This window comes from Kitasatospora sp. NPDC092286 (assembly GCF_044755565.1).
Classification (GTDB): Bacteria; Actinomycetota; Actinomycetes; order Streptomycetales; family Streptomycetaceae; genus Kitasatospora.
Map to the genome: position 1 here is coordinate 1 of NZ_JBIVRD010000008.1, position 57,671 is coordinate 57,671.

Annotated in this window: 42 protein-coding genes, 1 tRNA gene and 2 pseudogenes (1 of these 45 running past the window's edge); 31 read left to right on the forward strand and 14 right to left on the reverse strand. The window is 71.1% G+C overall.

Annotated features, from left to right (window positions below):
• Positions 1-328 precede the first annotated feature (328 nt).
• Positions 329-2,815: a collagenase gene (locus ACIQIB_RS09885; RefSeq protein WP_400757565.1), complete on the forward strand. Its 2,487-nt coding sequence runs from the start codon at positions 329-331 to the stop codon at positions 2,813-2,815.
• A 124-nt stretch (positions 2,816-2,939) separates the two neighbouring features.
• On the opposite strand, the gene ACIQIB_RS09890 is transcribed toward ACIQIB_RS09885, so the two are convergent.
• Entirely contained in the window at positions 2,940-3,701 is a 762-nt protein-coding gene (locus tag ACIQIB_RS09890; protein ID WP_363614170.1) for a PP2C family serine/threonine-protein phosphatase, read from the reverse strand.
• Between the two features lie 272 nt (positions 3,702-3,973).
• On the opposite strand from ACIQIB_RS09890, the gene ACIQIB_RS09895 reads away from it, so the two are divergent.
• From ACIQIB_RS09895 to ACIQIB_RS09910, 4 genes are all read left to right on the forward strand, one after another.
• Positions 3,974-5,086 (forward strand): LLM class flavin-dependent oxidoreductase, encoded by a 1,113-nt coding sequence (locus ACIQIB_RS09895; RefSeq protein ID WP_400757470.1) that lies wholly within the window; start codon positions 3,974-3,976, stop codon positions 5,084-5,086.
• Positions 5,083-5,745 carry an FMN reductase gene (locus tag ACIQIB_RS09900; protein WP_400653651.1) on the forward strand — a complete coding sequence of 221 codons (663 nt, stop codon included), beginning with the start codon at positions 5,083-5,085 and terminating at the stop codon, positions 5,743-5,745. The genes ACIQIB_RS09895 and ACIQIB_RS09900 overlap by 4 nt, the downstream gene beginning before the upstream one ends.
• A 372-nt stretch (positions 5,746-6,117) precedes the next feature.
• Positions 6,118-7,245 (forward strand): Dyp-type peroxidase, encoded by a 1,128-nt coding sequence (locus tag ACIQIB_RS09905; protein WP_400757471.1) that lies wholly within the window; start codon positions 6,118-6,120, stop codon positions 7,243-7,245.
• A complete protein-coding gene (locus ACIQIB_RS09910; RefSeq protein ID WP_363614178.1) occupies positions 7,242-8,051 on the forward strand; it encodes a family 1 encapsulin nanocompartment shell protein in 810 nt (269 codons plus the stop codon). The genes ACIQIB_RS09905 and ACIQIB_RS09910 overlap by 4 nt, the downstream gene beginning before the upstream one ends.
• Before the next feature lie 722 nt (positions 8,052-8,773).
• On the opposite strand, the gene ACIQIB_RS09915 is transcribed toward ACIQIB_RS09910, so the two are convergent.
• Positions 8,774-11,887 carry an AfsR/SARP family transcriptional regulator gene (locus tag ACIQIB_RS09915; protein WP_400757473.1) on the reverse strand — a complete coding sequence of 1,038 codons (3,114 nt, stop codon included), beginning with the start codon at positions 11,885-11,887 and terminating at the stop codon, positions 8,774-8,776.
• 274 nt (positions 11,888-12,161) lie between these two features.
• On the opposite strand from ACIQIB_RS09915, the gene ACIQIB_RS09920 reads away from it, so the two are divergent.
• Positions 12,162-14,381, forward strand: coding sequence for an ATP-binding protein (locus tag ACIQIB_RS09920; protein ID WP_400757475.1), 2,220 nt, complete (start codon positions 12,162-12,164; stop codon positions 14,379-14,381).
• On the opposite strand, the gene ACIQIB_RS09925 is transcribed toward ACIQIB_RS09920, so the two are convergent.
• Together ACIQIB_RS09925 and ACIQIB_RS09930 are read right to left on the reverse strand one after the other, a co-directional pair.
• Entirely contained in the window at positions 14,296-14,934 is a 639-nt protein-coding gene (locus ACIQIB_RS09925) for a hypothetical protein (protein ID WP_400757477.1), read from the reverse strand. The genes ACIQIB_RS09920 and ACIQIB_RS09925 overlap by 86 nt on opposite strands.
• The gene (locus ACIQIB_RS09930) at positions 14,931-16,175 is read right to left on the reverse strand and encodes a hypothetical protein (protein WP_400757478.1); all 1,245 of its coding nucleotides are present in this window, start codon (positions 16,173-16,175) and stop codon (positions 14,931-14,933) included. Before ACIQIB_RS09930 ends, ACIQIB_RS09925 begins: the two co-directional genes overlap by 4 nt.
• Before the next feature lie 355 nt (positions 16,176-16,530).
• On the opposite strand from ACIQIB_RS09930, the gene ACIQIB_RS09935 reads away from it, so the two are divergent.
• Positions 16,531-17,316: an electron transfer flavoprotein subunit beta/FixA family protein gene (locus ACIQIB_RS09935; RefSeq protein ID WP_400653645.1), complete on the forward strand. Its 786-nt coding sequence runs from the start codon at positions 16,531-16,533 to the stop codon at positions 17,314-17,316.
• A gap of 48 nt (positions 17,317-17,364) precedes the next feature.
• Entirely contained in the window at positions 17,365-18,327 is a 963-nt protein-coding gene (locus ACIQIB_RS09940; RefSeq protein ID WP_400757479.1) for an electron transfer flavoprotein subunit alpha/FixB family protein, read from the forward strand.
• A 78-nt stretch (positions 18,328-18,405) separates the two neighbouring features.
• On the opposite strand, the gene ACIQIB_RS09945 is transcribed toward ACIQIB_RS09940, so the two are convergent.
• On the reverse strand, positions 18,406-18,840 hold the full coding sequence (locus ACIQIB_RS09945; RefSeq protein WP_400757481.1) for a Zn-ribbon domain-containing OB-fold protein: 435 nt from the start codon (positions 18,838-18,840) through the stop codon (positions 18,406-18,408).
• 234 nt (positions 18,841-19,074) lie between these two features.
• Between ACIQIB_RS09945 and ACIQIB_RS09950 the strand changes: the two genes are divergently transcribed.
• From ACIQIB_RS09950 to ACIQIB_RS09960, 3 genes are all read left to right on the forward strand, one after another.
• Positions 19,075-20,226: an acyl-CoA dehydrogenase family protein gene (locus ACIQIB_RS09950; protein ID WP_363608845.1), complete on the forward strand. Its 1,152-nt coding sequence runs from the start codon at positions 19,075-19,077 to the stop codon at positions 20,224-20,226.
• Positions 20,227-20,358: 132 nt separating this feature from the next.
• The gene (locus tag ACIQIB_RS09955; protein WP_363608853.1) at positions 20,359-21,051 is read left to right on the forward strand and encodes a TetR family transcriptional regulator; all 693 of its coding nucleotides are present in this window, start codon (positions 20,359-20,361) and stop codon (positions 21,049-21,051) included.
• 213 nt (positions 21,052-21,264) lie between these two features.
• Positions 21,265-21,972 (forward strand): YukJ family protein, encoded by a 708-nt coding sequence (locus ACIQIB_RS09960; RefSeq protein WP_363608843.1) that lies wholly within the window; start codon positions 21,265-21,267, stop codon positions 21,970-21,972.
• A gap of 342 nt (positions 21,973-22,314) precedes the next feature.
• On the opposite strand, the gene ACIQIB_RS09965 is transcribed toward ACIQIB_RS09960, so the two are convergent.
• From ACIQIB_RS09965 to ACIQIB_RS09980, 4 genes are all read right to left on the reverse strand, one after another.
• Positions 22,315-22,677 (reverse strand): zinc ribbon domain-containing protein YjdM, encoded by a 363-nt coding sequence (locus ACIQIB_RS09965; protein WP_363608841.1) that lies wholly within the window; start codon positions 22,675-22,677, stop codon positions 22,315-22,317.
• A 144-nt stretch (positions 22,678-22,821) separates the two neighbouring features.
• Positions 22,822-23,523 carry a response regulator transcription factor gene (locus ACIQIB_RS09970; RefSeq protein WP_363608839.1) on the reverse strand — a complete coding sequence of 234 codons (702 nt, stop codon included), beginning with the start codon at positions 23,521-23,523 and terminating at the stop codon, positions 22,822-22,824.
• Positions 23,495-24,589, reverse strand: a complete 1,095-nt coding sequence (locus ACIQIB_RS09975; RefSeq protein WP_363608837.1) for a sensor histidine kinase — start codon at positions 24,587-24,589, stop codon at positions 23,495-23,497. The genes ACIQIB_RS09970 and ACIQIB_RS09975 overlap by 29 nt, the downstream gene beginning before the upstream one ends.
• 147 nt (positions 24,590-24,736) lie before the next feature.
• Positions 24,737-25,627, reverse strand: a complete 891-nt coding sequence (locus tag ACIQIB_RS09980) for a UbiA family prenyltransferase (RefSeq protein WP_363608835.1) — start codon at positions 25,625-25,627, stop codon at positions 24,737-24,739.
• A 312-nt stretch (positions 25,628-25,939) separates the two neighbouring features.
• On the opposite strand from ACIQIB_RS09980, the pseudogene ACIQIB_RS09985 reads away from it, so the two are divergent.
• From ACIQIB_RS09985 to ACIQIB_RS10020, 8 genes and pseudogenes are all read left to right on the forward strand, one after another.
• A pseudogene (locus ACIQIB_RS09985) lies at positions 25,940-27,010 on the forward strand (2-isopropylmalate synthase); the annotation flags it as partial.
• A 106-nt stretch (positions 27,011-27,116) separates the two neighbouring features.
• On the forward strand, positions 27,117-29,861 hold the full coding sequence (locus tag ACIQIB_RS09990; protein WP_400757483.1) for an AAA family ATPase: 2,745 nt from the start codon (positions 27,117-27,119) through the stop codon (positions 29,859-29,861).
• A 133-nt stretch (positions 29,862-29,994) separates the two neighbouring features.
• Positions 29,995-31,707 carry a TIGR02677 family protein gene (locus tag ACIQIB_RS09995; RefSeq protein ID WP_363608831.1) on the forward strand — a complete coding sequence of 571 codons (1,713 nt, stop codon included), beginning with the start codon at positions 29,995-29,997 and terminating at the stop codon, positions 31,705-31,707.
• Positions 31,707-33,050 (forward strand): TIGR02678 family protein, encoded by a 1,344-nt coding sequence (locus ACIQIB_RS10000; RefSeq protein ID WP_363608829.1) that lies wholly within the window; start codon positions 31,707-31,709, stop codon positions 33,048-33,050. The genes ACIQIB_RS09995 and ACIQIB_RS10000 overlap by 1 nt, the downstream gene beginning before the upstream one ends.
• Positions 33,047-37,279 carry a TIGR02680 family protein gene (locus ACIQIB_RS10005; protein WP_400757485.1) on the forward strand — a complete coding sequence of 1,411 codons (4,233 nt, stop codon included), beginning with the start codon at positions 33,047-33,049 and terminating at the stop codon, positions 37,277-37,279. Before ACIQIB_RS10000 ends, ACIQIB_RS10005 begins: the two co-directional genes overlap by 4 nt.
• Positions 37,276-38,553, forward strand: a complete 1,278-nt coding sequence (locus ACIQIB_RS10010; protein WP_363608825.1) for a TIGR02679 family protein — start codon at positions 37,276-37,278, stop codon at positions 38,551-38,553. The genes ACIQIB_RS10005 and ACIQIB_RS10010 overlap by 4 nt, the downstream gene beginning before the upstream one ends.
• A gap of 697 nt (positions 38,554-39,250) precedes the next feature.
• Positions 39,251-39,469 (forward strand): annotated as a pseudogene (locus ACIQIB_RS10015) (multiprotein-bridging factor 1 family protein); the annotation flags it as partial.
• Positions 39,470-39,586: 117 nt separating this feature from the next.
• Positions 39,587-40,597, forward strand: a complete 1,011-nt coding sequence (locus ACIQIB_RS10020) for a hypothetical protein (RefSeq protein WP_400757568.1) — start codon at positions 39,587-39,589, stop codon at positions 40,595-40,597.
• Here the strand turns inward: ACIQIB_RS10020 and ACIQIB_RS10025 are convergent.
• Positions 40,578-42,350 carry a prolyl oligopeptidase family serine peptidase gene (locus tag ACIQIB_RS10025; protein ID WP_400757486.1) on the reverse strand — a complete coding sequence of 591 codons (1,773 nt, stop codon included), beginning with the start codon at positions 42,348-42,350 and terminating at the stop codon, positions 40,578-40,580. The genes ACIQIB_RS10020 and ACIQIB_RS10025 overlap by 20 nt on opposite strands.
• 452 nt (positions 42,351-42,802) lie before the next feature.
• Here ACIQIB_RS10025 and ACIQIB_RS10030 point away from each other — a divergent pair, with 452 nt between their 5' ends.
• Genes ACIQIB_RS10030 through ACIQIB_RS10065 form a run of 8 tightly spaced genes read left to right on the forward strand, consistent with a single transcriptional unit; the run spans position 42,803 to position 49,790 of the window.
• Positions 42,803-44,023, forward strand: coding sequence for a cytochrome P450 (locus ACIQIB_RS10030; RefSeq protein WP_400757487.1), 1,221 nt, complete (start codon positions 42,803-42,805; stop codon positions 44,021-44,023).
• On the forward strand, positions 44,020-44,517 hold the full coding sequence (locus ACIQIB_RS10035; RefSeq protein ID WP_400757488.1) for a dCTP deaminase domain-containing protein: 498 nt from the start codon (positions 44,020-44,022) through the stop codon (positions 44,515-44,517). The genes ACIQIB_RS10030 and ACIQIB_RS10035 overlap by 4 nt, the downstream gene beginning before the upstream one ends.
• Entirely contained in the window at positions 44,514-45,047 is a 534-nt protein-coding gene (gene dcd, locus ACIQIB_RS10040; RefSeq protein ID WP_400757490.1) for a dCTP deaminase, read from the forward strand. The genes ACIQIB_RS10035 and dcd overlap by 4 nt, the downstream gene beginning before the upstream one ends.
• A complete protein-coding gene (locus ACIQIB_RS10045; protein ID WP_400757491.1) occupies positions 45,040-45,705 on the forward strand; it encodes a hypothetical protein in 666 nt (221 codons plus the stop codon). Before dcd ends, ACIQIB_RS10045 begins: the two co-directional genes overlap by 8 nt.
• Positions 45,702-47,510: an amino acid--tRNA ligase-related protein gene (locus ACIQIB_RS10050; protein ID WP_400757493.1), complete on the forward strand. Its 1,809-nt coding sequence runs from the start codon at positions 45,702-45,704 to the stop codon at positions 47,508-47,510. The genes ACIQIB_RS10045 and ACIQIB_RS10050 overlap by 4 nt, the downstream gene beginning before the upstream one ends.
• Positions 47,507-48,346, forward strand: a complete 840-nt coding sequence (locus ACIQIB_RS10055) for a class I SAM-dependent methyltransferase (protein WP_400757494.1) — start codon at positions 47,507-47,509, stop codon at positions 48,344-48,346. Before ACIQIB_RS10050 ends, ACIQIB_RS10055 begins: the two co-directional genes overlap by 4 nt.
• A complete protein-coding gene (locus tag ACIQIB_RS10060; RefSeq protein WP_400757495.1) occupies positions 48,343-49,200 on the forward strand; it encodes a class I SAM-dependent methyltransferase in 858 nt (285 codons plus the stop codon). The genes ACIQIB_RS10055 and ACIQIB_RS10060 overlap by 4 nt, the downstream gene beginning before the upstream one ends.
• Positions 49,201-49,238: 38 nt before the next feature.
• Complete coding sequence (locus ACIQIB_RS10065) at positions 49,239-49,790, forward strand: AAA family ATPase (protein WP_400757496.1); 552 nt, start codon at positions 49,239-49,241, stop codon at positions 49,788-49,790.
• Positions 49,791-49,838: 48 nt separating this feature from the next.
• On the opposite strand, the gene lysS is transcribed toward ACIQIB_RS10065, so the two are convergent.
• A complete protein-coding gene (gene lysS / locus ACIQIB_RS10070; protein ID WP_400653638.1) occupies positions 49,839-51,512 on the reverse strand; it encodes a lysine--tRNA ligase in 1,674 nt (557 codons plus the stop codon).
• A 734-nt stretch (positions 51,513-52,246) separates the two neighbouring features.
• A tRNA-Leu gene (locus ACIQIB_RS10075) sits at positions 52,247-52,334 on the reverse strand.
• Between the two features lie 292 nt (positions 52,335-52,626).
• On the opposite strand from ACIQIB_RS10075, the gene ACIQIB_RS10080 reads away from it, so the two are divergent.
• The 3 genes from ACIQIB_RS10080 to ACIQIB_RS10090 all read left to right on the forward strand — a co-directional run bounded on the left by ACIQIB_RS10080 (position 52,627) and on the right by ACIQIB_RS10090 (position 55,710).
• Positions 52,627-53,970, forward strand: coding sequence for a M20/M25/M40 family metallo-hydrolase (locus ACIQIB_RS10080; RefSeq protein WP_363608823.1), 1,344 nt, complete (start codon positions 52,627-52,629; stop codon positions 53,968-53,970).
• 278 nt (positions 53,971-54,248) lie between these two features.
• Positions 54,249-54,491: a chaplin gene (locus tag ACIQIB_RS10085; protein ID WP_400653624.1), complete on the forward strand. Its 243-nt coding sequence runs from the start codon at positions 54,249-54,251 to the stop codon at positions 54,489-54,491.
• Between the two features lie 295 nt (positions 54,492-54,786).
• Positions 54,787-55,710: a chaplin gene (locus tag ACIQIB_RS10090; RefSeq protein ID WP_400757497.1), complete on the forward strand. Its 924-nt coding sequence runs from the start codon at positions 54,787-54,789 to the stop codon at positions 55,708-55,710.
• A 243-nt stretch (positions 55,711-55,953) separates the two neighbouring features.
• On the opposite strand, the gene ACIQIB_RS10095 is transcribed toward ACIQIB_RS10090, so the two are convergent.
• Positions 55,954-56,163, reverse strand: a complete 210-nt coding sequence (locus tag ACIQIB_RS10095; protein ID WP_363608817.1) for a DUF5703 family protein — start codon at positions 56,161-56,163, stop codon at positions 55,954-55,956.
• A gap of 418 nt (positions 56,164-56,581) precedes the next feature.
• Between ACIQIB_RS10095 and ACIQIB_RS10100 the strand changes: the two genes are divergently transcribed.
• Positions 56,582-57,187, forward strand: coding sequence for a hypothetical protein (locus ACIQIB_RS10100; protein WP_363608815.1), 606 nt, complete (start codon positions 56,582-56,584; stop codon positions 57,185-57,187).
• Between the two features lie 481 nt (positions 57,188-57,668).
• Here the strand turns inward: ACIQIB_RS10100 and ACIQIB_RS10105 are convergent, their stop codons facing one another.
• Positions 57,669-57,671 carry the 3' end of an ATP-binding domain-containing protein gene (locus ACIQIB_RS10105; protein ID WP_400757499.1) on the reverse strand. The gene runs 2,280 nt beyond the window's last position, so 3 of the gene's 2,283 nt are visible here — the last part of the coding sequence; its start codon lies off the right edge, out of view; it ends in the stop codon at positions 57,669-57,671.

The following is a 57,671-nucleotide window of genomic DNA, read 5'->3' on the forward strand; positions in this document are numbered from 1 at the left end:
CCTCAAACGCGCCCAACACCGCAACTGGCCACCACCCCAACCAGCCACCGTCACGATCACCAAGCGAGACACGAATTAAGTCACCGGCATTGGGGTTAGGCCCGGTCTCTTGCCGTCAGGGGCCTTCCACGGTCATGTGATGTATGCCATGGTACATGTCACACTCCCCACCGTGTGCGCGACAGAGCCACCCCCTGGGCTCCGCCGCAACGGTCCTCACCCCTGTACGGCCGCGCCCCCACGCGGTCGAAGATGGCCCGGAGGCCCCCACGTGAGTACCGCACGACGCCTACAACTACCTCAGATAGCAAGGCTGTTGACGATCGCCATGGCGTTCGTCCTGGCGCTCGGCCTGTTCGCCCCGCGCAGCCAGGCCACCCCCGTCCCGGCCTCGCCGCAGTCCGGCAGCGCCGCTGCCGCTCCCACCGACCCGGCCCCGCAGCCCGGCCTCGGTGCCGTCCGTGACGGCCACAGTGACAACAAGCCCGTCCCGGCGCGCGAGCGGGCCCCGCTCGCGCTCACCCCGGACCGGCGCGGCGGTGAGCAGCAGGCCGCCAAGGCCACCGGCCGGAGCGCGCCCGCCGCCGAACAGCCCTGCAATGTCGGGGACTTCACCAGCCGTACCGGCAGCGCCCTCGTCCAGCAGATCAAGTCCGTCGATCTGGACTGCGTCAACGAGCTGTTCGGTCTCACCGGCACCGACGCGTACGGCGCGTTCCGCGAGGCCCAGATGGCCACCGTGGCCTACGCCCTGCGTGACGCGGCGGGTTCGTACCCCGGCGACAACACCACCTCCGTCGAGCAGTTGGTGCTCTACCTGCGGGCGGGCTACTACGTGCAGTGGTACAACCCCGCTGCCGTCGGCACCTACGGGTCTGCCCTGCAGACCGCGATCCGCAGCGCGCTCGACGCGTTCTTCGCCGCCTCGCACTCCCGGGACGTCAGCCCGGCCAACGCCGCGATCCTGGGCGAGGCCGTCACGCTGATCGACAGCGCGCAGGAGAACGCCCGCTACATCTACGTGGTCAAGCGGCTCCTGACCGACTACAACAGCGCCACCTACAACCCGAGCGGCATGGCCAACGCCGTCAACAGCGTCTACACCGTCCTGTGGCGCGGCCACCAGAACGCCGCGTTCGTGAGCGCCGTTCAGTCCGACCCCAGCGTGCTCGACACGATGTACAGCTTCGCCGTCACCAACAACGACCAACTCGGCGGCGACTACGGCTCGCTGGTCTACAACGCGGCCCGTGAGCTCGGCCGCTTCCTCCAGTACGCGCCGCTCCAGGCCAAGGTCCGCCCGCTGGACCGGGCCCTGGCCGCCCAGGCCTCGGTCTCCGGCCGCACCGCCTACCAGTGGGCCGCCGTCGCGGAGATGGCCGACGCGTACGACGCCGGCAACTGCGCCTACTACGGCACCTGCGACGCCGCGAACCGCCTCAAGGCCGCCAACCTCACGGTCTCCTACACCTGCAGCCCGAGCATCCGCATCCTCGCCCAGGCGCTGAACAGCACCCAGCTCACCAGTGCCTGCACCAGCCTGACCGGCCAGGACGCCTACTTCCACACGGTGGCCCGCGACAACGGTCCGGTGGCGAACGACAAGAACACCGCCATCGAGGTCGTGGTCTTCCACTCCTCCTTCGACTACGGGGTGTTCGCCGCCATCATCTACGGCATCGACACCAACAACGGCGGCATGTACCTGGAGGGCGACCCGGCCACGGCCGGCAACCTGCCGCGCTTCCTCGCCTACGAGGACGACCGGGTGCGCCCGAACTTCCAGATCTGGAACCTCAACCACGAGTACACCCACTACCTCGACGGCCGGTTCGACATGTACGGCGACTTCGACGCCGGCATGACGACCCCGACCGTCTGGTGGGTCGAGGGCTTCGCCGAGTACGTCTCCTACTCGTACCGAAAGGTCGACTACGACGCGGCGATCGCCGCCGCGGCCCGGCACACCTACAGCCTCAGCACCCTGTTCGACACCACCTACAACAACGCCGACACCGAGCGGGTCTACCGCTGGGGCTACCTCGCCGTCCGCTACATGCTGGAGAAGCACCGCTCCGACCTGGACGCCGTGCTCGCCAAGTACCGTACGGGCGACTGGAACGGCGCCCGCGCCTACCTGACCGGCACCATCGGCACCCGCTACGACGCCGACTTCGACGCCTGGCTGACCGCCTGCGCCAACGGCGCCTGCGGCGGCACCACCAACCCGCCCGGCAACCAGCCGCCCACGGCCGCCTTCACCGCCGCCGTCAGCGGGCTGACCGCCACCTTCACCGACGGCTCCACCGACGCGGACGGCACCATCGCCGCCCGCGCCTGGAACTTCGGTGACGGCACCACCTCCACCGCCGCCAACCCGTCGAAGACGTACGCCGCGCCCGGCAGTTACACCGTCACCCTCACCGTGACGGACGACAAGGGTGCCACGGCTACCACCAGCCGCACCGTGACCGTCGCGGGCCTGTCCGAGTGCACCGGCTCGGACACCCGCCAGCTCGACCGCAACTGCCGTCGTAGCAACGCGGCGGCCACCACCGGCAACTACGCGCACTTCTACCTGTACGTCCCGGCCGGCACCCGGCAGCTGAAGATCACCAGCAGTGGGGGCACCGGCAATGCCGACCTCTACTACAACAGCGGCGGCTGGGCGTACACCAACGCCTACACCGCGCGCTCCGTCAGCGCGGGCAACGGCGAGACCCTCACCGTGACCGACCCGCCGGCCGGTGCGGTGTTCATCAGCCTCTACGCGCAGCAGGGCTTCGGCGGGGTGAGCATCACGACCGAGTTCTGACCGGCGGCCCCGGGCAGGCCCGGCCGGCTACGAGCGACCCCGACCGGTCAAGGCCGACGGCGGCCCCGGCGGAGCGCGTCCAGCGCTCCGCCGGGGCCGCCCGGCTGCCGGGCCGGCCGCCCGTTCACTCGCCGATCCGCACCAGCGCCAGCGTGATGTTGTCCGGTCCGCCCGCCTCGATCGCCGCCCGCCAGAGCTCGAACGCGGCCCGCCCGTCGGCCCGTTCGGAGCCCTCGTAGGGCCGCGTCAGCACCTCGGACAGCTCCTCCTCCGGCAGCGGGTCGGTCAGCCCGTCGCTGCACACCAGATAGCGGTCGCCGACCGCCAGCGGCGCGCTGCGCACATGCGGTTCGACGAAGGTCAGGCCGAGCGATCCGCCCAGCGTCTGGGTGACCACCGAGGTGGTGCGCCGCCCGGGCGGCAGCGGCGGGCTGTCGTCCACGCTGAGCCGGCGCAGCCCGTCCCCGGCGATCCGGTAGACCCGGCTGTCGCCCACGTTGAAGACCACCGCCTGGTCCGGCAGCAGCACCACACCGGCGACGGTCGTCCCCATCGCGGCGAGCTCCGGTTCACCGGCCGCGGCGGCGTACACCGCCCGGTTGCAGGACTGCAGCCCCTCCCGGACGGCCTCCTCGCCGTCCAGTCCGGGCCCGGCGGTCGCCAGCCGGCGGGCCACCAGCGCACTCGCCACCTCGCCGCCGGGGTGTCCGCCCAGGCCGTCCGCCACCGCCACCACGCAGGGCGGGCCGAGCGGGAACAACAGTGTCTGCGGGTTGGTGGTCACGGTGGCGCAGAGTGTCCACGGCCCGACCGTCAGGCTGTCCTCGTTGTGCTCCCGCACCAGGCCCTCATGGCTCAGCGCGCTCACCGCGATATAGGCCGTCATCGGCTCGCCGCCCTTCCGGATACCCGGGCCGGCCGTCCCGGCACCCCCCATTGTCGCGCGCCACGGGCTCGGCGGCCCGGGCACCGGGGTCCACGGTCTGTGTGCCCCGCGCCGGATCGGCGCCGCCCTGGCCGCCTCCGCGCCCGCCGTGTCGGAGCGGACGGCGGTTCGGGGGAGGCCGGGAACAACGACGGGCGGGCCGGTGCTAAGATGGTTGAAACTTTGACGATCGGGTCCTGAAACCCGGGCCCACCTGGAGTGTGGTGAGCAGCATGCAGTTCGGAATCTTCACCGTCGGCGACGTCACCCCTGACCCCACCACCGGCCGTACCCCGACCGAGCACGAGCGGATCAAGGCGATGGTGGCCATCGCCCGCAAGGCCGAGGAGGTCGGCCTGGACGTGTTCGCCACCGGCGAGCACCACAACCCGCCGTTCGTCCCGTCCTCGCCGACGACCATGCTCGGCTACATAGCCGCGCAGACCGACCGCATCATCCTCTCCACCTCGACCACCCTGATCACCACCAACGACCCGGTGAAGATCGCCGAGGACTACGCGATGCTCCAGCACCTCGCGGAGGGCCGGGTGGACCTGATGATGGGCCGCGGCAACACCGGGCCGGTGTACCCGTGGTTCGGCAAGGACATCCGGCAGGGCATCCCGCTCGCGATCGAGAACTACGCGCTGCTGCACCAGCTCTGGCGCGAAGAGGTGGTGGACTGGCAGGGCCGCTTCCGCACCCCGCTGCAGTCCTTCACCGCCACCCCGCGCCCGCTGGACGGCGTCCCGCCGTTCGTCTGGCACGGCTCCATCCGCAGCCCCGAGATCGCCGAACAGGCCGCCTACTACGGCGACGGCTTCTTCGCGAACAACATCTTCTGGCCCAAGGAGCACTTCCAGAAGCTGGTCGACCTCTACCGCGAGCGTTACGCCCACTACGGCCACGGCACGGCCGAGCAGGCGTACGTGGGCCTCGGCGGGCAGGTGTTCATGCGGAAGAACTCGCAGGACGCGATGCGGGAGTTCCGGCCGTACTTCGACAACGCCCCGGTGTACGGGCACGGGCCCTCGCTGGAGGAGTTCACCGAGCAGACCCCGCTCACCGTCGGCAGCCCGCAGGAGGTCATCGAGAAGACGCTCACCTTCCGCGAGTCGTTCGGCGACTACCAGCGCCAGCTGTTCCTGATGGACCACGCCGGACTGCCGCTGAAGACCGTGCTGGAGCAACTGGACCTGCTCGGCGAGGAGGTCGTCCCGGTGCTGCGGGCGGAGTTCGCCAAGGGGCGGCCGGCCGGCGTCCCGGACGGTCCCACCCACGCGGCCCGGGTGGCGGCCGAACTCGCCGCGCGGCAGCAGGAGGAGACGGCGGAGGTGGCAAAGTGAGCACGCTCAGGCTGGTGGTGGTCAGCGCCGGGCTCAGCAAGCCGTCCTCGACGCGGCTGCTGGCCGACCGGCTGGCCGAGTCGACGGTCCGGCAACTCGACGGCGCCGCAACCGGTGTCGACGTCACGGTGATCGAACTGCGCGACCTCGCCACCGACATCGCCCACAACTTCGTGACCGGCTTCCCCGGGGCCGCGCTGCGCGGGGCGATCGAGGCGGTGACGGCGGCGGACGGGCTGATCGCCGTCACGCCGATCTTCACCGCCTCCTACAGCGGCCTGTTCAAGTCCTTCTTCGACGTGATCGACCACGACGCCCTCGCGGGCAAGCCCGTGCTGATCGCCGCCACCGGCGGCACCCCCCGGCACTCGCTGGCCCTGGAGCACGCCGTGCGGCCGCTGTTCGGCTATCTGCGGTCGGTCGTCGTGCCGACTGCGGTGTACGCGGCCACCGACGACTGGGGCGCTGCGGGGGACCGTCACACCGGCGGCCTCCCGGCCCGGATCGACCGCGCGGCGGGCGAGCTGGCGGCCCTGCTGGCCCGCCCCGCTCCGGCCGGCGCGGACCGGCCGGGGGCCGGTCGGGCGGCTGCCGCGCGGTCGGCCGGCGCGGAGGCCGTGGTGCCGTTCGCCGAGCAGCTCGCGGCCCTGCGGGTCTGAGGGCGCGCGGGCTGGACGAGGGGCGGGCTTCGGCCCGCCCCTTCCGCGTACCCGGGCACGGGCCCCGTGTGCACCCCGTGGCTCCGTGACCCCGCTGCTCCGAATGGCCCGCACCGGACGGAGCGTTCGCCGAGGGCCATTCGGGTGCGTGTTGGCTGCGCCTAAATGTCCACTATGCGATGTAATCGTATACATGATCAGCTTTCCGCTGGCCCGGCACGTCTTCATCGGGCCGCCGGCCCGCCCCCTGGATCAAGGGGGCCGATCTTCGCCGACCACCGCGCCGAGGGGGAGGCCGCACGGACGGCCTGAGGGCTGTCCGATCGCCGTCTCCCCGTCCTGTCGCCTTGTCCTGCCGTCCTGGAGCCCGTGATGCCGCCCGAACCGTCCGCCGCACCGCCCCAGCCGTCTCCACCGTCCGCGCCGTCTGCGTCGTCCGCGTCGTCGGTGCAACCCCAAGCCGTGCTCACCCCGCTCACCAGTGCGGCGGTCTTCCTGGTGCTCACCGTGGACCCGGGTGGTGAACAGGCGGTCCGAGACCTGCTGCCCGACCTGGCCGGCCTGCGCCGGTCGGTCGGGTTCCGGGCCCCGGAGGGCGGGCTGACCTGCGTCACCGGCATCGGCTCCGACGTCTGGGACCGCCTGTTCAGCGGCCCCAGACCCGCCGGACTGCATCCCTTCCAGGAGGTGACCGGCGCCCGCCACCGGGCCCCGGCCACCCCCGGCGATCTGCTGCTGCACCTGCGCGCCTCCCGGATGGACCTCTGCTTCGAGCTGGCGAGCCAACTCACCGAGCGGCTCGCCGGCGCGGCCACCGTGGTCGACTCCGTACAGGGCTTCCGCTACTTCGACGACCGGGACCTCATGGGGTTCGTCGACGGGACGGAGAACCCCGAAGGCCGGGCCGCCGAGACCGCCGTCGTCATCGGGGCCGAGGACGAGGCGTTCACCGGCGGCAGCTACGTCATCGTCCAGAAGTACCTGCACGACCTCGCCGCCTGGAACGCCCTCCCGGTGGAACAGCAGGAACGGGCGATCGGCCGCACCAAGCTGGCCGACATCGAGATGGACGACGAGGTGAAGCCCCCCGACTCGCATGTCGCCCTGACGACGGTCACCGGACCGGACGGGGAGGAGCGCCAGATCATGCGCTTCAACATGCCGTTCGGATCCTTCGGCGGGGGAGGGGAGTTCGGCACCTACTTCATCGGCTACTCGCGTACCCCCGAGGTGACCGAGGAGATGCTGCGGAACATGTTCGCCGGCCGGGAGCCCGGCCGGCACGACCGCATCCTGGACTTCTCCACCGCCGTCACCGGGTCGCTCTTCTTCGTCCCGACCGCGGGCTTCCTCGACTCCCCGCCGCCCGCGCCCGCCGCTCTTCCCGCCGCTGCTTCCGCCGCTGTTCCCGCGACCCCGCGCACCGCGCTCAGCACCGTTCTCCGTACCGCCGACGGCTCGTTGGGCATCGGCAGCCTGAAAGGGATCTCCGCACCATGAACAACCTGCACCGGGACCTCGCCCCCATCTCCGCCGCGGCCTGGGAGGAGATCGAGGAGGAGGCGCGACAGACCTTCAAGCTCCACATCGCCGGCCGCCGTGTGGTCGATCTGCGGGGCCCGGACGGCACCACCCTCGCCGCCGTGGGCACCGGCCACCTGACCGGCATCAGCCCACCGGCGAACGGCGTCCTCGCGCACTCCCGCGACGCCCAGCCCCTGGTCGAGCTGCGCGTCCCCTTCACCGTCGCCCGCTCCGCCGTCGACTCCGTCGAGCGCGGAGCCCGGGACGCCGACTGGCAGCCCGTCAAGGACGCGGCGCGTGCGATCGCCCTCGCCGAGGACCGCGCCGTCTTCGAGGGCTACCGCGCCGCCGGAATCGAGGGAATCCGCGTCGGCGCCACCAACCCCCCCATCCAACTCCCCGAGGACGTCCGCGAGTTCCCGAACGCCGTAAGCCGGGCCCTGACCGCCCTGCGCCTCGCCGGGGTGGGCGGCCCCTACTCACTCCTCCTGGGCGCCGACACCTTCACCGCCGTCAACGAAACCAGCGACCACGGCTACCCGGTCCACAACCACATCGCCCGCCTCCTCGACGGCGACATCATCTGGGCCCCCGCCATCGAGGGCGCCTTCCTGCTCTCCACCCGCGGCGGCGACTTCGAACTCGTCCTCGGCCAGGACGTATCGGTCGGCTACCTCTCCCACGACGCCGAGACGATCCAGCTCTACCTCCAGGCATCGCTGACCTTCCTCATGCACACGGGAGAGGCCGCCGTCGCCCTGGGAAGCGCCACGAACACGTGAGCGCCGACCGGCAAACCAAGGGCTGTGGTCGGCAGGGTTCACCCGGTTTCGGTTGGTGCTGCCAGGACTTCGGCCGGTTGGGCGTCGGTCGAAGCCCGAGCCGATCCAGCAGGCGTGACGAGGGGACCAGCGTGCCGTTCGGCATTCGGCCAGCTGCTCGGGCTGCCAAAGGCGGTTCGGACCGATGCCAATCCGTAGCGGGTTCGTCGGGCGGCCTTCGCTCCGGTCGCATGCGCCCACTGGGTGGGGAAGCGTAGGGGTGTGGCGGTTGCTGCGCATGCATAAGGCGGCTCGGCTGAATTTGCTGCCTCGCGGAAGCGAGAGTGGTGGAACGGAGGCGCGGCCACAGCCCTCGGGCTGTGGCCGCGTCACGGCAGGCTGGGTGGTGACATCAGCACCAAATCGGCAGCCACCAGAGGAGCCCAGGCTCCATGGGCTGAGTGATACCGCGGCTCATTCGGCCGGTGCGGGCAATGGAGCAGTGGGACGGCTGAGCTATCCGAATGAGGGTTGTGCTCACGGAGAATTGTTCCTTGAGGTAGAAGTGGAGAGGTGGGCGAGCGCCCAGGGTCATTCCTACCATTAGAACGGGCTGTGATCAAAGCGTCACATACGCCATGCACGCGCATGAAATTGTACCCATGCGTTAAGTTGTGATCGATTCCCGGCTGATGGGAATAGAGGTTTATCGTATTAATCGGAAGGCGGCATTCCGACTACGCCTACCGGTTGTCGGCGGCCCTCCGGAGGGCCTGCTGGTGGTGCAGGTCGGCCAGGGCCTCGCGGGCTAGCGTTGCCTCCTCTGCCGCCTGAATGCGGTCGGCCAGCGCGATCGCGGCGGCCAGGTGTCGCGCGGCCTCGGTCTCCAGGCCCAGTGCGTGTTCGCAGCAGCCCAGGCCGCGCAGGGCGGCGGCCTCCTCGCGGGCTGTGCCGATGGAGCGGGCCAGTTCCAGGGCGATGGCATGCTGATCATGGGCGTCGGCGCAGCGGCCGGCAGTGCGGAGGGTGTCACCCAGTCCGTTGAGCGCGTTGACCTCGGTTCGAATGCTGCCAAGCGACCGGAATGTGGTTAATGCCGACCGGTAGAGAATCAGGGCGCGGTCGAGCTCTTCCGGAATTCTGAGGGCGGCGGCCAGATTGATCTGTACCACCGAAAGATCGAGACTCGACATGAAGTCGCCCCCGATGTCAAGAATCCGTTCGAACGTGTCTCGTGCTGCCTGATGATTTCGCGCACCCAGGTGGAGGTCGCCGAGATTATTGAGGATGCGCAACTCGAATATCTTGTCATTGAAGTAACGTGCAAGCGGAAGGGCGCTACTGTAGGCGGTTAGTGCCATCTTTGCATCCCCCAGCGAACTCTGCACAATTCCGATGTTCGCGAGGCAGCGCGCGGTATTCCATCGGTCGCCGGTCTCCTGTCGGATCTGTAGTGCCTCCTCCTGCCGGGCCAATGCCTCGTGCAGGAAGCCCTGGTGCCACAGTAGGCTTCCGAGGAGACTGAGCGCCTCTGCAGTGCCGTCCAGGTCGTTCTCGGAGCGGGCGAGTGCCAACCCGCACTCCAGGGCCTCCATGGCTGACGGGTAGCGCGAGGCATTGGCGAGCGTTGCGCCCAGGTTGATCAGGGCCCGCGCCTCGTAGCGGTCGTTCGAGACCGAGTGCCAGTGAGTGGCGGCCGCTTGGTGCATGTCATGGGCCTCGCTCCAGTAGGCCTCGGCGTCCAGGTGGCCGGCGAGGACGTGTGAGAGCCAGGCGCCTGCCTCGGGGAGGTCGATGGAACGCGTATATGTCACCAGTGCGGCGAGGCTGGCGTGTTCGGCCTCCAGCCATTCGCGTGCGAACTCGGGTGAGTTCAGCTCGAGGTCATCCAGCAGCGCCTCTGCGCAGGTAAGTTGGTCAAGAGCTGGAAGTGGCAGTCGTGATCTGTGGGGGTAGAGCAGGCGATCGGCTCGGTCGGCGGCCCGCAGGGCGAAACCGAGTACGCGTCGGATTGCCGCGTCACGCCGCTCTCCCCCCTCCTTCAGTGCGAGTGCCACTGCGAACTCGCGTAGTAAATCGTGGAGTTGGTAGCGTTCCGGGGTGTTCTCCTGAAGCAGGTGGCAATGCAGCAGGGCTTCGAGAATGCGATCGGTTTCGTCGACCGTCCGCCCGATCAGCGCGGCCGCGGCGTGCAGGCCGATGTCCGGTCCCGGGTACAGGCCGAGCAGCCGGAATGCCGAGCGATGCCCGGCTGGCAGGGACTGGTAGGAGACCTCGAAGGCCCGGGCGATGCTGGCCGAGCCGTTGCGGATCTCGGTCAGTCGGCCCGTCTTGCGGGAGAGCCGCTGGGCGAGGTGGTCCAGGGTCCAGGAGGGGTGGCCCTTGAAACGGCTGGCGATGATCTCGATCGCTAGGGGAAGCAGGCCGCAGCGGTCGACGATCTCGATGATTCGGCCGCGGTCGTTGGCCCGTTCCTGGCCCACCGTCTCCGTGAACAGGGCCACCGCGTCGTCGACCGGGAGCACATTGAGGAAGATCGGCCTGGAGCCCGGCAGTTCGGCCAGTTGCTGCCGACTGGTGACGATGATCAGGGAGGAGGGGGCCGCCGGAAGGAGTGGGCGGACCTGGGCGGCGCTGGACGCGTCGTCGAGTACGACGACGGCCCTGCGCGAGGCCAGCGCTTCACAGCAGAGACTGAAGATCTCCTCCGCGTCCAGGGGGATGGTGGCAGCGGGCACGCCCAAGCGCCTCAGCAGCATCGTCCCTGCCGCCTCTGAGGGGAGCGGATGCTGAGTCCCGGCATGGGCGCGCAGGTTCAGATAGACGTGCCCGTCGGGGAACTGCTCGCGCATCTGATGCGCGGCGTGCAGGGCAAGGGTGGTCTTGCCGACGCCGGGCATCCCCAGAATCGAGGAGACGGTCACCACACCGCCGTACTCCAACTCCACGCCGGCGCCGGCCAGCAGGAGCTGCAGTTCCTCCTCGCGTCCGATCATGTGCTGCCGTCCCGGAAGGTTCGACGGCGACGGCGCCGGTGGCGGGGCGGTGGGCCGGGCCCGACCGGCGGCCGGACGGGCGAGCGGATCCGGTAGCGGTGCCCCGTGCAGCATTCGGTCGTGCAGACGGGTGAGCCACTCGCCGGGGGCGGTGCCGAGTTCGGCGCGTAGGAGGCGGACGACCGCGGGGTAGACGCCGAGTGCCTCGGCCTGGCGGCCGGAGCCGTAGAGGGCGGTCATCAGGTGGCCGGCGAGGCGTTCGTCGGTGGGGCGCTGTTCGCGGAGGGCGGTGAGCTCGGGGACCAGGTCGCTGAAGCGGCCGAGGCGCAGTTCGACCTCGACGCGCAGGAGGGTGGTGGCCAGGCGCTGATCGGTCATGGTGGTGCGGGTGGCCTGGGCCCACGAGCCGGGGAGGCCGGCCAGTGGCTCGCCGCGCCACAGCTCCTCGGCGCGGCTCAGCACGGTGCGGGCCTGGGTGTCCTCGCCGTTGTCGGCGAGGGTGCGGGCCCGGCGGGAGAGGTCGGTATAGCGGTGCCAGTCGATCAGCTGGGGGTCCACCCTGAGTACGTACGTGTGCGATTGGGTGTCTATTTCGGCGGCCTCACCCGGGTGGTCCAGTCCTTTGCCCTCGGTGGCCCTGAGGAGATTGCCCCGAAGGCGTGACACATGGCTGTAGAGGCTGCCAACCGCGCTTGGAGGTGGGTCTTCACCCCAAAGGCGGTACGCAAGTGATTCATGGGACAGCGGCTTGCCGACATCCAGCGCCAAGGCCGCCAGCAGGAGGCGCTGCTTGCCCGGACCAGGCGGCAACACCCTCCCGTTCACCGACAGTTCAACTGAACCAAGGAGATGGAACTCCAATTCGACGCCCCCCGCCGGTTGGCTACCAGCTTGCCGTGTCGCAGGTGAGCATCGCATGTCTCCGGGGGCTCGGGCTATAGCACTGGGCCTGTTCCGGGAGTAGCGCTTCCAACGAATTCTCGATATGACTGTGATTCATGTGGTAGTGGCTGTACGGTAATTGATCAACTCAACGGCGCCACCACTCGGATGCTTTGGTCTGCGGGCGGGGGAAACCGATGGCACCAACGGCACCAATGGCACCAACGGCGAACGCGGGCGGCGGGGGCCGCCGGTGAGTGAGGCGGATCTTCCGGCGTCGGTCCAGCGGAACTCGATCGAGGACGCCCGCGTCACCGGGACCGTGGTGCAGGCCGGGGCCATCCACGGCGGGGTTCACCTGCACGCGCCCGCGCTTCCCGTGCCGCGGCAACTCCCGCCGGTGCCCAGACGGCTGGTCGGCCGGGAGGGTGATCTCGCGGCGCTGGACGAGTCGTTGGGGGTGTCGGTCGCGGAGCCCGCGGCGGCGGATGTGACGGTGGTGGTGACCGGGCCTGCCGGGGTGGGGAAGACGGCGCTGGCCGCGCAGTGGCTGCGCGGGCTGTCCGGGCGGTTTCCGGACGGACAGCTGTACGCGGATCTGCGCGGGCATGCCCCGGGCGGGCCGGTGGATCCGGTGGAGGCGCTGGGCGGGTTCCTGCGGGCGTTCGGGGTCGGTCCGGTGCCGGGGAACCTGGCGGAGGGCGTGGCGCTGTGGCGGTCCGTGGCGGCGGATCGCCGGATCGCGGTGCTGCTCGACAACGCGTCCACGGCCGCGCAGGTCCGCCCGCTGCTGCCGGGTTCGGAGCACGCGGTGGTCGTGGTGACGAGCCGCCGCCGGCTGACCGGGCTGGGGATAGACGGCGCGGTGTTCCACCCGCTGGGGCTGCTGGCGCGCGCCGCGTCCGCGCAGATCCTCGCCCAACGGGTGGGCGAAGGCCGGGTGGCCGCCGAACAGGCGGCCGCGGCCGAGGTGGTGGAACGCTGCGCGGACCTGCCCCTCGCGATCTGCCTGGCGGCCGCCCGGATCGCGGCGCGCCCGGTCCAGCGGCTCGCGGTCACCGCGCGGGCGCTGGGGCAGGATGCGGATCGGCTGGCGACACTCGACGTGGAGGGGGAGACCGTGCGCAACGTCCTGGACGCGTCCTTCGAGGTGCTGGAGGCGGACGCGGCCCGGCTCTACGGCCTGCTGGGGCTGCTGCCGTTCGCCGAGTTCACCCTGGAGGTGGCCTGTGTGGCCGGCGACCTGCGGGCGCCCGAGGCGGATCGGCTGCTCGACGGGCTGATGGATGTCCATCTCCTGGAGGAGCTGAGCGACGGCTGCTTCCGCTTCCACGACCTGGTGAAGCTGCACGCCCGGGCCTGCGGCGAGCCCCTGCGCGACGGTCCGCCCGGCCGGACGGCCGCAGACCGCGTCCTCGACTGGTACCTGGCGTCCGCCACCGCCGCCGAGGAGCTCATCAGCCCCAGCCACCGCACGCTGCCCCGCGACTACGCGGGTCAACCGGCCCGCCCGGCAAGGGTGTTCGAGGACGAGGACGAGGCGCTCGGCTGGCTGGACGTCGAACGCGACCGGCTGATGGCCGCGCTGCGCTGGGCCGCCGAGACCGGTCGGCACGCCACGGCCTGGCAACTGGCCGACGCCATGTGGCCGTTGTTCCTGCGCTTACGCCCGGCGCGGCTCTGGGTGGAGGCGCACCGGACCGGTCTGGCCGCCGCCCGCGCGGCCGGCCACCGGGCGGGCGAGCTGCGGCTGCTCACCTCGGGCGGCCACGGGCTGCGCAACGCCCGGGAGGACGAGGAGGCCGCCGACTGGTTCGCCGAGGCGCTCGAACTGGCGCGGTGCTCGGCCGCCCCCCTCGCGGAGGCGGACGCGCTGTACGGTCTGGGCCAGACCCACCGGACGGCGGGCCGACTGGCCGAGGCGGCCGGTTGCCTCGACGAGGCCGCCGGGATTCGGGCGGGGAAGGGCCTGGTGCGGGGTGCCGCGCTGGCCCGGCTGAGTCTCGGCGACGTCCTGCTCGCCGCAGGGCGTGCGGAGGAGGCCGTCGGCATCATCACCACAGCCCATCGGGAGCTGGCCGAGATCCCGGACGCGTACGAGGCGACCCGCGCGCTCGCGTTCCTCGGGCAGGCGCACAGCGCGCTCGGCGCGTACGGGCCCGCCGAGCGCTGCTTCGCGCAGGCGCTCGACGGGTTCCGGGCCGGACGCGCGCGCCTCTGGGAGGCGCGGGTGCTGGAACTCTCCGGCGAGCTGGAGCGGTTGAGGGGCCGGACGGCCGAGGCGAGGGCCCGGTTCCAGGCGTCGTTGACCGGTTACCGGGAGCTCGGCGCGCCCGATGCGGCCAGACTGGCCGGCCGCATCGGTGCGCTGGACGACGGTCCGGGCCTCACCCCCCGCCCGGGCGATCCCGGCGGTCCCGGCGATCCTGATGGCTCTGATGACTCCGATGGGCCGCACGCGGCGGACGGCTGAGGCAGGTGTCGAGCAACTCGTAGGAGTAGTAGGCCGAGGTGGCCATGCCGGTGAGTTCGGCCAGCCCGCGGCCCGCCGCGAGCCAGGCGTGCGCGAGCGAGCCGATGGCCAGCCGCTGCCAGGACGAGCGCGGGCCGCTCGTGCCGTCCCGCAGACGCATCGCCAGCCGTCCGCCGGTGCGGGCGAGGACGAGTACCGTCCCGGCACCGCAGTCGGCGGTGACCACCGCGCAGCCGGGGTGGGTGCGCAGCGCCTCGGTCAGCTGCTCCAGCGCGCCCTCCGGGGTGGCCGTGCCGAGGTGGAGGACGTCGGCGTGGTGGCGCCACCGGGCGGCGTCCGGCCCGGTGAGGTCGAGCGCGAGGTGCTCGTCCACGAAGGCGCGCCGGGGCTGGTCGGCGCCCGGGTCCGGTGGCAGGCAACTGGTCAGCAGACCGTGGCAGGCGCCGGCGGGGGAGTGGATCCGGGCCTCGAACAGCGTGGCGGGGAGCCCGGCCGACGGCACCAGACCGTCGGCCGGGGTGAGGCGCACCGTGTGCAGTGCGGCCACCGTCATGCCTGCCCGGAGGCGAGCGGCACCGGTGCCGGCGGGCCGTCGAGTGGGGCCGGCAGCGGCAGCGCCGGGGGCTCAGGTTCGTGGGCGGGCTGGCCGAGGCCGACCACGCGGTAGAGCAGCCGTCGCATGTTGCGGTCGAACCGGCCGGGCTCGGAGGTGATCCCGTCGGCGATGGCGGTGTACTCCTCGGGGCGGTACTGCGCGGCCGCGTAGGCGAGTTGGCCGGTCAGCGGGTGGGTGGGGTCGAGCGCGGGCGCGGTGCGGGCCAGCAGCGCGCCCGGCGAGCGCGGGTTGACGTCCCGGTGCGGGTACTGGGCCAGCAGGATCGGCGCTCCGGTCATCGCGCCGTAGAGGGTCACCGAGCCGTGGTCGCCGATGATGAAGTCGGCGGCGACCAGCAGCGGCCGCCAGTCCGCCTCCGGCGGGATCACCGTGACCGCTCCCCGCGCGGTGGCCATGGCCCACGAACGGACCTGCCAGGGGCTGTGCGCGGCGGCCACGTTGGGGTGGACGAGCAGGGCCGTCCGGTAGCCGTGCCGGGGAAGTTCCGCCGCCAGCCGGGGCAGTACCGCGTCGAGCCGGGTGAACAGCGAGCCCGATCCCCAGGTGGAGCAGACCAGCACCAGCTTCTCGTCGGGCCGCAGCCCCAGCGCCGCCCGGTGGCGCTCCCGCGCGGGCAGGGCGGCGGCGATCCGGTCGTAGCAGGCGTCGCCGACGACCTCGGCGACCGGCAGCGCCTCCGGGCAGCCGCGGGCCAGCTCGGCGAGGTCGTCCTGGTGCGCCAGCGCGTACGACTCCGGGACCACCCGGCCCTTCCAGACGACGTACTCCGGCCCGAGTCCGCTGGCGGTGCGCTCGCCGCCGGGGCCGGGCGTGCGGGACAGCTTGATGTGCCGCGCGCCGTGCGGCAGCCGGACCAGCGGCCCGTGCAACTGCTCCAGCCCCTGCGAGCCGGCGGCCAGTACCAGGTCGAACTCGCGTCGGACGGCCTCCTCCCACGGCAGCACGGTGCCGCCGAGCAGCCGGATGTGCGTCTCGGCGCCCCCGTTGAACGCGTGCGGCGCCACCGTGAACGTCACGTGGATCCGCAGGTCCGCGCCGAGCAGGGTGTAGATGTCGTGGAGCCGCTGGGCGTACACGGCGGTCTGCGCGACCACCAGCACCTCCTTGCAGCCCGGCAGCGTCGCCCATCGCCGGCCACCGCCGACCGTCGTGTGCTGTTCCCCGTGCACCAAGGTCATCTCGTTCCCCCTCCTTGATCCCGGTCGGGGCCTCCGATCGGTTGCCCCGCCGGGGGTGTGCCCGCGAGGTCTGGCGGATTCCATGCCGCGTTCTGGACGGTGCTTGCGGAAACCTTGCCGCGCGGCTGCGGGCCTCTCGACGACGGGCGAAGGGTACTGAGTTCCTTTACGCGGGGTACTGAGTGCCGTATTCTCTCGGTGAAGCCTCTGACGTCAGTCGAAGAGAGCCGACACGGCATGCCGGTCCAGGCGGCGCTTGCTGCTCGCAGGGTGCGGCCGGGCCGGACTTGGCACTCAGTACCCTGGGCATGACCTGAGGCCATGGACCAGTGCACCCGTTACAGGAGAACCGCTCATGAGCTTGAGGATCGTTGTCTGTGTGAAGTACGTGCCGGATGCGACGGGGGACCGTCGTTTCGCGGAGGATCACACCACCGACCGGGAGGGCGTGGACGGCCTTCTGTCGGAGCTGGACGAGTACGGGGTGGAGCAGGCGCTGCGGATCGCGGAGGCGAACGAGGGTGCCGGGGTGACGGTGCTGACGGTGGGGCCGGACGATGCGAAGGACGCGTTGCGCAAGGCGTTGTCGATGGGTGCGGACCGGGCCGTGCACGTGAACGACGAGGGTGTTCACGGTTCGGATGTGATGGGGACGTCGGCGGTGCTGGCGAAGGCGCTGGAGCGGACGGGGTTCGATCTGGTGATCGGGGGGATGGCGTCGACGGACGGGGCGATGGGTGTGCTGCCGGCGCTGCTGGCGGAGCGGCTGGGGGTGCCGCAGGTGACGCTGTTGTCGGAGGTGTCGGTCGCGGGTGGTGTGGTGCGGGGGCGTCGGGACGGTGACGCGGCGACGGAGCTGGTGGAGGCGGCGCTGCCGGCGGTGGTGTCGGTGACGGACCAGTCGGGTGAGGCGCGGTATCCGTCGTTCAAGGGGATCATGGCGGCGAAGAAGAAGCCGGTGGAGTCGCTGGATCTGGATGATCTGGGGATCGGGGCGGGCGAGGTCGGTCTGGGGGGTGCGTGGACGGCGGTGGAGTCGGTGGCTGCGCGTCCGGCGCGGACCGCGGGCACGGTCGTCAAGGACGAGGGTGAGGGCGGCAAGGCGCTCGCCGGGTACCTCGCCGCGCAGAAGTTCATCTAGTCCCACACCGCGTACGCGCATCCAACGATCGCTCAGGAGCAACGAATCATGGCTGAGATCCTGGTTCTCGTGGACCACGCCGACGGTGTGGTCCGTAAGCCGGCCCTCGAACTGCTGACCCTGGCCCGCCGGATCGGTGAGCCGTCGGCCGTCGTCCTCGGTGCCGGTGCGGCCGCCGCCGAGATCGCCGCGAAGGCCGGCGAGTACGGCGCGGCGAAGGTGTACGTCGCCGACGGCGCCGAGTTCACCGACCAGCTGGTCGTCCCCAAGGTGGACGCGCTGGCCCAGATCGCCCAGGGCGCGGAGGCCGCGGCCGTCCTGGTCACCTCCTCCGGCGAGGGCAAGGAGGTCGCCGCCCGCGTCGCCCTGCGCCTCGGCTCCGGCCTCATCACCGACGCCGTCGACCTGCGGGCCGGCGACAACGGTCCGGTCGCCACCCAGTCGGTGTTCGCCGCCTCGTACACCGTGGACTCGCGCGTCAGCCACGGCGTGCCGGTGATCACGGTCAAGCCGAACGCGGTGGCCCCCGAGACGGCTCCGGCGGCCGGCGCGGTGGAGAACGTCACCGTGGCGTTCACCGGCAACGCCGCCACCGTGACCTCGCGCACCCCGCGGGTCTCCACCGGCCGCCCGGAGCTGACCGAGGCCGCCATCGTGGTCTCCGGCGGCCGCGGCGTCGGTGCCGCCGAGGGCTTCGGCGTGGTCGAGGAGCTCGCGGACGCGCTCGGCGCGGCCGTCGGCGCCTCGCGCGCCGCCGTGGACGCCGGCTGGTACCCGCACAGCAACCAGGTCGGCCAGACCGGCAAGCAGGTCTCGCCGCAGCTGTACGTCGCCAACGGCATCTCGGGCGCCATCCAGCACCGGGCCGGCATGCAGACCTCGAAGACCATCGTGGCCGTCAACAAGGACCCGGAGGCCCCGATCTTCGAGCTGGCGGACTACGGCGTGGTCGGCGACCTCTTCGCCGTCCTCCCGCAGCTCACCGGCGAGGTGAAGGCCCGCAAGGGCTGACCCGCCCCGGCTCGTACGACGGAGGGCGCACCCGGGAGACTTCCGGGTGCGCCCTCCGCCGTACAGGCCGGGGCGGCTCTACTCCGCGTACGCCGCCAGATGCTGGGTGAAACCGCCCTGGTTCGGTGGCAGCGGGCGCGGCTCGGCGGGTTGTGCCGGTCCGGCCTCCTCCTGCGGCAGCAGGGTCAGTTCGGGGTGGTCGGAGCCGGCCGAGGGCGTCAGCCGGACCCGGGTGCCCACCGGAACGGTGCTGCGCAGCCCGCCGACGATGTACCAGACGTCGAAGCCCTCGTTCATCCTGATCAGCGACTTCTGCCGGGCCAGCGGCGTCCGAGCCTGCTCGACCGCGCAGCTGCGCACCACCCCGGTGCCCTCGCTCCGCTCCAGCCTCAGGTCGGTGGAGCCGCAGGTCGGGCAGAGCAGCCGCTGGAAGGTGGGGTTGCGGCACCACGTGCAGCGCTGGAAGTACAGCGGGGTGCTCCCGGTGTCGGTGTCGATGGCTGAGTGGACCACGCTGTCTCTCCCTGCGCTCGGACTGGGCTTTCCGCTGCGGCGCGGTGCGGCCGGGGGCGGCCCGGCTCTGGAGTCCGCACGACGGCGGCGCTGTACACCCGCTGTACGGCCCGCGTACCGCAGAAAAAGAATAGGGAACTCAGTGCCGCCCTGTGAAGGCACTGAGTTCCCTTTTTGCTGCACACATGCATAATGAAGGGTACTGAGTGCCGTCGTGAAACAGGAGTGCCGATCATGACCCAGGACTTCGACCTCTTCCGGATCTCCGAGGAGCACGGGATGCTCCGTGAGGCGGTGCGTTCGCTGGCCGAGGCGAAGATCGCGCCGTTCGCGGCGGAGGTGGACGAGCAGGGGCGGTTCCCGCAGGAGGCACTGGAGGCGCTGCGGGCGAACGATCTGCACGCGGTGCACGTGCCGGAGGAGTACGGGGGCGCGGGGGCGGACGCGCTGGCGACGGTGATCGTGATCGAGGAGGTGGCGCGGGTGTGCGCCTCGTCGTCGCTGATCCCGGCGGTGAACAAGCTGGGTTCGATGCCGGTGCAGCTGTCGGGCTCGGAAGAGCTGAAGACGAAGTACCTGGGGGCGCTGGCACGGGGGGAGGGGATGTTCTCGTACTGCCTGTCGGAGCCGGAGGCGGGCTCGGACGCGGCGGGGATGCGCACGCGGGCGGTGCGGGACGGGGACTCCTGGGTGCTGAACGGGGTGAAGCGGTGGATCACCAACGCGGGCGTGTCGGAGTTCTACACGGTGATGGCGGTGACCGACCCGGAGCTGCGGTCGAAGGGGATCTCGGCGTTCGTGGTGGAGAAGGGCGACGAGGGGGTGTCGTTCGGTGCGCCGGAGCGGAAGCTGGGGATCAAGGGGTCCCCGACGCGTGAGGTGTACTTCGACAATGTGCGGATCCCGGCGGATCGGATGATCGGTGCGGAGGGGACGGGATTCGCGACGGCGATGCGGACGCTGGACCACACCCGGGTGACGATCGCGGCGCAGGCGCTGGGGATCGCGCAGGGGGCGCTGGACTACGCGAAGGGGTACGTGGCGGAGCGCCGGCAGTTCGGGAAGCCGATCGGTGACTTCCAGGGCGTGCAGTTCATGCTGGCGGACATGGCGATGAAGCTGGAGGCGGCGCGGCAGCTGACCTACGCGGCGGCGGCGCGGTCGCAGCGCGGGGACGGCGATCTGACGTTCTTCGGGGCGGCGGCGAAGTGCTTCGCGTCGGACGCGGCGATGGAGATCACCACGGACGCGGTGCAGCTGCTGGGCGGGTACGGGTACACGCGGGACTACCCGGTGGAGCGGATGATGCGGGACGCGAAGATCACGCAGATCTACGAGGGCACCAACCAGATCCAGCGGATCGTCATGGCCCGCAACCTCCCGTAGCCCTGGGGCGGTGCCGCCCGGCCACCGGGTGCCGCGGTCCGACCGGGCGGAAAAGCCGATGCTATGTTCCCGGGAATGAGCGAGAAGGAAGAACAGGACCAGCCCATGAACGACGGGCCGTCGAAGCCGGCGATGCGCGAGGCGCTCGTTGCCGCAGCCTTCGAGCTCTTCCTGGAACGCGGCTTCGAGCAGACCACCATCGACGACATCGTCTCGCTCGCCGGGGTCGGCCGGCGCTCCTTCTTCCGCTACTTCCCGGCCAAGGAGGACGTGGTCTTCCCCGACCACGAGCGCAGCCTCGCCGAGATGACGGAGTTCCTGGAGTCCGGCAGCGGCGAGGAGGACCCGGTCAAGCACGCCTGCGACGCCGCCCGCCTCGTCCTGCGGATGTACGCCGAGCAGCCGTCCTTCTCGGTCCAGCGCTACCGGCTCACCCGCAAGGTGCCCGGCCTGCGCGCGTACGAGCTGTCGGTGGTCTGGCGGTACGAGCACACGCTCGCGCACTACCTGCGCGGCCGCTTCGCCGAGCGCCCGGACGGCGCGCTGCGGGCCGACGTGATCGCGGCCGCCGTGGTCTCGGCGCACAACCACGCGCTGCGGACCTGGCTGCGCTCGGGCGGCGAGAGCGACTGGATCGCCGAGGTGGACGCGGCGATGGCCTTCGTCACCGGCACCTGGAGCGACCGGTCCACCGAGGGCGCGCCCGACGGCGACGCGGAGCAGGACGACGTGGTGGTGCTGGTCGCCAGCCGGCGCGCGCCGCTCTGGCGGATGGTGCAGGGCATCGAGGGCGCGCTGGGGGAGTCCCACCGGATCCAGCCGTAGCAGGTACGCGGCGCGGCGCCCGGCCCCTCGGGGGGGCCGGGCGCCTTCGTCCGCCCGCCCTCCCGCCCGACGGCCTGGCCCTGTTCGCCGACCGCTCCGGAAATCCCTTGCGGCGTACGCCGGATGAACATCTGTCGATTCGCCCGTACCGGCGGCGGCCGGTACGGGATAACGGAGGGGCTCGCCCACCTGACCGGCCGAAGGACCTCATCGATGCCCATCAAGAACTACGGCGTGCTCGCCGCCACCGCCGTCGACCGGCGCCGCGAGGGCGCCACCGACACCCCGCACTACCAGATCCACCTCCGCGACGCGCACGGCACGCACTACCGGGCGGCGGTCAACGTCCAGTCGCAGCAGTCCCCTTCGGACCTGCTTTACATCGCCGTGGACGACTTCCGGCACCCGGTCACCGCGCTGCTCCCGGCGGCCGGCAGCGGCTGGACCGGCCTCCCCCCGAAACCGGGCACCGCCGCCCTGGACTTCGTCCGCGGCGGGCTCTTCGACCCGGCCGGCCTGCGCGTCCTGCCGCCCGACCGGCCGGGCGCCGACAACGACCTCGCCGACCTGCTCGACCACCATGTGCAGCGCGCGATCCACGATCCGGCCGCCGCCGTCTACCTGTTCGGCCAGCGCTTCGGGCCCGAACCCGGGGTCCCCGACAAGGTGTTCGGCTTCCTGCCCGGCAACGGCGTCCACGACATCCACCTGAACCAGGGCAACAGCGGCCGCTTCCGCTCCGACGACGGTGTCTACCAGGACGGCGGCCTGCTGATCCACCTGCCCGCCGAGAACCGCTGGGTCGCGGTCTTCCTCGCCTTCCAGTCCCAGGCCTGGCGCACCGACGACACCACCGGCCACGCCCTCCCGGCGACCGTGCCCCACCCGACCGGCCCGAAACACCCCACCCGCACCCACTGAACCGGGACCGCCCCGCCCCGATCACTCATCCGGGTGAGCCCCGCATTCACCCGGAACGGGCGGGGCAGTCTCGTCCCGTGACCACAACCGGTAACCGCCCGAACCGTCGGGGCAACCCCCCCCCCCGCCGCCGGCGCCCCCGCCCGGCCCCCCTTCACCGCACCCCGACCCGGGCCCCCGCCCGGTCCGCACCGGCCCCCCGGCCCGTCACACCCCCGCCGCCGACCCGCGCGACCGCGGTTTTCGGGTCGCCCCCCGCCCGCAATGCCGTGGCGATCGCCCGCAATGCAAAAATGCGGGCCAGGACGGCTCCTTACCCGCATTTCATGACGGCCGAATGGATCAGGCCTTCTTGACCACACTCGACTTGAGCTGCATGGGCCCGAATCCTTCGATCCTGCAGTCGATGTCGTGGCCGTCGACACCGTCGACCAGACGGATATTCCGTACCTTGGTGCCGGCTTTGATCCCCGAAGGGCTGCCCTTGACCTTGAGGGCCTTGACGACGGTCACGGTGTCGCCGTCGTTCAGCACATTGCCGACGGCGTCCTTGATCACCCGATCCCCGGAGCCGGTGGCGTCACCCGCGTCGCCGCCTCCGGCGGGCACCCACTCATTGCCGCACTCCGGGCAGACCAGCAGAGCGTTCATCTCGTAGGTGTACTCACTGGAGCACTTCGGGCACGGGGGCGGGTTCTCGCTCATTCGTCCAGAATATCCGAACCCCGGCAAGGGCCCCGCCGCGTGGGCAGGTGGCAATCGCAGATGACGGCGGGTACGGGGGAAACGCTTCGTGGTCGTCGAAGCCGCCCTCGGCCTCGAATTCCGCCATGCCCCGGCCGCCCGCGCTCAGCCCGCCCGGTGGCGATGGCAGGACTGGTCGTGCGGAGGGGCGATCAGCGAGGCGCCGATCGCCTTGTTCACCGCGTCGATCCGGGAGACCGCACCCAGTTTGACGAAGATGTTGCGCAGATGGCGCTTGACGGTGGCTTCGGTGATCACCAGCCGGGTGGAGATCTGGCCGTTGCTCAGCGCCCGCGCGACCAGCTCCAGGATCTCCAGCTCCCGGGCGGACAGCACACTCTCCGTGACGCCCTGCATCTGGGCCAGGCTCTCCCGGGAGACGGCCAGGACCATCCGGTCCGAGCCGCGGTGGACGCTGCGGACCGCCGCGAGCAGCTCCTGGCCGTCCACGCTCTTCAGCAGGTAGCCCCGGATACCGGCGTTGATGAGCCGCCGGAGCAACTGCGGGCCGTCGTACATGGACAGCATGATGATCTGCGAGGACGGCGAGAGCGCCCGCATCCTGGTCACCGTGTCGGTCGGTTCGCCGTCGGGGAGTTCGACGTCCAGCAGGACGACGTCCGGCCGGTGCCGGGCGACCTGGGCGATCGCGTCGCCGCTGTTGGCGGCCTCGCTCACCACCACCATGTCGTCCTGCGACTCCAGGATCTCGCGCACCCCCTCGCGGACCAGCGCGTGGTCGTCGACCAGGGCGACGCGGGTGACGGCGGCCGCGGAGTCAGCAGCTCTGGCGTCGCGCGGGTTCATCGAGGAGCCGTCCTTTGAGAGGTACCGAGAGATCCACCCTGGTGCCGTTGCTCGGACGGCCGTTGACCAGCAGCCGGCCGCCGAGCAGTTCGGCCCGCTCGCGCATCGAGGACAGGCCGACGCCGGCGTCGGCCGGTCGCTCCTGCGGCAGGCCGCAGCCGTCGTCCTCCACCGAGGCCCGGAGCTCGTTGGGGGTGATCTCGACGTTCACCAGCAGCACTGTGGCCCTGGCGTGGCGCAGGGCGTTGCGGACGCCCTCGCGGAGGATCAGGAACACCTCGTCGAGCACCTCCGGCGGGGCCCAGGCCTCGTCCCCGTTCACCCTGAGCCGGGCCGTCACCTCGTCGGAGTCCACCGATTCCAGGTCGCTGAGCAGGGCCTTTTCCAGGCTCTTCAGCGGCTGGTGGGTGTGCAGGTCGGAGGTGACCGCGCGCAGGTGGTGCATCGACTCCTGGATGGCCTGCTGGGCGGTGGCCAGCTTGACGCTCGCCCGGTCCGGCTGCTTGTCCAGGTAGAGCGTGTAGAGCTCCAGCTGGCGGTGGGTCACGCTCATCCCGTGCCCGATCCGGTCGTGGAGCTCACGGGCGATCCGGCGCCGCTCGTCGAGCTGCGCCTCGTGGATCTTGTCGACGAGTAAGCCGGTGTACGCGACCACCGACTCGCGGATCCGCAGGGTGATGCTGCGTTCCAGCGCCAGGGTGATCAGGGTGAAGGTGTCCAGCGGCCGCGGCCCCTGCGGCAGATGGCTGAATATCGTGGAGAGCGCCGCGTGGAAGAAGACCGAGGAAGCCTGGACGGACTCCCGGGGGTGCACCCCGTCCGCCGCCCGCGTCGCGCCGATGTCCCAGGCCAGCAGCTTGTACGTCTGGTCGACCTCGACCTGCCCCGCGCGCAGGCTGTTGACCACGTCGGCGATGATCTGCCGGGCGTTGACCAGGGCCTGGTTCAGTGAGACCGGGTTCTGCGCGATGGCATTGCCGACCGCCCGGAGCTCGGTCTCGTAGGCCTCGACTATCTCGGGCGTGCGCTGTTCGATCAGGTCCGCCACCTGTTGGCGAGTCGTCAAGGCTGCCTTCTCCAAACCGGTCACGTGCCGGCCCCCGTGTCGCCTTGGCCAAGCGGGGTCAAGATACCAGAACCCCATGGAAATTCGGGGGCATGAACATGGATTCAGCCAGTGGCCCTTGCCGGTCGAGCGTGTTCGAATCTTCAACTAACTCAAGGGTTTGGCCAGAATGGTGAGACCGAGGACCAAATGGGTAGCGTGCTGGGTCCACATGAAGGCCACGTACGGCCGGCGGCGCTGCGGACGCCCGCCGTGGTCGCGCAGCCCCCCACTGGTCGCCAGCACTCCGACGGCGCCGGCCAGCACCGTCACCGCGCACCAGAGCAGCCCGGTGGAGTACAGCCCCGCGAACGCCCCGAAGGCCAGTGCCACGCCCACCGCGAGCAGCCGCAGCAGCCGGGTCGCGCCGGCCACCCCGAAGGCGATCGGCCAGGTCAGCCGCCCGGCGCTGCGATCGCCCTCGATGTCGGAGAACTCCTTGGCCACCCCGCCGACTCCGCCCATCCACAGCGTCATCATCCCGGCGAACACCAGCAGCGAGTCGTCCAGCCCGTGCCCGCCGGCCAGGAAGCCGGCCAGATAGGTGGCCAGTCCGGCGGCCAGGCCGGTCGCGGTACAGGTGTAGTACGTCTTCTTCAGCGGGAACGGCGGGCCCGAGTAGGCGTAGCCGAGCAGCAGGTACAGTGCGGCGAGCACGCCCGGGCCCGGCCCGAGGGTGAAGGAGCAGCCCAGCCCGGCCGTTGCGAGCAGGACGGCCGCGGCCGTCGCGGTGCGGGCCGGCAGGCGGCCGTCGGCGATCGGCCGGGTGGAGCCGTTGCGGATGTCCTCGGGGCGGTCGGCCACGCCGTTGAAGAGGTAGACCGCGGTGGTGGCCAGGCACCAGCCCGACGCGCCGACCGCCACCCGGCCCAGGTGCGGGAAGCCACTCGGATCGCCGAGCACGGCGCCGGCCAGGTAGCGCAGCAGGAAGGCCAGTTGCACCGCCGGGCGGGCCTCACGGAGGCAGTTCCAGACGGTCTCTCGGATATGTGTCGCCACCGGTTTCCCCTCAAAGGCCCTGTCGTGCCCCGTCGTCGTCGGCGACGGGAAGTCGTCTTCCCGTTCCGAGTATGGGCAGCCGCACCGCAGGTGGTCCGGGCGTCGAGGAGGAGTGGCCCGAGGGTGGCCCGGCCAGTACTCCCTTCGATACCCCTCTGCTCATCCCTCCGGTGCGGATGGACCGACAGCGCTCTCCACACCGTTGTCCGGGGCTCCGGCGGCTCTCTAGCGTGAGCATGGCAGGGTCGGCCGCAACCGGCCCGGTACTTCCCGCATGCCCGCAACGGAAACAGTTGTGAAGGGAATCAGACTGTGAAGGCTGACCGGCTGCCCCGGCGCTACCAGGCGTTCGTTCCGATGACCCTGCCCGACCGCACCTGGCCGGACCGAACCCTCACCGCGTCGCCGCGCTGGCTCTCCACGGACCTGCGGGACGGGAACCAGGCCCTGGTCCGCCCGATGACACCGGCTCTCAAGCTCGCCATGTTCGAACTCCTGGTGGACCTGGGGTACAAGGAGATCGAGGTCGGCTTCCCGGTCGCGAGCCAGGACGAGTACGACTTCGTCAGACTGCTGATCGATCAGGACCGGATACCCGAGGACGTCCGCATCTCGGTGCTGGTGCCGGCCCGCGACGAACTGATCGAACGTACCGTCAAGAGCCTGCGCGGCGCCCGCGGCGCCACCGTCCACGTGTACAACGCCACCGCGCCGGTCTTCCGCGACCTCGTCTTCGGGATCGGCCGGCAGGAGTGCGTCGACCTCGCCGTCCGCGGCACCCGGTCGATGATGCGGTACACCGAGCGGCTGCCGGCCGGCTGCGAGGTCGGTTACCAGTACTCCCCGGAGCTGTTCAACGAGACCGAGCCGGAGTTCGTGGTCGAGGTCTGCGAGGCGGTGATGGACCTCTGGGAGCCCGGCCCGGGCCGCGAGATCGTGCTGAACTTCCCGGCCACGGTGGAGCGTTCGATGCCGCACGTGTTCGCCGACCAGATCGAGTGGCTGGACCGCAACCTCTCCCGCCCCGAGTACCGCTGCCTCTCGATCCACCCGCACAACGACCGGGGCACCGGGGTGGCCGCCACCGAACTCGCCCTGCTGGGCGGGGCGAAGCGGGTCGAGGGCTGCCTGTTCGGCGGTGGGGAGCGGGCCGGCAACGTCTGCCTGGTCACCCTCGGCCTGAACCTGCTGACCCGGGGCATCGACCCGGGCATCGACTTCTCCGACATCGACCGGATACGCCGGACCGTCGAGCACTGCTCCGGGCTGCCGGTCTCCCGCCGCCACCCCTACGGCGGCGAACTGGTGCACGCCGCCTTCTCCGGCTCGCACCAGGACGCCATCGGGAAGGGGTTCGCCGCGCTGGAGGCCGAGGCCGAGGCCGCCGCCGAACCCGACCCGGCCCGGACCGCGGGCCCCGGCCCGGCCGCCGCCGAGCACCGCTGACCGGCCACCCCGCCCCACAGACGTACGAGAGGAAGCCTGAGCAATGATGCTGGTCGAACGCGATGAGCAACTGGCCTTCCTGGCCGGCCTGCTGGTCGAGGCGGTCGGGGGCCGGGGCCGGATCGCCGTGGTGAGCGGCCCGGCGGCCACCGGCACGAGCGCACTGCTGGACGAGTTCGTCGAGCAGGCGGCCGAGGCGGGCGCGCTGCCGCTGACCGCGGTCGGGTCGGCCGCCGAGGCCGGCCTCCCGCTCGGCGTACTGGGCCAGCTGCTGCGCGGTGCGCCGGTGCCGGCCGAGCAGCGGGCCACCGTCCGTGAGCTGCTCGCCGCCGATGTGGACGGACGGCATTCGGCCGCCCGGGACCTGAGCGCACTGCTGCTCGACCTGGCCGAGCGCCGGCCGCTCGCCCTGGTGGTGGACGACGTCCAGCACGCCGACCCGGACTCGCTGGCCTGCCTCTCCTACCTGACCCGCCGGCTGGGCCGCTCCCGGATCATGATCGTCCTCGGCCGTTCCGGCCAGGCCGCCCACCGCACCGCCGAGTTCCACCTGGAGCTGCTGCGCCGCCCCGGGTGCCACAGCCTGGTCCTGCCGCTGCTCACCCCCGGCGGCGTGGACCGGCTGGTCGCCGAGCGGCTCGGCCGGGAGGCCGCCGACCGGCTCGCCGCCGAGTGCCACCGGATCAGCGGTGGCAACCCGCTGCTGCTCACCGCCCTGCTCGACGGCCAGCTCGCCGCGGTGCGGGCCGGCGCCGCCGACGGCGCGCTGACCGTCGCCGACGGCTACGGGCAGGCGGTCCGCAGCCTGCTGCACCGGAGCGCCCCCGGGCTGCTCCCGCTCGCGCAGGGCCTCGCCGTGCTCGGCGCCCCGGGCGGGGTCGGCCGGCTGCTCGGCCTGGACGGCGCGGAGGTGGCGGGCGGTCTGCGCGAGCTGGAGGCGTGCGGCCTGCTGCACTCCGGCGACTTCCGGCACCCGGTCGCGCGGACCGCCGTCCTGCTCGACGCGGACCCCGGGCGCCGGTCCGAACTGCACCGCGGGGCCGCCGAACTGCTGTACGCGAACGGGGGCGCCGCGGCCGCGACGGCCGAGCATCTGCTGGCCTCGGGGCGGGTCGAGGAGCCCTGGACCGTCCCGGTGCTGGAGGAGGCCGCCATGCTGGCGCTGGCCGAGGGCCGGGTCGGCCAGGCCGTCGAGTACCTGCGGCTGGCCTGCCGGGTCTGCCAGGACGAGCCCCGGCTGGCCCGGATCAGGACCGCCCTGGTCCGCGCCGAGTGGCGGATCAACCCGAGCGCCCCGACCCCGCACCTCGCCGAGCTCACCAACGCCCTGCACCGCGGCCACCTGCGCCCCAGTGACGGCCTGGTGCTCGCCAAGGCCCTGCTGTGGCACGGCCGTTTCGAGGACGCCAGGGACGTGCTGTCCAGACTCGGCCTGGAGAACGGGCGGCACGACCCGGAGACCGCGGCCGAGCTGCGGACCACCCGGTCGTGGCTGCGCTGCTGGTACGCGCCGTTCCTGGCCTATGTGCCGTCCGCCGAGGAGGCTCCCGGCCCGCGCCCGAGGCCGTTCACCGCGGTCAGCCGGCGGCTGGAGGCGGCCACCGCGCTGGACTCGGTGCTCAGCAGCGGCCCGTCCGAGCAGGTGGTCGCCGAGGCCGAGCGGATCCTGCGCACCTCCCGGCTGGACGAGATGGGCATGGACACCGTCGAGTCGGCGCTGCTCGCGCTGACCTACGGCGACCGCGCCGACCGGGCCGCGCCCTGGTGCGACGGCCTGATCGCGGAGGCGATCTCCCGCCAGTCCCCGGGCCGCCAGGCGCGGCTGGCGACCATCCGGGCCGAGATCAGCGTCCGGCAGGGCGACCTGCCCGGCGCCGAGCGGCACGCCCGGCAGGCGCTGGAGATCATCCCGGCCGGCAGCTGGGGTGTGGCGGTCGGCGGTTCGCTGGCCAGCCTGCTGACCGCGCTGACCGCGATGGGCCGCTACGACGAGGCCGCCGACCAGCTCAACCTGCCCGTCCCGGAGGCGATGCTGCAGAGCCGCTACGGTCTCCACTACCTCCAGGCCCGCGGCCGGTACGAGCTGTCCACCGGGGACCTGAACGCCGCGCTCGGGGACTTCCTCGCCTGCGGCGACCTGATGGGCCAGTGGGGGCTGGACGTGCCCGGCCTGGTCGCCTGGCGCGGTGAGGCCGCCGAGGCGATGCTGCAGCTGGGCGACCGCGAGGAGGCCCGCCGCCTGCTGGAGGAGCAGCTCACGATGTTCGGCCAGTCCGAGCCGCGGGCCCGTGGTGTGACGATGCGTCAGTTTGCCGCCACCTGTGAACTGCGCCAGCGCCCGGCCCTGTTGCGCAAGGCCGCGGACATCCTGCAAGAAGCCGGCGACCGGTACGAGCTCGCCCGGGCGCTCGCCGACCTGGCCAGGGCCTACCACGACCTGGGTGAGCTGCGCCGGGCCAGGCTCACCGCCCGCCGCGCCTGGATGCTGGCCGAGGAGTGCCAGGCCCGGCCGCTCACCCGGCTGCTGGGCGTGGAGTTCGGCTGGAGCGGTGGCGACCGGCCGGTCCGGGAGAGCGCCCCGGCCGTGGCCGACGCGGTGCTCAGCGACGCCGAGCGCCGGGTCGCCGAGCTGGCCGCCCACGGCCACACCAACCGGGAGATCGCCGAGCGGCTGTACGTCACGGTGAGCACCGTGGAACAGCATCTGACCCGCGCCTACCGGAAGTTGCGGGTCAGCTCGCGGGGCGACCTGCCCACGGCGATGGGCTCGCTGACCCGGGCCGGCTGACCTCCCGGCAGGGTCGGACAGCGGGACCCAAGGGCCGGACCGGGGTGTTCCGGCGGAGCTCGGCTCCGCTGGAATGCGTCCGATTCCATCGGTCGGGCCCGAATCGTCGGCGTCAGAGGCTACCCTCACCCGCATGGAGCAGCAGTCCCACCAGCCACGGAGTCACTCAGACGGTGCGGTGCCGCCGGAGGGCGGGGCCGACGAGGACCGGCTCTGGCAGCGTCTGACCGCGTACGCCTATCTGAGCGCGCCCGAGCGCCAGGAGTACGTGGCGGTCATGCGGGTGTTCTGCTCCACCCTGCTCGCCGATCTGGCGGTCCCGGACGTCCTGACAAAGCTCGCGGCGGACGGCGCCCCGACCGGGCCGCTCGACTCCGAGACGGTCACCGCCAGGCTGGAACAGCTGGTGAAGTGGGGCAACCTGCTGCGCAGCACGCACGCCGTCAAGGCGGCCAGCATCACCGAGTACCAGCGCTCGCGGGCGCGGTACCAGCTCTCGAAGCTCGGCGAGCGGGTACAGCGGGACGCCGACGAGGTGCTCGCGGGAGCGGATGCCGCCCGTGAGGTGAGCAGTGAGCTGCTCGCACTGGTGGACCGGGGGCTGCGCGAGCTCGTCTCCGCCGTGCGGCGGCCGGGCGGGGCCGATCCGCAGGAGGCGCTGGAGCAGGTCAGCACCCTGTTCGTGCAGTTCGCGGAGTTCGCCGAGTCCGTACGGGACTTCTACGCGTACCTCGGTCAGGTGCTGACCCGCTACGACCTGGACGGAGGCGAGTACCAGGGATTCAAGGGCCTGCTGCTCGACTACGTGGAGGCCATCACCGAGGACGTGTCCTTCCGGTCACCGAGGATCGCGGCGAGTCTCGCGGAGCTCTGGCCCGCTCTGCCGGGGCTGCTCCAGCGGATCGACGAGCACGCGGTCGGCCTGACCGGGCTCCCGTCGGGCCAGTCCGGAGCCCCGGGACCGTCCGGAGCCCCGGGGCCGGCGGCGACGAAGGTCCAGCGCAGTCGCGGGCGGGAGCTCGCGGACTGGGAAGGCCTGCGCGGCTGGTTCGTCGCCGCCGACGGCCAGGGCAGCCAGGTCGACCAGCTCCGGGACGCCACGCTCCGGGCCCTTCAGTCCCTCCTGGCCAATGCCAAGCGCATGCTGCGCTCGGCGTCGGGAGAGATGTCGAGGCGCCGGGACCTGCTCCGGCTCGCGGCCTGGTTCGACGCCGCCGACCCGGACGGCGCGCACGATCTCGCGGTCGCCGCGTTCGGCCTCTACGGGGCCCGCCACCTGGGGGTGGCACCGGACCCGGACGGGGCCGTGCCCGCCTACGTCAGCTGGTGGAGCGGGCCGGTCGCCGACGTGCCGGTGGCCCTGCGCGAGCGGGGGAGCCGTGCTCAGCGCGGCCGTACCGCCGCCGTCGAGGACCACTCCGCGCAGAAGCGGCGTCTGCTGGAGGAGGCCCAGGCCCGGGCGGCCGCCCGGCAGGCCGCGGCCGACGAACTGCGCAGCGCCTCCGGCCGGTTCGGGCAGGTCCGGCTGACGGCCGCCGCGATGGCGCTGCTGCTGGAGCTGCTGGCCTCCGCCCTCGGCAACGCCCAGCTGCGCCGATCCGTTCACGGAGCCGGTGGGGCGCCCGACTTCGCACTGGACGACATCTCCGCGGGCGACGCCGAACTGGACATCGGGCTGACCGCCCGGCGGGTCACCGGCGCCGCTTCGGTGCTGTACTCCGTGGACGGCGATCTGACGGTGGACGATCTGGAGATCGCGGTCACCGGGTACGGCGTCCCCGCCCTGCCGGGCCCCGCCTTCCCGGACGCAGCCCGGCCGACCGCCGCGGCGGAGGTGGGCGCCTGATGGTCCTGCCCTCCGCACACGATGTCGCCCTGGCCGCCGAGCGCCGGGCCGCCGCCCGGCTGCTCCTCGCCCACCCGCTGGTGACGGCCGACGGACCCCACTCCGACACCTTCCCCCTGATCCGGCGGCACGCGGACTGGCTCTCCCAGCGCTTCCAACAGGTGCTGGGATACCGGCTGCTGGTGGAGGCCTCGTTCGCCCGCCTGTTCAAAGCCGGGCTCGGCCCCGGAGCCGGCCACCGCCTGGTCCGTTCCACCGGTACGCCGTTCACCCCCCGCACCTACGCCTACCTCACCCTCGCCCTCGCGGTCCTGGTGACCGCACCCGAGCAGATCCTGCTGTCGCATCTGGTGGCGGACCTGCGCGCGGCAGCGGTGGACGCGGGCCTGGAACTCGCCGACACCGGCCGGCAGGCCGAGAAGCGGACTCTCGCCGCCGCGCTGCGACAGCTGGTCGACTGGGGCGTGCTGACCGAGACCGAGGGCAGCGTCGGGTCGGTGACGGAGGAGCTCGGGGGCGAGGCACTGCTGACGGTGGACCGCGAGATCGCGAGGTCGATCACCGCCGGCCCGCTGGCGCGCAGCCGCGACGGCGCCGACCTGATCCGGCGCGCCGCCGATCCCGGGTTCGGCGGACCACGCACCTATGTGCGGCGGCGCCTGGTCGAGACACCGGTCGTCTACCTCGACGATCTCACCGACGGTGAGCGCGAGTGGCTCCGCACCCGACAGCGCAGGGAGGCACAGGCCTTCTCCGAACTGCTGGGCCTGGAGGCCGAGATCCGGGCCGAAGGAGTCGCCCTGGTCGACGCGGACGACGAGTTGACGGACCTCCCCTTCCCCGGCACCGGGACGGTCGCCCAGGCCGCGCTCCTGCTCGTGGAACGGCTCGTCCGCCACCTCCGGCCCGAGCACGCCGGCCACCCGGCCGTCGGCGGCCGACTGGCCATCGGCGTGCCCATCCCGCCGGGGCTCCCCGACGAGATCCTCCGCGATCTGATCGAGGAGTACGGGCGGCGCGGCAACTGGCAGCGCGGCTACCTGGACGACCCGGCCGCACTGCGCGCCGACGCGCTCGACCTGCTCACCCGGATGCGGCTGGTCGCTCCCGCGGGCCCGCTCCGCTCCGACGGCCACGGAGTCCCGGAGGACTACGGGACCGGCTCGTCGGACGGCAGACCCGTCACGGAGGTACTGGCCGCACGCGGCCACCCCGCCGGCGGCCAGGTGCTGCTCGCCGCGGCCGCACGCTACGCCACAACCGTCTCGGTCCGGCAGACCGAACGCCCGCCGGCCGGCACCGGCCCGAAGACAGCACCGATTCAGGAAGACCCGACCTCGTGAGCCGTCAGTCCGCGCCCGCCGCACCGCACGACCACGCCACCCACCGCTTCCGGCTGCACCGGGCCGGCATCCGCAACGTCTGGCAGTACGACGAACAGGAGTTCCGCTTCGGCGACGGACGGCTGCTGCTGCGCGGCAAGAACGGCGCCGGGAAGTCCAAAGCCCTGGAGATGCTGCTGCCCTATCTCCTCGACGGCGACGCCCGGGCCCTGGACGCCACCGGAACGGGCCGCACCACCCTCGCCTGGCTGATGCTCGACGGCTTCGAACAGACCAACCGCATGGGTTATCTGTGGGTCGAGTTCCGCCGCACCGACGACGAGGGCACCGAGCGGTTCCTCACCGTCGGTGCCGCCGTCCGCGCCTCGAAATCCACCGGCACCGCCAAGCCGCACTTCTTCACCACCACCCGACGCGTGGGCGAGGAACTGCTCCTCGCCGAGGCCGGGCAGCCGCTGCCGCTCGACCGGCTGCGCGCCGCCGTCGGCGCGGAGAACGTCCTGGAACGGCCCGCCGACCACCGGGCGAGAGTGGCCCGGGACCTCTTCGGCCTCACCGACAGCGCGCGCTACCGCAACCTCACCCAGCTGCTCCACCGGCTCCGCCGCCCCACGATCGGCGACCGCATCGAGTCCGGCGGCCTGGTCACCGTCCTCAGCGAGACCCTCCCAGCACTCGACGAGGACGTGGTCGAGAAGGTCGCCCGCAACCTCGACGACCTCGACAGCGTCCGCGACGACCTCGGACGGCTGGAGAAGACCGACGCCGCGCTGCGGCACTTCCTCGGCGGCTACCGGGGCTACCTGCACGGGGTGCTGCGCCGGCGTGCCGGCGCCGTCGACAGTGAGCTGGACACCCTCGCCGCCCGGCGTAGAGCGGCCGGCGAAGCGGCTCAACTCGTCGGCGGGCTGAGGGCCGAGGAGACCGCGGCCACGGAGATCCGGAACCAGCTGCGCACGGAGCAGGAGGAGGCCAGGGCCGACCTCGCCGCCCTGCGCCAGAGCACCGGCTACCGCAGCCTGCAGGAACTCGGCGAGCGCCGCCGGACGGTGGAGGCCGTGCGCGTCGCGGCCGGGACGGCGTTCGAGATGCTGCGGGTGGCCCACGAAGGGGAGCATGCCGCCGGCGCCGCCGTGTCCGCCGGAGCGGAACGGGTCGGCACCGGGCTGCGCCGACTGGGCGAGTCACACCGGGAGCTGCGCGACGCGGCGGAGAGGTCCGGCATCGGTCCGGCTCACCTGGGAGAGCCGGCCGCGGTCCCGCCGGTCGTCCTCACACCCGCCGGCGAGGAGGAGATCCTCGATCCCGACGGCGTCGCCCATCCGGTCGGCCGGGACCGGGTGGCGGCGTACGACACGGTGGCGCTGGCAGGGGAGCTGCGGCGGTGGGACGCGTCGCTGGCGGCCGCGGAACCGGTCGCCAAGGCCAGGATGAGAACGGTCGGCGAGCTCGCCGGTCTGCTGGCCGAGTCCCGTAACGCCGCCGTCGCGGCGCGCGACGCGGATGTGGAACGCGAACGCCTGGGCGAGCAGGCCGAGCAGGCCACCGAGCGGGCCGGGCAGCGCCGCCGGGCGGTGCTGGCAGCCGGCGACGGGTACGCGGCGCAGGTCTCCGCCTGGGCGGAGCGCCTGGAGCGCCTGGCCGGGGTGCCTCTGGACGATGTCCGCGCGGTGGTCGCGCGCGATGAGTCCAGCGACGGGTCCGGCGACGGGTCCTTCGCCGACCGCGCGCTCCCCGCCGAGGTCTGGGAGGACGTGGCACAGACCGCCGAGCGGAGCGTCAACCCGGTCCTGGACAGGCTCGCGGGGGAACGCGACCGGACGACCCCCCGGGTTCACAACCTGTCCCTCACGCTCGACGCCCTGGTCCGTGAGAAGCGCGAGTGGGAACAGCGGACGGACCCGGAACCGCCGCGCCCCGCGCACCGGGGCTCCGCCCGGTCCGGGCCGACCGGAGCACCGCTGTACCGGGCCGTCGACTTCGCGGACGGCCTGACCGCACCGGACCAGGCCGGACTGGAGGCGGCACTCGAAGCCGGCGGGCTTCTCGACGCCTGGATCACCGCCGAGGGCGCCCTGCTCGACCCGCTCACCCAGGACACCCTGCTCCGCCCCGGCGCCGAGGTCACCGAAGGGCCGACCCTCGCCGCGGCGCTGCGCCCGGTCGTCGCACCCGGCAGCGCCGTGACGGCCGGCCGGATCGAGGCCCTGCTGGCCTCCATCCACCTGGTACCGGCCGGCGCGCCCTTCGACGCGACCGCTCACAGCGCGATCAGCCCCGACGGCCGGTGGCGGCTCGGCGTCGCACAGGGCGCGTACACGAAGGCGCGGGCCGAGTACGTCGGCGCGGAGCAGCGGGCCGCCACCCGCCGCCGGCACATCGCCGAACTCGCCGACCGCATCGCGGCCGCACAGGACGCGCTGGCCGAGGAGGAAGCCCGCCTCAACGAGCTGTCGGAACGGCTGGGCGCGCTGACGACCGCCCTCCGTGACCTGCCGCGAACCCGGCCGCTCACCGATGCCTGGGCCCACCTGGCCGCGGCCGAACTCGCCGAGGACGTTCTCGTCCAGGCCACGGCCAGGGCGGCGACGAAGGCGGCCGAGGCCCGGGCCGCGAGCGTGGCGGCCCGGCGGCAGGCCGAGGCGACCGCCACCGCACACGCCCTGCCGGTCGACCCGGCCCTGCTGGACACCGTGCGCGACGCCCTCCGCGACCTGACGGCCGGCACGGTGCGCCTGCGCCGCGACGTCCTCGCCGCGGCGCGGACCGTGACCGACCACCGGGCGGAACGCGACGGCTTCGAAGAAGCCCGTACCCGTCGCTCGGCCGCGGACTCCGCCTATGCGGGGCGCCGTGCCGACCTGACCGAGGCCCGGCGTGAGATCCGCACGCTCGAGGAGACCGTCGGCGCCTCCGAACAACAGCTCCTCGCCGCCGAGGACACGATCCGCCGCCGCCTCGTGGCCGCCGCCGACCAACTGCCCAGGGCCGAGGCCAAAGCGGCGGACCTCCACGACGAGCGGGTGCGGGCCGAACAGGACGAACAGGTCCGCCGCAGCGACCTCGCGACCCAGGAGACGGCCGTGATCCACCGCGGCCGGGAACTGCGCACCGCGCTCGCGGCCCCCGAAGTCCTGCGCGGCGCCGGCCTGGCCGGCCGCACCGCCGAACTGACGACGCCCGACCCGGCACACGACGACGCGCGCACCCGGCTCAAGGCGCTGCGCGGACTCCTCGACCACCTCCGCGGCTCACTCGATCCCGAACGACGCGACATCTCGGACACCACGCTGCTCAACCGCTTCAACGACCTGCGCGACCAACTCGCCGGCGGCTACGACGCCGCGCTGGAGGAACCCGACGGAGTCAAGGTCTGCCGCCTCGTCGACGACACCGGGCAGCACGACGTCGCGCTGGTCGGTGAACGCATCGCCGCGCAGGCGAGCGAGGCCCGGGCCCGGCTCACCGAGCGCGAACGCGACGTCTTCCAGCGCTTCCTCACCGGAGAGCTCGGCGACAACCTCTCCAGCCAGGTGCTGGCCGCCGGAGCCCTCGTCAACGCCCTGAACGACACCCTTCGTTCGGTCCGCACCTCGCATGGCCTCGGCGTCGAACTCGACTGGCGGCTGGCCGACACCGTGGACGCCGACGTCCGGGCGGCGGTGGAACTGCTGCGCGGCCCGTCCGGTCTGCGGACCCGTGAGCAGTCCGAGCAACTGCGCGAGGTGCTTCAGCGGCGCATCGAGGACGCCCGCCGGGCCGACCCCGCCGCCGGGTACGCCGCCCACCTGCGGACCGCGCTCGACTACCGCTCCTGGTTCACCTTCCAGCCGTGGGTCATCGACGACTCCGCGGCCGTCCGCAGACGCAAGTTCACCGGGCGCACCGGCCTGAGCCAGGGCGAGCAGCGCGTCCTGTCCTATCTGGTGCTGTTCGCCGCGGCGGCGGCCCACTTCACCACCCTCGCGGAGTCGGCCCCCCAGGCCCCGCGCCTCATACTGCTCGACGACGCCTTCGCCAAGGTCGACGAGCCGACCCACGCCCGGCTCGGCCGCATCCTCGTCGACCTCGACCTGGACTTCGTCCTCACCAGCGAGCGGCTGATGGGCAACTGGCCCGACGTGCCGTCCCTGCACATCTACGAATGCCTGCGGGACCCGCACCACCGGGGCGTCGCGACCCTCCACTACACCTGGAACGGCCGCAGCCGCCGACTGGTGGACGTGTGAACAGCCCCCGCGCGCTGCCCGCGGAGGTGAGGGACTGGCTGTCGAGGCCCGGCCTCGCGCGGCTGTGGGCCGCCGTCCGCGCCCGGCTGGAACGCAACGGCCTCCAGGCCACCGGAAGCATCCGCCTCACCGGGCTCGACCCGTCGGAACGCGAGGCGCTCTCCCTGCTGCTCGGCCGTCCGGTCACCCGCACCGAGGCCACCGTACGGCTCGCCGACCTGGACACCCGCCTGCGCGTCACGGCGGCCCAGTGCGGCCTGGTTCACGCGGCCGGCGAACTCGGCGGCCCCCTCACCGACCGTCGCGCCGCCCGCGCCACCGTCCACGCGCAGCGCGCCGACCTCTGGGAGTCGGCGGCGGGCACGCTGGCCTCCTCCCCCCTCGCCGGCCAGGAGTGGGCGGACCGCTGGCTGACCGACATCCGCCGCGGCGGCACCCCGGGCCGTCTCGGGCACGAGGACGCCAAGGACCTCCTCCGGCAGGCGATCCACGTCCTGGGTCTGCTCCTGACCGGCGGGGACGCCGCGGACCAGCCCCGCGGGCGAGGCGAACTCGCCTCCCTCGTCACCGGCACCGCACACGGTCTCGACGACGACACCCTGCTCTCCCGGTTCGTCCTGCGTGGCATCGCTCTCGCTCACGACGAACCGCCGCCCCCCGACGCCCCGAGCCGCCGCTCCCTCTGGCGCCTCGTGTCCGTCTCGCCCGACGAGGTGTCCAGCACCGTCCTCACCTACGGCCTGCGCCCCGTCTCCAACGGCTGGCGCGAACGGGCCCTGCGCGAGCGGGCGGACCACCACACCGAGACCCACCTCACCCTGCGGGAACTCCGCTCCCTCGACCCCGCACCCGCACCGGGCACGCGGATCCACATCTGCGAGAACCCGCGGGTCGTCGAAGCCGCCGCCGACGCCGCCCGCACGGCACCACTGGTCTGCACCTCCGGTAGCGCGGCCACCGTCGTCCTCGAACTCCTCGACGCGCTCGCCGCCGCCGGCTGCGAACTCGCCTACCACGGAGACTTCGACTGGCCGGGCATCGCCCTCGCCAACCGCCTCATCCAGCGCTACCGCGCCCATCCCTGGCGCATGACCGCCGCCGACTACACCCACCTCGCCGCCCACACCCGCGCCCAGGGCAGCCCGCCCCTCCCACTGTCCGGCCCACCCGTGCCCGCGACCTGGGACCACTCCCTCGCTCCCGCGATGACCACCCTCGGCACCGCCCTGCACGAGGAGTCCGCCCTGCACCTGCTCCTCGACGACCTGACCTGACCTGACCTGACAGCCCGTCCGGCCTCTGTCTCCTCCGTGGCCTCCACCTGCTCGGCGAGGTAGTCGACCAGCGATGCCCCAGAGGTGATGCCGAACGTGGTGTGGGTCTCAGGGGGCCGCCCGAGGGAGGGTTTTGTGCGCACACATACATCTCTATTGCTGGAGGGTTCTATATATATCTTCAGCGCGGCAAGGTCCCGTTTTTGGGTATGAAGGGGCCCCCTCTCGAAAGAGGGGGCCCCTGAATTCAAGATTCCAGTGCTCCCGACCTATTCAGGAGTCGGTCTCACAGAGTGCGGCAGCCTGGACCTTGCCGTACCAGGCTGCATCCTGCCAGGCCCTACCGTCGTATGGGACGTTGAGCCTGATCGAGTCAGCTGACTTACCGTCCGCATCCATCCAGGCGAATCCTCCGCTGATCACGTGAGTGCCTGTCGTGCGGTGGGCCACGCGACTGCTGCACCGTGGCCGGAAAAGCAAAAAGACCCGTTCCGGATGGCGGCTGGGGCAGTGTGCCTACGTGCGGCTCCTCCTCGGCTCCGTAAAGTTGCGGGGATGTCTCTCGGGAGAAACCTCCCGACCTGCGTTGTGGTCGCAGCGTTCGCCGAAATATGGTGTGAACAATGGGTTATGACGGTACGTTGACGAGGGTGTCGCTGTCATCGGCGGTGAGTGCTGGTGTTGGCAAGGGGGTGGAGTGGCAGCCAGATCGCGGGAGATCGTTGCTTCCGGGTCAGCCCAGGCGCGGCTGGGGGCCGAGCTGCGGAAGCGGCGGACGGAGCGTGGATTCAGCCAGGCCAAGCTGGGGGCCGCTGTCCACTGCAGTCCTGACCTGGTTCGCCGGGTTGAGGCGACGGAGCGGTTCCCAGATCGTGAGCTCATCGAGGCGTGCGATCGCGTCCTGAACGCGGACGGAGCGCTTGTCGGTCTGTGGCCCGGCGCCGACGAGGAACGGCGGCGTTCGAGGCCTGTCGCTCCAGCATCGGCTGAAGGGCTCCGGCCGACCAGGTTCGCGCCCGAGGCCTCCGACGCCTTGATCACCAGCTGGGTCGCGGCAGACGGGCCGATGGCCGCATCGGCCGAGTCGGGTGGTCGGTTATGGGTAACGGATCAGGACGTTCTCCTGGCCAGGGACACGCTCGCGATGTTCCGGCAGCTGGATCACGCGCACGGCGCAGGCCAGTTCGCCGCTCACTTGTCGACGTACATCGACACCGAACTGGTCTCGTTGCTTTCACGCCCTGCGGCGAGCCGCGACACGGAGCTCGGCCGACGCCAGGTGGCCACTGGCTTCCTCGAACTGGCGGGCTACCAGGCCGTGGACTCCGGTCGGCCAGGATGGGCGCAGGCTTACTACAAGCGAGCTCTCGTGCTGACTGCGGAGGCGCGTGATCGCGCCTATGGCGGCTATCTGGTGGCCGTGAACCTTGGGCACCTCGCCCTGCACTGTGACCACTCCGATGCCGCTCTGCGGTGGTCGCAGGCCGCGATCGCCGGCGTGGGCACCGCTGCGAGTCCGGCGACGCGGGCCGCGATTCTGGCCGTCAGCGCGCGAGCCCATGCGCGAATGGGTGACGAGCAGCCGACCACCGCGCTCATGGTGCAGGCGGAGGCCCTGCTCGATGCCTCCGATGCGCAGGAAGAACCGCCGTGGATCAGTTATTTCACTCGTGCGTACCTGGCGGACGAGATGGCACATTGCCTGCATGATCTCGGCCGGGCTCCGGCGGCTCGGAGCCAGGTGGCTGACGCACTCGAAGGCGTAGGTCGGGACCGGGTCCGCCGCTTGGCGATCGACGCTGCGCTGCTTGCCTCGACCTGGCTCCGGTCCGACGATCTGGAACAGGCGTGTGCCGCCGGGAGAGAGGCCGTCGGATACGCGGCGAGAACGTCCTCGGGGCGCTCTGTCGACAGGGTCGCGCGTCTCCTCTCCGATCTGGCACCGTACGCCGGACACCGGGACGTGGCCGAGTTCTTCGAGTACGTGCATGCTGTGCTGCCTGCGGCAGCCCAGCAGGCAGCTGCTACCCGGCTGCAGGGATGAAGCGGTTGTAGAACGCCAACTCCGCTTCCAGCGCAGCCTGAAGGCTTGCCGGGTCGGACAAGTAGTGTCCTACGCCATCAAGGATCAGCGTCTGGTGATCCTTGGCATCGGCTGCCAGTTGATCTGCGAGCTCCACAGCATCCGACACGGGTGCGACGGCGTCCGTAGTGCCATGGATGAGGAGCACCGGTACTGAGATCCTCCCGGCCTGGATAGGACCTGCCGGTCCGGCAAGAATCGCGGCGTGCGGCCTCTGGAAGCGCGGGGCTGTCCTGGTCCACCGCTCGGGGTCGATGATGGCCGACGTTGCCGTGGCCGCTGTGAAGGGGCCACGCAGACAGGCGGCTTGGAGCGCGGTGTATCCGCCCGCGCTGGCGCCGGTGATGAAGACCGCACCCGGTAGCGCGACACCGTCGGCCAAGAGCTGTTCGGCGACCAGCACGCAGTCTTCGACGTCATACTCCCCCCAGTGCCCGTGCAGGGCCTGGCGGAACTCGCGACCCTGTCCGGTGCTGCCGCGATAGGCGACCTCGGCCACGGCGAACCCCCGGCTGGTGAAGAACTGCACGGTCCAGTCAAGACGCAGCGGTACGTCATCGGTGGGACCGGGGTGCGCCCGCACAAGGAGTGGTGTGGGCATGGCGCTGTTACGGGAGCTCGGCAAGTGGAGGACGTACCGCACAGCGTGGCCTTGCCGAGTCTCGTGCACGCTTGGGCCGGCCACCTGGGGACGGTGGGCTGCCGAGGTCTCGTCTTCGGTCCGCCGAGTGCGTTCGGTGGGATTGAGCATACGGACGGAGGGAGAACTGAACGGAGTTGATCCGATGACCGCCAGCTCTGCGCCGTGCGCCGTGATGTACGGCTTCAGCGAGGTCAGCTCTGTCTTGAGCTCGGTCTGACTTCCACCTGGTTCCACGGTGATCAGACGGGTCCGAAAGCCGTCGAGGACGGTGAGCGCGATCCCGCCGCCCGGCAGGAAGGCGTACGACTGGTAGCCGCCCTCCCAGGGCGCCGGCGCACAGTCGGCAGCCAGCGGCGCCACCGCATGGATCGGGCCGTTCCAGCGGTAGAGGTTCCACCATCCGGTTCGGTCGGAGAGGAAGTACAGCGACCCGTCCGGCCCCCACGACGGTTGTATGACGGACTCGTACACGCCGCCCGCGACAAGCTCGCTCGCGCTGTCGGCTGCGCCAGCCCTGTACTCGGCGATTCGGAGCCTGGACGAGTCCCACGGCATCCGGTCGGCATCCCATTCGAGATACGCGAGCAGGCCACCGCGCACCCGCGGGCTTGCCAGGAAGCCGGTCGAGCTGATCAGGACCTGGACGGCCGTGTCACCGTGCCCGATCGAGACGATCTCGTCGCCGTCCTCGGTGCCCCGTACTGCGAGAAGCCCTTCCGGGACGAGATGTAGATCACCGTAGAGGAAGTCGTCCTCGCGGGGCACGACGCACTGTGGCGATGACTGTCGGCCGATTCGGTAGACCTTGCTGTCGATGGCGCTGACGATCCACTGGCAGTCCGGTCCGACGGCATACGATCCGCCGCCGTAGGCGTGGAGCCAGCCGCCCACCGACACATCAGGCGGTGTCTGGGCCTGGGGGACAGAGTCAGGCGCCATCCGCACGAGGCGGCGAGCACCTTCCAGATCGGGGTCCGACTGGAGCCACCACAGCGCGCCCCCGACTGACGTGAGTTCGTCGTAGGACGTGTGCTTGCGGGCCACCCACGCTGCACTGACCTCGTCAGTCATTCGATCCTCACGATTCTGAACGGGTGCTCGGGTTCCGACGGTACCCCGATCCTGATTCCTGGCATGCGGACAACCGACCTGTCCGCATGGGAGGGCTCCCTTCAGGACTTGCCGATGCCCCAGCCTGGAGAGGTCAGACGCTCACCAACGGAGGTCCGCCCGGACCCGCCTGCGGTGAGGACCCAAAGTGCTCAAAGCACGGTCATGGCGGGCCGTCATCGTGGTGCGGGGCCACCGGCGGGTCAGAGCCAGCCGAGTGGCGAGCTGTCCAGGGAGGTTCGGGAGTGCTCCGGGGCTGGCACCCGGTGCCGGGCGGCAAGGTCGTCTGGGCGGTGATCTGCCCAGAGTCCGGGCGCGGACAAGCAGCACCACATGGAATCAGGATCTGACCTGCCGCATCGGCGACACCTGATTCGCACCGGCTAGATCGACTGATCAGAAAGGAGCACTCCATGGATCAAGCAACGGTGTTGGCCGCCCTGAACGGTGATGCACCCGATCTCGCGCTCGCCGAGCTCGCGAGTGGACGCCGGGCCATCGACTGCCCGGACCTCGGGAGTGGGCGCTTGGTCTTCCCGCGCTACAGGGAGGTCCGTCATCTGTTACGGGATCCTGGCTTCATCTGCGCTCCCACTGCGTTGGGAATGCTCAGTGAGCTCCCGTCTGAGCTGCGCGAACTGCTGGCCCCGGTCGCGTCGTGGGTGCTGTACGCGGACCCGCCGGTGCACCCGCGAGTTCGGACCCTGCTGGCCAAGGCCTTCAGCCCGCGGCAGATTACCAACCTCCGGAGCACCGTCGTGCGCACGGCCGGTGCCCTCGTCAGGGAGTTCAGCGAGAGGGGTGGAGGCGACGCAGTCACCGGACTGGCCGAGCCTCTGCCGGTACGTACGATCAGCACCCTCCTCGGCATCCCGGACGCCGATCAGGCCGCCGTCAAAGCATGGTCGGACGACGTGGTCCTCATCGCGGAACCGAAACTGACGGAGGCTCAGGAGCAGCTCGTCGCGTTCGCCTGGAAGCGCCTGGCCCGGTACTTCGAAGGCGTCATCGAGGAGCGTCGTATCCGGCCCGGAGGCGACATCATCTCCGGGCTGGTGCAGGCCGAAGCCCACGGCGACCGGTTGACGGCCGAGGAGATCACCGCCAACTGCATCGCCCTGCTCGTCGGCGGCCACGAGACGACCAGCAGCCTGTTATCCAGCCTGTTCCTCGCGGCGGCAGCCCACCCCGAGCACCGTGAAGCGGTGGTCGCCGACGAGACGTTCGCCGCAGGCTTCGTCGAGGAGGCGCTCCGCCTGGATGGACCGTCGAAGATCACGGCGCGTGCGGCGGTCCGCGACACCGATGTATTCGGGGTTCCAGTGGCTGCTGGGCAGCGCCTTGTGCTGCTCCAGGCGTCCGCCAACCGCGACCCGGAAGTCTTCGAGTTCGCCGAGCAGTTCCGCCCTGAGCGGAGCCCGAACCCGCACCTCGGGTTCGGTCATGGACCGCACGCCTGTTTCGGCGCGGCCCTGGCCCGCATGCAGGCCACCGCGCTGCTCCAGGCCTTCATGCGCGAGTCGAAGACGCTCAGCGTTGACCACGCCGGGGTCGCCTGGAAGCCGTCCCAGGTCCTGCGATCCGCATCCCGCCTGTCGGTGATCTCCAAATGCGCGACGCGAGGTGCCGTGTGATCCTCACCGGACCGTTCATCCAACAAGAGGTACGGGCCGGCCGGATCATCATCGATCCGTTCCGCCGGGAGGCCGTCAACCCGAACAGCTACAACTACCGCCTCGGCAAACTCCTCAAGCGCTACGACCACGCGGAGGGCCGGTTCGTCGAGATGGAGCTGTCCGAGGACGGCCACGTCCTCAGCCCCCACCGGATGTACCTCGGCCACACCGTCGAAACCATCGGCAGCCCCGTCTACGCGATGTCGCTGATCGGCCGCAGCTCAATGGGACGCCTGGGCCTGTTCCTGCAGCTGTCGGCTGACCTCGGTCACACCACCTCCTGCCACCGCTGGACGCTGGAGATCGTCGCCATCCGCCCCATCCGGATCTACCCCGGCATGGTCGTCGGCCAGGTCTCCTTCTGGCGCAACACCGGGACCGTCCGTCCGACCCCGGCGCTCTACGCAGCCTTCAACGACCCCTGCGAGTCACGGATTGGAGCACGCCAGTGATCCTCACCGGATCGGAGATCGCCAAACAGGTCGGCCACGACCGCATCACTGTGGCGCCCTTCGACAACTCCCGTTGCACCACCAACTCCTACGACCTCGCCCTGGGCCGGCGGCTCGTCGTCTACCGGGACGAGGTCCTCGACCCCCGCCGGGAGCCCGCGTACGAGCTGCGCGACATCCCGGACGACGGCTACCTGCTGCGCTCAGGCGACTTTGTGCTGGCCGAGACGGCCGAGCGGATCGGAAGCGACCATTACGTTCCGATGATTCACGCGAAGTCCGGCACCGCCCGCCTCGGCCTGTTCGTCCACGTCACCGCCGACCTCATCGACCTCGGGTTCGTCGGCCACTCCACGCTCCAGCTGTACGCCACGTTGCCCGTGCGGATCTGGTCGGGCATGCTCATCGCCCAAGTTACGTTCTGGATGCCCTATGGTCCGATCGAGCTCTACCAGGGCAAGTACCAGCACGCCGACGGCCCACAGGTCTCCCGTAGCTACCAGGACCAGGTGGCGGTGGCGCGTGCCTGAGAAACCCAGCGCCGGATTCCGCCTCATCCAGCAGCAGGCCGCCTGCGCCTTCGCGTCCCGAGCAAGGATCGAGGCCGTACCGACCTTCCATGGTGCGGATGCCCGAGAAGCCGGCCTCGCCGCAGCTCCCCGCATGGCCGACTTCGCTGTCCGCGTGGAGGCCGACGCGCTCGACGGACTGCTGATCGAACTCAGCCATGCCTGCCACGGAGCCAGCGTGGATGCTCTGGCCGTGGCCACCCGTGAGGTCCTCTCGGGACTGTTGGCGGCGGAGGGCGAGGACGCAGGGGCGGCACTGAGCGAGGCCGGCTCCGACCACTGGTGGCTGACTCTGCGCGGGACCCGGTGGTTTGTTCTTGCCTTCGCGCCCTGCTACCCGGCGTACTCCGCGCGGTTCACCTTCGGCTCTGGCTCCACGTACCTGCTGCTGCAGCCGGTGATGTCCTTCGACCGGCACGCGACGCCCCAGGGCGCGGTGATTGCCGACGAGGTCCGGCAGATGATCAGGCTCGCGCATGTCGGTGCGGGATGTCCGTACGACTCCGCGCTCGCGCAGCAGGACGTCGAGGCCCTCAAGTTCGTCTGGCCGCTCGACCGAGACGATGCACCGGTGCGGTGGTGGCAGAGCGATACCGACGCCGGAAAGGAGTCGGTGTGAGGGCGATTGCCGGGTACAACCGGCTGGCGGCAGAGATCGCGGCGACCCACGCAACCTTGCCGACGACGACATGGGACGCCCCGGCAGAAATGCTCGATGCGGCGTGCGGGCTCTTCACGGCAGAACGCGGCGGACGGGAAGACGGCGCCGATGCCGTGCTCGCCGGCATCGCGCGCATCCTCGCTCACGGCCCGTACCCTGCGGTGAGGCTCCATGCGACCGGCTGCGAGCTACTGCCGCCCGACATCCGCCCGGAACGGCCGCTCGGCCCTCCCGAGGAGGACGTGCTGCTCCACGCGATTGCCCTGGCAACATCCCCCGGCACAGAGCCCTGGCCCCACGGTCCGGTCGATCGCGAGAGTCTTTCGGAGGCGATACCGGCACTGGCCGGCGCCGTACCCTGCCGGACGACGGCTCTGCGGGCCGTTGCGGTCCGGTACCTCCTTCGTCGCTTACCGTCCGCCGACGACCGCCATCGACGCTGGCTGTTACGGCGAATCGCCTGGCTGCTTGATCCTCGAACCGATGACGCCGGAACCCTCCTGTGCCGGCTCACCGGACCGGACGACCCGCTCGTCGCCCGCCTTGGCAGCCAGGATCGTGAGGCGAGCCCGCCTGACTCCTCGGAGCCGTTCCCGCCGGCGGGCTGGCCGTGCTGGCAGACCGAAGACGGGATGCTTCGGCTCGGCGGACGGATCCTCGCCCTCCGCGAGCACCGCCGCCTCACTTTCGCCGACCTGGGCTGGGACGGCCACACCGCGCAGCTCGCCATCAGCCGCGACCTGGCCGCAGGTCTTCGGGCTGGAGACCTGGTGGCGGTACGCGGTACCCGGGGCATCAGCCGTACTGGGCAGCCGACAGTCTTCGTGACCCGCCTGGAGCGCCGCGAGCCCGGCGCCGTACGGGCTGCGCCCGACGCTCTCGCTGCGACCGCAGTGCTGCGCGCAGTCCGCGAGCACCTGGCTGCCGCCGGCTTCGCCGAGGTGATCACCCCGGTCCTGACGGATGGGTACTTCGGAGGCGCCGCCCGACCTTTCGCCACGTGGGCTGCCGCGGCGGGACGCCACCAGTACCTCCGCGTCACCACCGAGCTGGCCCTGCTGGATGTGATCGCCTCTGGCACGAGCCGCTGCTACGAGATTGGCCCGAGCTTCCGTAACGAGGGACTGCGCGGGCAGCCGGCCAAGGAGTTCCTCATGCTGGAGGCGTACGCCGTCGACTTCGACCTTGGCGGGATGACCGAGTACGCGGTCAGCCTCGCCCGAAAAGTGACGGTGCACCAGGGATCCCTGCGGAGAATGTCCTTCGACGAGGCATTCCGGGAGGTGTCCGGCGTCGACCTGTCAGACGTCCCAGCGATCCGTGCTCTGTCCGACGAGCACATCCCAGTCACCGCCGCCCGCACAGATGACCCGGACATCCTGGCCCGGCGCCTCTGGCGCAGCAGCCTGCGACACCGGTTACAGGGGCTCGCCGCCATCGACGGCATCCCCGGCCCTGCCTCGCCACTCATCGCTGGTACCGGACGGGCCGCTCAGCGGGTATGGCTGTACGTCGACGGGCTTGAGGTCGCCGAGGTCAGCCGGAACGAGCGGAATACCGGGCTGCTCGCGGAGGCCTTCCAGAGCCAGTTCGCCGACGACCCGCATCCCGTCCACCGCGACTATCGGAAGGCCGTCGACATGTTCGCGGGTGGCGTTCCGCCCTGCGTCGGCATCGGACTCAGCGTTACCCGGCTGGCGCAGCTGGCTCGTCGGCACGCCACACGGCTGACCGTCCCTTCACCTCGACAGGAGTCACGATGACGGTGCCAAGGGCGGTCTCCGACCCGGACCAGACCAAATGGCTGGCCGGCAACCAGACGATGTGGGACGCCCGCGTCCCGCTCCACGCGACCAGTGACTGGTACGACCTCGACGGCTTCCGAAGCGGCAGGCTCGCCTTGGACGACCTGGAGCTCGCAGGGGTCGGAGACATCCGAGGCCGGAGCCTTCTCCACCTCCAGTGCCACTTCGGCCTCGGCACCCTCTCCTGGGCTCGGCTCGGCGCTGACGCCACCGGCGTCGACTTCTCAGCCGAGGCCATCTTCCAAGCCCGGACGCTGGCCGGAGAGCTGGACCTGCCCGCGCACTTCGAGCAAGCCGAAGTCTCCGTGTGCCGGCTTGGCCGTACCTTCGACGTCTGCTTCACCACCTGGGGCGTCCTCATGTGGCTCCCCGACCTCGGAGCCTGGGCACGCACCATTGCCGAACACCTGCGACCCGGAGGCGAGTTCTTCCTCGCCGAGGGCCACCCGCACCTGTTCATCTGGGACGACGAGCGCGACGGCGCCGGCTACCTGCCCCGCAATCCGTACTTCCGGCACCGCGAACCCGTTGTCGACGCCGAGGCCAGCACCTATGTCGACACCAGCCACCAGCTCGGACACCCGCAGTATCGCTGGAACCACCCGATCTCCGAAGTGGTGACGGCCATCGCCAACGCAGGGCTGCGCATCACCGAGCTCACCGAGCACCCACGCCTGCCCTGGCAACCGCTGTCGTGGATGATGCCCGACCAGCGGCCGGGTTGGTGGCGTATCGAGCACGACCCCTTCCCGCTCAGCTTCACCCTCAAAGCCGTCAAGGAGAACCGCACGTGACTACGACCTCCGCCCGCTTCGTCGCCTGGCCGGTCCCCAAGATCCCGCGAAGCGCCGACGACGTCTGGTCGGCTGGCTACCCGAACTTCGTTGCCATGGTCAACCAGACCAACGTCATGCCGGGCGCGTTCGCCACGCTGAACACCTGGGCACTGCAGTCCCGGATGGACCAGGACTCCACAGTCCTCGAAGTCGCCTGCACCACCGGCTTCTCCTCCCGCGAGTTGGCCCGTCTCACGGGCTGCAGCGCGACCGGCTTCGACCTCTCCGCAGACTCCGTCGCCCTGGCTCAGTACAACCACCACGGCACCGGCCGCGACCTGCGGCTGCAGTACGTTCAGGCCGACGGAACGACCTACGCCCCGAACCGCACTTTCAGTCACGTTGTCGTGGGCGCGGCACTCGGATTCTTCCCGGAGCCCGTTGCCATGGCCGCGCGCCTCCCGCACCTCCTGGACGACGGCGGTTACGTTCTCGCCTCGCCGTTCTGGAGCGACAAACCCCTGCCGCCGGACATCGCGGCGCTTCGCCGCGATGTCTTCGGCATCAGCAGCCCGATGGAGACCCGCGAGCAGGCGCTGGCGCTCTTCAAGGGACTCGACGTTCTGTACCAGGCCGACCACGCGCTTGTGTCCGAGAGCGACGCCGATATCCAGCACTACTGTGACTCCACAGTCGACCGGGCGTGCGCGCAGTCCGGCATCGAGGACCCGCTCGTACGAGCGGCGATGCTCGCTCGGCTGCGCTCGATCAAACGTGCCACCAATCGGTTGCGCGAACACCAGAACTACTCGGTCCTTGTCCTGCGCTACAACGCGAGCACCTATCCGCAGCGCTTCGTCGAGCTCTTCTGATGAACATCCAGTAGCCATCCGAGACGGAGGTGCAACACGTGATCGTCTTTGTGAACGGCCCGTTCGGTGTGGGCAAGAGCACTACGGTCGGTATCCTCGCCGACGATCTGCCGGATGCGCTGGTCATCGACCCGGAGAAGGTCGGGCACATGCTGTGGTCCCAACTGCCTGACCGAATGCGGACCGAGGAGTTCGAACTGGAGCCGGTCTGGCCGCCGCTGACCCGCTGCCTCATCGAGGAGGCAGCACGGGCGTACAGCCGGACGCTCTTCGTGCCCATGACCATAGCCCGCACTACCGTCTTCGCCCAGGTTGTCGGGACGCTGCGCGAACAGGGCCAAGAGGTACACCACTTCACCCTGCTCGCCGACGCCGCAACCATCCGGGACCGCCTCCGCGCCCGGGGCGAAGGCCCGGACAAGTGGGGTGAACTCAGCTGGGAGGGCCTGCAGGTCGAACGCTGCCTTGCCGCTCTCTCCGAGCCCCTCTTCGCGACGCACCTGGAGACCGCAGAACGCAGCGCCCGGGCCGTAGCAGACGAGATCCTCAGCCTCACCGGCCTCCGCCGGTCCCCCGGCACTGTGGCGTAGGAGCGAGTGGAGACGGGGCGGGGCCATGTCGGACCCCGCCCCATCGAATCATGCGACGGTCAGCAGCGACCTGATGCGTTCCGCGCCGAGGGCCAGCAGGAGCGTGGGAAGCCGCGGACCGGTGTCCCGCCCGACCAGCAGCGTGTACAGCAACGAGAAGAGCGCACGCTGAGCCGTCTTCAGTTCCGGCGTCGCGGGTACGTCCAGCTCCAGGCCGGCCTGCAGCTTCGGCACCCCGTAGACGAGGGCAGTCAGCCCGGGCAGTGACCAGTGCTCGTCCAGCCCGTCGATCAGGAGCTTCAGCGCCTCGCGTTCGGCCGGCGACAACTGCTCCAGCCTCGCGAGGTCGGGCTCTGTCCGAACCTGCGTGCGCTCTTCGGCCGGAACATAGCCGGTCACCCAGGCCTGTGCGCGGTCGAGCCGAGGTCGGGCCTGGTCCAGGTCTGCCAGCGGCGTCTCCGCAGCGAAGTCCCGGAGGATGCGGAGCGTCTGCTCCTCGTCGCCGGTGGTGATGTCCACCACCGAGGCGAGTGTCCGGAACGGCAGGACCAACTCGGTGGTAGGCAGTGTCCGAGTCGCGGAACCGATCGACCGCTCCCTCACCGCCAGTTCCGTCGGCTCGGCTTGCCCGGCGGCGGCCTTACGACCGAGTGCGTCCCACTCGTCGTACAGCCGGTTGACCTCCTGATCGAAGGCCACGGTGATCGCCTGGTTCGGCTTCCGCCGGGCGTACAGCCACCGAAGCAGCGGTGCTTCGAGGATCTGCAGGGCGTTGGTGGGCGTCGGAGCACCGCCGGCCGATCCGCTCAGCTTGGCGGCACCGCTGATGCCGACGAAGGAGTATCCGAGGTAGGTGGGGGGATGGCCGCTGAAGACCTCCCGCACCAGCTGGGAGCCGACGGTGAAGCTTGAACCGGGGGAGGAGTGGTCGACCCCGCCGGCCTCGAAGGTGACGCCTTCGTGCGCCCAGCGCATCGGCCAGTCGACCTTCCAGACCAGCTTGCCGCCATTGCCCTCGGAGAGCGCGGAGCCGTCGCTGTGGCCGCACTGGCAGGTGTAGCGGATCTCGGTGCTGTCCTCGTCGAAGGAGCTGATGGCTGTGGTGTCCCGCCCGCATGCCGCGCAGTACGGCTTGTACGGGTAGTAACCACTGTCGGTGGCTCCCTCGTCGCTTTCGTCCTCGTCCACCTCGGCTTCTGCGGCCTGCGCCTGCTTGGTGCGGTAGCGGCCGAGGACGGCATCGATCTTCTCCCGGTTCCGCATCGCGTGCAGGATCTGCTCGCGATAGGCGCCTGAGGTGTACATCTGCGTCTGGCTGATCTCGGTGACTTCGACGCCTAGGTCCGCGAGCGCTGCCCGGAACGGACTCTTGAAGTGTTCCGCCCAGTTCTCGTGCTCACCGCAGGGGTCCGGCACGGCCGTCAGGGGCCGCCCGATGTGCTCGGCGAACGAGGCCGGAAGACCCGCCGGGACCTTGCGGAGCCGGTCGTAGTCGTCCCACGAGAGAATGTGCTCGCACTCCAACCCGCGCCGTCGGATCTCATCGGCGACGAAGTGCGGAACCATGATCTCCCGCAGGTTGCCCAGGTGGATCGGGCCTGACGGGCTGATCCCGGAGGCGCACACCAGGGGCGTACCAGGGCCGCGGCGTTTGCCCTCGGCGACGACCTGGTCCGCTGCACCGACCACCCAATCGCCCTGCTTGACGCCGGCCACTGTCATGCCTCCTGTCGATATGTGCTGCATGAACAACCAGAAGAATACGGGCTGCCAGGGGTTCGGCGAACCGCCCGCCACTCGGACGGCTCTTGACCCTTCTGGCCGTCAGAATCTGTCGGCAGCAACATAATTGGAGTTCCCGAGCGGAACGCATGACCCGCAAGGCGGTGGCATGCCGGCCTGAGCAAGATTCGTTCCGAAGGGGGTTGGGTGGTGGCCGAGATGAGTGGACGCCACTGCGGGGGGTGCCGGGCGCTGTTGAGCCGGTACAACTCCGGAGAACGATGCTCTGCATGTCTCGGGCAGGTGCGGGTCGAGGAGGCGCTCTGACAGGACGCCCGGATCGTCGAGACCGTGGCGGGTTGGGACGTCGGCACCCTTCGCGCGGCTCCTCCGCAAGGCGGTGAACGCCGACAGGTCCACCGCGGCCAAGGCCTCTTGCGCCGGGGTGCGCGAGCTGGCCGATGAAGCCGAGGACTTCGACCTGATGGCGTGGGTCCGAGAGACATCTGCGGCTGGGAGGTGTCGGCGAACGTTCGGCATTGCTCGCCGGGCTACACGATGGCCCGGTGCGGGCACTGTCGTGAGGACGGGGCCGGAAAGCCGGTCGCGAGCAATGCCGGCAGGGTTGACCTGTCTGCCCCGGTCCCACAGGGGATTCGCCGGGCGGTTGGTCGCGCGGGTGGTCACGCCGCGGCCAGGAAAAGCAAAAGGCCCCTGATAAACAGGGGCCTTGCTGGTGTCCGAGGGGGGACTTGAACCCCCACGCCCGATAAAGGGCACTAGCACCTCAAGCTAGCGCGTCTGCCATTCCGCCACCCGGACCGGGTGTTTGTCTTTGAGGCCTTGTCGGTCGCGCTGACAGATGTAACTGTAGCAAAGATCGGCTGGCGGTCCCAAAACGGCCGGGGGTGGGGGTGCGGGGCCGGTGACGGGGACTGGTGGTGGCGTGTGGCGGGGGTGTGACCAGGGGGTTTCGGGAGGTGTCCGCGGGCTTCGCGGGGTGGATCCGGGTGGGGGGCTGGGGGAGGATGGGCGGACGTGCTCGTACGACCTGGGTGCAGGTCCTGGGGGTGGCGCGCTGTCGCGTCCGTGCGGGCAGAGACGAGGAGTGACCGTGAGCGAGCGGAGCGAGTCGACGGAGCGGGCGGCGGCGCCGAAGGTGACGGCCGAGTCGGAGGTCGCCGGGATCTGCCGCGATCTGATCCGGATCGACACCAGCAACTACGGTGACGGTTCCGGGCCGGGGGAGCGGAAGGCCGCCGAGTACGTGGCCGAGCAGCTTGCCGAGTTCGGGATCGAACCGCAGATCTTCGAGTCGGCCAAGGGCCGCGCCTCGACCGTCGTCCGGATCGAGGGGGAGGACCGCTCGCGCCCGGGTCTGCTGATCCACGGCCACACCGACGTGGTGCCGGCCAATGCCGCGGACTGGACGTACGACCCGTTCGCGGGCGAGATCGCGGACGGCTGTGTCTGGGGGCGCGGCGCGGTCGACATGAAGGACATGGACGCGATGACGCTGGCGGTGGTCCGCGACCGCCTGCGCACCGGCCGCAAGCCCCCGCGTGACCTGGTGCTGGCCTTCGTCGCGGACGAGGAGGCGGGCGGCACGTACGGCGCCCGGTACCTGGTGGACAAGCACCCGGACCTGTTCGAGGGTGTGACCGAGGGCATCGGCGAGGTCGGCGGCTTCTCCTTCACCGTCAACGACCAGGTCCGGCTGTACCTGGTGGAGACGGCCGAGAAGGGCATGCACTGGATGCGGCTCACGGTCGAGGGCCGGGCCGGGCACGGGTCGATGGAGAACGACGACAACGCCATCACCGAGCTGTGCGAGGCGGTGGCCCGCCTCGGGCGGCACACCTTCCCGCTGCGGATCACCAAGACCGTCCGGGCTTTCCTGGACGAGCTGTCGGACGCGCTCGGCGTCAAGCTCGACCCGGAGAACATGGACGAGACGCTGCGGGTGCTGGGCGGCATCGCCAAGATGATCGGCACCACGCTGCGCAACACCGCCCAGCCGACCATGCTCGGCGCCGGCTACAAGGTGAACGTGATCCCCGGGCAGGCGACGGCGCACGTGGACGGGCGCTTCCTGCCCGGCTACGAGGAGGAGTTCCTGGCCGAGCTGGACAGCGTGCTCGGCCCGCGGGTGAAGCGCGAGAGCCTGCACTCGGACAAGGCGATCGAGACCAGCTTCGACGGGGCGCTGGTCGAGGCGATGCAGACCGCGCTGCGGGCGGAGGACCCGATCGCGCGGGCCGTGCCGTACTGCCTCTCCGGCGGCACGGACGCCAAGTCGTTCCAGGACCTCGGCATCCGCTGCTTCGGCTTCGCGCCGCTCCAGCTGCCGCCGGAGCTGGACTTCGCGGGGATGTTCCACGGTGTCGACGAGCGGGTGCCGGTGGACGGTCTGAAGTTCGGCGTTCGGGTGCTGGACCGGTTCATCGACGCCTGCTGACCGAGGTCCGCCGGGCCGGCGCGAGCCGGGCGCAGTGACCGGACGGCCCGTCCCCGGAGTGCCGGGGGCGGGCCGACCGCATTGTCCGAGCTAATGATTTGGGACAGCGAGGAGGAGATCGACAGAAACGATTCTGCTTGACTATTCGGGTCGATCATCTGTGCGGTGAATCACCGTTGCGGGTGAATGGGCGGAGCGCTCCGTACCCCGTTTGCCACACTCTCGTTCACTCCTATGCAGCCCGCCGAACGGGTCGCGTTATCCATACAGGAGGAATGATGAAGGTCAAGAAGATCGCCGCCGTTGCCGCCGCCACCGGCGGCCTGGTGCTGGCCGCCGCCGGTATCGCGTCCGCTCACGGTGGCGCCGCCGCCAACGGTGTGGCCGCCGGCTCCCCGGGCGTCGTCTCGGGCAACCAGATCCAGGTCCCGGTGCACATCCCCGTGAACCTCTGCGGCAACACCATCGACGTGATCGGTGTGCTGAACCCGGCGTTCGGCAACCACTGCGCCAACTTCTGAGTCGCGCAGGCTTCTGAGCGCCCGATTGACCGCATGATCGGCTGATCATCGGATCGACTCGCTCGGCCCCCGGGTGGCGGAAACGCCGCACCGGGGGCGCTTGCCTGCTCAGGGCCGGGCGGGGTTCCCTCGGGGGTGGTCGGGGTCATCCCTCGATCGGGTGAAAGAGGTTTGTTTCTCCCGACTTCTCCGCCGGACCTTCGTTATTCCGTGTGCACGCGGAGACCTTGCTATCCATTCGGAAATTCCGACTTTCAGCAGGTCGTCCTGTCGTCTCAATATGTCAGGGGAAAATATGAGGAATGTAGCCAAGAAGGGGCTCCTCACGGCTGTGGCCGCCGGTGGCGTTCTGGCCTCGGCCGCCGGCTACGCCTATGCGGGCGCCGACGCGCAGGGGGTCGCGGCCGGTTCGCCGGGCGTGGCCTCCGGGAACTCGGTGCAGGTGCCGATCGAGGTGCCGATCAACGCCTGCGGCAACACCGTCGACGTGATCGGCCTGCTGAACCCGGCGTACGGCAACCACTGCGCCAACGTCAGCGGGCACCCCGGTGGGGCCGGATCCGGCCACGCGGGTTCGGGCACCGCGGGTTCGGGCACCGAGGGTTCGGGCAACGCGGGCTCCGGTCACGCGGGCTCCGGTCACGCGGGTTCGGGCAGCGCGGGCGCGGGTCAGGCCTCCTCCGGCCAGACCGCCTCCGGGGCGTCGGCCTCCGGAACGGCGGCCGGCTCGCCCGGTGTGCTCTCCGGGAACAGCGTCCAGGCGCCCGTGGACATCCCGGTCAACGCCTGCGGCAACACCGTCGACGTGGTCGGCGTCGGCAACCCCGCGTTCGGCAACGGCTGCGGCAATGTGAGTGCCCCGGTGGCCCCGCCGCACCACGAGTGCTCCGAGGAGTGCGTCTCGCCCTCGCCGACGCCCTGCCCCGGCCAGCCGTGCACGCCGACCTCTCCGCCCACCGGGGAGACCCCGCCGCCCACTCCGCGGTCGGTCACCCCCACTCCCACCCCGCCGGTGACCCCTGGCACGCGCACGACCCCGGCCAGTAGCCCGAGCGGCTCGGCGACTCCGGTCTCGGGCGTCACCAAGGGCTCCACGCCCGGTGGTGGCCAGCTGGCGGCGACCGGCGCGGGCAGCACCGAGCTGCTCGGCGCGGCCGGTCTGGCGCTGCTGCTCGGTGGTGGCGTCCTCTACCGCCGTTCCCGCGCCGGCGCGCGCTGAGCCGGGCGCCTCGATCGGAGGCGGCGGTCGATGTCGCGCGCCCCGCGGCCGTCGGACAGAACGGACGGCCGCAGGGCGCGTGAATGCTCAGGGAGCCCTCAGGACGGGCTCGGCACCTGGGAAGTCGGCGTCGGACGGGCCGGGGCCGGAAGGGTTGGGGCAGGGCGGCCGGGCAGTGACACCCAGACCGTGAACGCCCGGGGGGAGTGCCCGGGGTGGGAAAGGTTCGGGGCGGTGCGCCCGTCACCAGCTCCTGACCTGCCGGATGATCCGCCGCCGCAGCAGCACCGTCCGGCTGCCGTCGGGGAACAGGCGTAGTCTGTCCAGCTCCCAGTGCCCGTACTCGGCGTGCTCGGTGAGCAGTTGGCGTGCCGCGTTGCGGCTGGTGCCGCGCGGCATGCGCAGCGACTGGTACTCGTACTCCGGCTGCCGGACCGGCTTCGGTGGGGTCAAAACGCTCCTCCTGAGGGACACCTGCGGGCAAGCCTACGGCCTGCCTCCGACAACCGGCCGGGTATTTTCGGCCTCGCTCCCCACGCGCCCCTCGCGCGCTCCCTCCGGAGCCCGTCGGCCCGCAGCGGGCCCGCAGCCGTCCGTGGGCCGGCCCGCTGCCGGCCGCTTTCCGTCCGTCGGCCACCCGCCCGCCTGACGGTTCGTCAGCTTTGCTTCTCCTGCTGACGGGATACCCGGAACACGGCTCGCGAAGCGGCACCGGGCGGACCCCGCAGTGCCGTTTCGCGCCCCTCGCACAGGGCGTGCGCGGGCACAGAAGCACGCGGATCGGACATCAGGGGGGAAGTTGCGGTGAAATCGCGGGTGTAGGTGACAACCGCTGTGCGTGGTGACGCCGAGGGGAGATAGCGTCTGCACCATGTCTGATGCCGCGCAGCCCACCATTGCCGAGGTACGCGCCGCCGCCGAGGCGGTCAAGGCCGCCATCGACCGTCATCTGGAAGCGGTGTCAAGCCCCAGCGCAGCGGACGATCCCGCTGTGTTCGCCGCCTACGAGCAGCTCGCGACGGCGGCCATCGCCTACGACCAACTCCTCTACGAGGTCTACGACGAGGTGACCCCCTTCGAGGTCCCCGGTGACGAGGGCCCGGGCGGCTTCCATGGCCCCGAACAGCCCGAGGCGATCAGCGTGCTGATCCGCCGCGACTACCACATCGTCGACTCGAAGCGGCTGCGCGCCCAGGCCGAGCGGCTGGACGACTCGCTGACCCCGGGCGGGGGCGGGACGAGCGGGGTGAACGCCGCGATCGGTGTGCTGTTCGGCGAGTACGAGCCGGACGAGATCGCCGCCCGAAGCGAGGAGTTCGGCCTGGAGGAGGCCGATTCGACGCTCTGGGTCGCCGCCGCCGAGCCGACCGAGCCGGGGGAGTGGCTGCCGGAGCCGTTCGAGCACGCCGACCCGCAGCTGCTGATCTGCCGGTTCGACGTCAGCGAGGTCTACGACGACGAGGACCCCGACGACTGACCGGGGCGGGCGCGGGTGCGCCTGCGCCTGCCACACGGTCGGGGGCGGTACCGGGACGGAAGGTCCGGGTGCCGCCCCCGGCCGTTCGTCCGACAGCGCGCGGCCAGGATCCGACAAGGCGTTCGAAGCGGAAGGCGCGCGACGCGGCGGCGGCTCGGGCGATGCCGACCGCGGCCCCGGCGACGAGCAGACCGGCGAGGCCGGCCGCGATGGTGCCCGAACGTTTCTGCGGGGGCGCGTGGTTTCGGACGTTTCTTTCGCAACGCGGGCGGCGTCAGAGCCGGCGCAGTGCTCCGCCGGTCTGGGTCATGCGTCCAAGGTTCGATCCACCGTTGCCATGAGCCTGCTTTATGGCGAGCCCCGAGCCCCGGCCCGGCGACAGTCCCGCCCCGGCGACAGTCCCGCCCCGGCCCGCGTCCGGGGCGGGCATGCCGACGGGCGGGGCCCGCGTGGGCCCCGCCCGTGGTGTGGTGAGCGACGGTCA

What these genes read in the sequence shown, in the direction of transcription:
- ACIQIB_RS09885 (WP_400757565.1), top strand. Translation starts at nt 329, where the DNA reads ATGGCGTTCGTCCTGGCGCTCGGCCTGTTCGCCCCGCGCAGCCAGGCC.
- ACIQIB_RS09890 (WP_363614170.1), bottom strand. Translation starts at nt 3,701, where the DNA reads ATGACGGCCTATATCGCGGTGAGCGCGCTGAGCCATGAGGGCCTGGTG.
- ACIQIB_RS09895 (WP_400757470.1), top strand. Translation starts at nt 3,974, where the DNA reads ATGCAGTTCGGAATCTTCACCGTCGGCGACGTCACCCCTGACCCCACC.
- ACIQIB_RS09905 (WP_400757471.1), top strand. Translation starts at nt 6,118, where the DNA reads ATGCCGCCCGAACCGTCCGCCGCACCGCCCCAGCCGTCTCCACCGTCC.
- ACIQIB_RS09910 (WP_363614178.1), top strand. Translation starts at nt 7,242, where the DNA reads ATGAACAACCTGCACCGGGACCTCGCCCCCATCTCCGCCGCGGCCTGG.
- ACIQIB_RS09925 (WP_400757477.1), bottom strand. Translation starts at nt 14,934, where the DNA reads ATGACGGTGGCCGCACTGCACACGGTGCGCCTCACCCCGGCCGACGGT.
- ACIQIB_RS09930 (WP_400757478.1), bottom strand. Translation starts at nt 16,175, where the DNA reads ATGACCTTGGTGCACGGGGAACAGCACACGACGGTCGGCGGTGGCCGG.
- ACIQIB_RS09935 (WP_400653645.1), top strand. Translation starts at nt 16,531, where the DNA reads ATGAGCTTGAGGATCGTTGTCTGTGTGAAGTACGTGCCGGATGCGACG.
- ACIQIB_RS09940 (WP_400757479.1), top strand. Translation starts at nt 17,365, where the DNA reads ATGGCTGAGATCCTGGTTCTCGTGGACCACGCCGACGGTGTGGTCCGT.
- ACIQIB_RS09950 (WP_363608845.1), top strand. Translation starts at nt 19,075, where the DNA reads ATGACCCAGGACTTCGACCTCTTCCGGATCTCCGAGGAGCACGGGATG.
- ACIQIB_RS09955 (WP_363608853.1), top strand. Translation starts at nt 20,359, where the DNA reads ATGCGCGAGGCGCTCGTTGCCGCAGCCTTCGAGCTCTTCCTGGAACGC.
- ACIQIB_RS09960 (WP_363608843.1), top strand. Translation starts at nt 21,265, where the DNA reads ATGCCCATCAAGAACTACGGCGTGCTCGCCGCCACCGCCGTCGACCGG.
- ACIQIB_RS09965 (WP_363608841.1), bottom strand. Translation starts at nt 22,677, where the DNA reads ATGAGCGAGAACCCGCCCCCGTGCCCGAAGTGCTCCAGTGAGTACACC.
- ACIQIB_RS09970 (WP_363608839.1), bottom strand. Translation starts at nt 23,523, where the DNA reads ATGAACCCGCGCGACGCCAGAGCTGCTGACTCCGCGGCCGCCGTCACC.
- ACIQIB_RS09990 (WP_400757483.1), top strand. Translation starts at nt 27,117, where the DNA reads ATGATGCTGGTCGAACGCGATGAGCAACTGGCCTTCCTGGCCGGCCTG.
- ACIQIB_RS09995 (WP_363608831.1), top strand. Translation starts at nt 29,995, where the DNA reads ATGGAGCAGCAGTCCCACCAGCCACGGAGTCACTCAGACGGTGCGGTG.
- ACIQIB_RS10000 (WP_363608829.1), top strand. Translation starts at nt 31,707, where the DNA reads ATGGTCCTGCCCTCCGCACACGATGTCGCCCTGGCCGCCGAGCGCCGG.
- ACIQIB_RS10025 (WP_400757486.1), bottom strand. Translation starts at nt 42,350, where the DNA reads ATGACTGACGAGGTCAGTGCAGCGTGGGTGGCCCGCAAGCACACGTCC.
- ACIQIB_RS10030 (WP_400757487.1), top strand. Translation starts at nt 42,803, where the DNA reads ATGGATCAAGCAACGGTGTTGGCCGCCCTGAACGGTGATGCACCCGAT.
- ACIQIB_RS10055 (WP_400757494.1), top strand. Translation starts at nt 47,507, where the DNA reads ATGACGGTGCCAAGGGCGGTCTCCGACCCGGACCAGACCAAATGGCTG.
- lysS (WP_400653638.1), bottom strand. Translation starts at nt 51,512, where the DNA reads ATGACAGTGGCCGGCGTCAAGCAGGGCGATTGGGTGGTCGGTGCAGCG.
- ACIQIB_RS10085 (WP_400653624.1), top strand. Translation starts at nt 54,249, where the DNA reads ATGAAGGTCAAGAAGATCGCCGCCGTTGCCGCCGCCACCGGCGGCCTG.
- ACIQIB_RS10090 (WP_400757497.1), top strand. Translation starts at nt 54,787, where the DNA reads ATGAGGAATGTAGCCAAGAAGGGGCTCCTCACGGCTGTGGCCGCCGGT.
- ACIQIB_RS10100 (WP_363608815.1), top strand. Translation starts at nt 56,582, where the DNA reads ATGTCTGATGCCGCGCAGCCCACCATTGCCGAGGTACGCGCCGCCGCC.